This is a genomic window from Sulfuriferula thiophila (assembly GCF_003864975.1).
Taxonomy (GTDB): Bacteria; Pseudomonadota; Gammaproteobacteria; order Burkholderiales; family Sulfuriferulaceae; genus Sulfuriferula; species Sulfuriferula thiophila.
The window spans coordinates 56,767-114,437 of record NZ_BHGL01000003.1 but is presented as its reverse complement, the minus strand read 5'-3'; the positions used below and the strand labels follow the sequence as shown (position 1 = coordinate 114,437).

Annotated in this window: 53 protein-coding genes, 1 tRNA gene and 1 riboswitch (2 of these 55 only partly in view); of the genes, 29 read left to right on the top strand and 25 right to left on the bottom strand. The window is 52.2% G+C overall.

Features of this window, described 5'->3' with window-relative positions; translation table 11 throughout:
• Positions 1-186, top strand: the end of a protein-coding gene (locus EJE49_RS01655; RefSeq protein WP_189941600.1) for an ABC transporter substrate-binding protein. Its footprint begins 942 nt before the window's first position; only the last 186 of its 1,128 coding nucleotides appear in the window; the start codon falls outside the window, past its left edge; it ends in the stop codon at positions 184-186.
• Between the two features lie 9 nt (positions 187-195).
• On the opposite strand, the gene EJE49_RS01650 is transcribed toward EJE49_RS01655, so the two are convergent.
• Genes EJE49_RS01650 through EJE49_RS01635 form a run of 4 tightly spaced genes read right to left on the bottom strand, consistent with a single transcriptional unit; the run spans position 196 to position 2,468 of the window.
• Positions 196-993 carry a sulfite exporter TauE/SafE family protein gene (locus EJE49_RS01650; protein WP_124948663.1) on the bottom strand — a complete coding sequence of 266 codons (798 nt, stop codon included), beginning with the start codon at positions 991-993 and terminating at the stop codon, positions 196-198.
• Entirely contained in the window at positions 990-1,319 is a 330-nt protein-coding gene (locus EJE49_RS01645) for a hypothetical protein (RefSeq protein ID WP_124948662.1), read from the bottom strand. The genes EJE49_RS01650 and EJE49_RS01645 overlap by 4 nt, the downstream gene beginning before the upstream one ends.
• A 16-nt stretch (positions 1,320-1,335) precedes the next feature.
• The gene (locus EJE49_RS01640) at positions 1,336-2,016 is read right to left on the bottom strand and encodes a glutathione S-transferase family protein (RefSeq protein ID WP_124948661.1); all 681 of its coding nucleotides are present in this window, start codon (positions 2,014-2,016) and stop codon (positions 1,336-1,338) included.
• Complete coding sequence (locus EJE49_RS01635; RefSeq protein WP_124948660.1) at positions 2,013-2,468, bottom strand: EVE domain-containing protein; 456 nt, start codon at positions 2,466-2,468, stop codon at positions 2,013-2,015. The genes EJE49_RS01640 and EJE49_RS01635 overlap by 4 nt, the downstream gene beginning before the upstream one ends.
• Positions 2,469-2,517: 49 nt before the next feature.
• Between EJE49_RS01635 and EJE49_RS01630 the strand changes: the two genes are divergently transcribed.
• The gene (locus EJE49_RS01630; RefSeq protein ID WP_223246691.1) at positions 2,518-2,820 is read left to right on the top strand and encodes a hypothetical protein; all 303 of its coding nucleotides are present in this window, start codon (positions 2,518-2,520) and stop codon (positions 2,818-2,820) included.
• Positions 2,821-2,829: 9 nt separating this feature from the next.
• Positions 2,830-3,309: a WbuC family cupin fold metalloprotein gene (locus EJE49_RS01625; RefSeq protein WP_124948659.1), complete on the top strand. Its 480-nt coding sequence runs from the start codon at positions 2,830-2,832 to the stop codon at positions 3,307-3,309.
• Between the two features lie 70 nt (positions 3,310-3,379).
• Here the strand turns inward: EJE49_RS01625 and EJE49_RS01620 are convergent, their stop codons facing one another.
• The 4 genes from EJE49_RS01620 to EJE49_RS01605 form a co-directional block, all read right to left on the bottom strand.
• Positions 3,380-4,552, bottom strand: a complete 1,173-nt coding sequence (locus tag EJE49_RS01620; protein WP_223246690.1) for a DesA family fatty acid desaturase — start codon at positions 4,550-4,552, stop codon at positions 3,380-3,382.
• 109 nt (positions 4,553-4,661) lie between these two features.
• Positions 4,662-5,945: a mechanosensitive ion channel family protein gene (locus tag EJE49_RS01615; protein ID WP_124948658.1), complete on the bottom strand. Its 1,284-nt coding sequence runs from the start codon at positions 5,943-5,945 to the stop codon at positions 4,662-4,664.
• Positions 5,942-6,493, bottom strand: coding sequence for a phospholipase D family nuclease (locus EJE49_RS01610; RefSeq protein WP_124948657.1), 552 nt, complete (start codon positions 6,491-6,493; stop codon positions 5,942-5,944). Before EJE49_RS01610 ends, EJE49_RS01615 begins: the two co-directional genes overlap by 4 nt.
• Positions 6,483-7,823, bottom strand: a complete 1,341-nt coding sequence (locus EJE49_RS01605; RefSeq protein ID WP_124948656.1) for an RsmB/NOP family class I SAM-dependent RNA methyltransferase — start codon at positions 7,821-7,823, stop codon at positions 6,483-6,485. The genes EJE49_RS01610 and EJE49_RS01605 overlap by 11 nt, the downstream gene beginning before the upstream one ends.
• 166 nt (positions 7,824-7,989) lie before the next feature.
• Here EJE49_RS01605 and EJE49_RS01600 point away from each other — a divergent pair, with 166 nt between their 5' ends.
• From EJE49_RS01600 to EJE49_RS01590, 3 genes are all read left to right on the top strand, one after another.
• Positions 7,990-9,774 carry a SulP family inorganic anion transporter gene (locus EJE49_RS01600; RefSeq protein ID WP_124948655.1) on the top strand — a complete coding sequence of 595 codons (1,785 nt, stop codon included), beginning with the start codon at positions 7,990-7,992 and terminating at the stop codon, positions 9,772-9,774.
• Positions 9,771-10,331 (top strand): LbetaH domain-containing protein, encoded by a 561-nt coding sequence (locus EJE49_RS01595; protein ID WP_124948654.1) that lies wholly within the window; start codon positions 9,771-9,773, stop codon positions 10,329-10,331. The genes EJE49_RS01600 and EJE49_RS01595 overlap by 4 nt, the downstream gene beginning before the upstream one ends.
• A 110-nt stretch (positions 10,332-10,441) precedes the next feature.
• Complete coding sequence (locus EJE49_RS01590) at positions 10,442-12,070, top strand: SulP family inorganic anion transporter (protein ID WP_124948653.1); 1,629 nt, start codon at positions 10,442-10,444, stop codon at positions 12,068-12,070.
• Between the two features lie 19 nt (positions 12,071-12,089).
• Here EJE49_RS01590 and EJE49_RS01585 read toward each other — a convergent pair whose 3' ends face one another.
• The 5 genes from EJE49_RS01585 to EJE49_RS01565 form a co-directional block, all read right to left on the bottom strand.
• Positions 12,090-13,280, bottom strand: a complete 1,191-nt coding sequence (locus EJE49_RS01585) for an SLC13 family permease (RefSeq protein ID WP_124948652.1) — start codon at positions 13,278-13,280, stop codon at positions 12,090-12,092.
• Positions 13,281-13,991: a tRNA (guanosine(46)-N7)-methyltransferase TrmB gene (gene trmB, locus EJE49_RS01580; RefSeq protein WP_124948651.1), complete on the bottom strand. Its 711-nt coding sequence runs from the start codon at positions 13,989-13,991 to the stop codon at positions 13,281-13,283.
• Complete coding sequence (locus tag EJE49_RS01575) at positions 13,991-14,773, bottom strand: thiazole synthase (protein ID WP_124948650.1); 783 nt, start codon at positions 14,771-14,773, stop codon at positions 13,991-13,993. The genes trmB and EJE49_RS01575 overlap by 1 nt, the downstream gene beginning before the upstream one ends.
• 30 nt (positions 14,774-14,803) lie before the next feature.
• Positions 14,804-15,007: a sulfur carrier protein ThiS gene (gene thiS, locus EJE49_RS01570; protein ID WP_124948649.1), complete on the bottom strand. Its 204-nt coding sequence runs from the start codon at positions 15,005-15,007 to the stop codon at positions 14,804-14,806.
• 102 nt (positions 15,008-15,109) lie between these two features.
• Positions 15,110-17,809 (bottom strand): calcium-translocating P-type ATPase, PMCA-type, encoded by a 2,700-nt coding sequence (locus EJE49_RS01565; protein WP_223246689.1) that lies wholly within the window; start codon positions 17,807-17,809, stop codon positions 15,110-15,112.
• Between the two features lie 220 nt (positions 17,810-18,029).
• On the opposite strand from EJE49_RS01565, the gene EJE49_RS01560 reads away from it, so the two are divergent.
• The 3 genes from EJE49_RS01560 (at position 18,030) to EJE49_RS01550 (ending at position 23,468) form a co-directional block, all read left to right on the top strand.
• Positions 18,030-20,696 carry a CHASE domain-containing protein gene (locus EJE49_RS01560; protein WP_124948648.1) on the top strand — a complete coding sequence of 889 codons (2,667 nt, stop codon included), beginning with the start codon at positions 18,030-18,032 and terminating at the stop codon, positions 20,694-20,696.
• A gap of 133 nt (positions 20,697-20,829) precedes the next feature.
• A tRNA-Gly gene (locus EJE49_RS01555) sits at positions 20,830-20,903 on the top strand.
• Positions 20,904-20,986: 83 nt separating this feature from the next.
• Positions 20,987-21,071, top strand: a riboswitch (cyclic di-GMP riboswitch).
• An 81-nt stretch (positions 21,072-21,152) separates the two neighbouring features.
• Positions 21,153-23,468 carry a DUF1631 domain-containing protein gene (locus EJE49_RS01550; protein WP_124948647.1) on the top strand — a complete coding sequence of 772 codons (2,316 nt, stop codon included), beginning with the start codon at positions 21,153-21,155 and terminating at the stop codon, positions 23,466-23,468.
• Between the two features lie 14 nt (positions 23,469-23,482).
• Here the strand turns inward: EJE49_RS01550 and EJE49_RS01545 are convergent, their stop codons facing one another.
• The 8 genes from EJE49_RS01545 to EJE49_RS01510 all read right to left on the bottom strand — a co-directional run bounded on the left by EJE49_RS01545 (position 23,483) and on the right by EJE49_RS01510 (position 33,587).
• Complete coding sequence (locus tag EJE49_RS01545) at positions 23,483-25,153, bottom strand: cyclic-di-GMP receptor FimW-related protein (RefSeq protein WP_124948646.1); 1,671 nt, start codon at positions 25,151-25,153, stop codon at positions 23,483-23,485.
• A 71-nt stretch (positions 25,154-25,224) separates the two neighbouring features.
• Positions 25,225-27,834, bottom strand: coding sequence for an alanine--tRNA ligase (alaS, locus tag EJE49_RS01540; protein ID WP_124948645.1), 2,610 nt, complete (start codon positions 27,832-27,834; stop codon positions 25,225-25,227).
• Positions 27,835-27,953: 119 nt separating this feature from the next.
• Complete coding sequence (gene soxB / locus EJE49_RS01535; RefSeq protein WP_223246688.1) at positions 27,954-29,669, bottom strand: thiosulfohydrolase SoxB; 1,716 nt, start codon at positions 29,667-29,669, stop codon at positions 27,954-27,956.
• A gap of 172 nt (positions 29,670-29,841) precedes the next feature.
• Entirely contained in the window at positions 29,842-30,672 is an 831-nt protein-coding gene (soxA, locus tag EJE49_RS01530) for a sulfur oxidation c-type cytochrome SoxA (RefSeq protein WP_124948644.1), read from the bottom strand.
• A 68-nt stretch (positions 30,673-30,740) separates the two neighbouring features.
• Positions 30,741-31,055, bottom strand: coding sequence for a thiosulfate oxidation carrier complex protein SoxZ (gene soxZ, locus EJE49_RS01525; RefSeq protein WP_124948643.1), 315 nt, complete (start codon positions 31,053-31,055; stop codon positions 30,741-30,743).
• Positions 31,056-31,107: 52 nt separating this feature from the next.
• On the bottom strand, positions 31,108-31,569 hold the full coding sequence (soxY, locus tag EJE49_RS01520; protein ID WP_124948642.1) for a thiosulfate oxidation carrier protein SoxY: 462 nt from the start codon (positions 31,567-31,569) through the stop codon (positions 31,108-31,110).
• A gap of 30 nt (positions 31,570-31,599) precedes the next feature.
• The gene (soxX, locus tag EJE49_RS01515) at positions 31,600-31,968 is read right to left on the bottom strand and encodes a sulfur oxidation c-type cytochrome SoxX (protein WP_124948641.1); all 369 of its coding nucleotides are present in this window, start codon (positions 31,966-31,968) and stop codon (positions 31,600-31,602) included.
• 191 nt (positions 31,969-32,159) lie between these two features.
• Positions 32,160-33,587: a M48 family metalloprotease gene (locus EJE49_RS01510; protein WP_124948640.1), complete on the bottom strand. Its 1,428-nt coding sequence runs from the start codon at positions 33,585-33,587 to the stop codon at positions 32,160-32,162.
• Positions 33,588-33,628: 41 nt separating this feature from the next.
• On the opposite strand from EJE49_RS01510, the gene moaC reads away from it, so the two are divergent.
• The 15 genes from moaC (at position 33,629) to EJE49_RS01435 (ending at position 48,903) form a co-directional block, all read left to right on the top strand.
• Positions 33,629-34,105, top strand: a complete 477-nt coding sequence (gene moaC, locus EJE49_RS01505) for a cyclic pyranopterin monophosphate synthase MoaC (protein ID WP_124948639.1) — start codon at positions 33,629-33,631, stop codon at positions 34,103-34,105.
• A 109-nt stretch (positions 34,106-34,214) separates the two neighbouring features.
• Positions 34,215-34,511 carry a hypothetical protein gene (locus EJE49_RS01500; protein ID WP_124948638.1) on the top strand — a complete coding sequence of 99 codons (297 nt, stop codon included), beginning with the start codon at positions 34,215-34,217 and terminating at the stop codon, positions 34,509-34,511.
• Positions 34,512-34,537: 26 nt separating this feature from the next.
• Positions 34,538-35,098, top strand: a complete 561-nt coding sequence (locus EJE49_RS01495; protein ID WP_124948637.1) for a glycine zipper 2TM domain-containing protein — start codon at positions 34,538-34,540, stop codon at positions 35,096-35,098.
• A gap of 161 nt (positions 35,099-35,259) precedes the next feature.
• A complete protein-coding gene (locus EJE49_RS01490) occupies positions 35,260-35,514 on the top strand; it encodes a hypothetical protein (protein ID WP_124948636.1) in 255 nt (84 codons plus the stop codon).
• Between the two features lie 138 nt (positions 35,515-35,652).
• Entirely contained in the window at positions 35,653-38,373 is a 2,721-nt protein-coding gene (locus EJE49_RS01485) for a nitrate reductase (protein ID WP_124948635.1), read from the top strand.
• Entirely contained in the window at positions 38,370-39,353 is a 984-nt protein-coding gene (ybiB, locus tag EJE49_RS01480; RefSeq protein WP_124948634.1) for a DNA-binding protein YbiB, read from the top strand. Before EJE49_RS01485 ends, ybiB begins: the two co-directional genes overlap by 4 nt.
• 12 nt (positions 39,354-39,365) lie before the next feature.
• A complete protein-coding gene (gene cobA / locus EJE49_RS01475) occupies positions 39,366-40,118 on the top strand; it encodes a uroporphyrinogen-III C-methyltransferase (protein ID WP_124948633.1) in 753 nt (250 codons plus the stop codon).
• Positions 40,119-40,232: 114 nt separating this feature from the next.
• Complete coding sequence (nirB, locus tag EJE49_RS01470; RefSeq protein ID WP_124948632.1) at positions 40,233-42,662, top strand: nitrite reductase large subunit NirB; 2,430 nt, start codon at positions 40,233-40,235, stop codon at positions 42,660-42,662.
• Between the two features lie 10 nt (positions 42,663-42,672).
• Positions 42,673-43,491 (top strand): type IV pili methyl-accepting chemotaxis transducer N-terminal domain-containing protein, encoded by an 819-nt coding sequence (locus tag EJE49_RS01465; protein WP_124948631.1) that lies wholly within the window; start codon positions 42,673-42,675, stop codon positions 43,489-43,491.
• A gap of 24 nt (positions 43,492-43,515) precedes the next feature.
• Positions 43,516-43,845 (top strand): nitrite reductase small subunit NirD, encoded by a 330-nt coding sequence (gene nirD, locus EJE49_RS01460; protein ID WP_124948630.1) that lies wholly within the window; start codon positions 43,516-43,518, stop codon positions 43,843-43,845.
• A gap of 9 nt (positions 43,846-43,854) precedes the next feature.
• Positions 43,855-44,805, top strand: coding sequence for a PDC sensor domain-containing protein (locus EJE49_RS01455; protein WP_124948629.1), 951 nt, complete (start codon positions 43,855-43,857; stop codon positions 44,803-44,805).
• On the top strand, positions 44,802-45,179 hold the full coding sequence (locus EJE49_RS01450; RefSeq protein WP_124948628.1) for a sirohydrochlorin chelatase: 378 nt from the start codon (positions 44,802-44,804) through the stop codon (positions 45,177-45,179). Before EJE49_RS01455 ends, EJE49_RS01450 begins: the two co-directional genes overlap by 4 nt.
• Positions 45,180-45,343: 164 nt before the next feature.
• Entirely contained in the window at positions 45,344-46,555 is a 1,212-nt protein-coding gene (locus EJE49_RS01445) for a nitrate/nitrite transporter (RefSeq protein WP_124948627.1), read from the top strand.
• An 18-nt stretch (positions 46,556-46,573) separates the two neighbouring features.
• Complete coding sequence (locus EJE49_RS01440; RefSeq protein ID WP_124948626.1) at positions 46,574-48,262, top strand: bifunctional protein-serine/threonine kinase/phosphatase; 1,689 nt, start codon at positions 46,574-46,576, stop codon at positions 48,260-48,262.
• A gap of 65 nt (positions 48,263-48,327) precedes the next feature.
• Positions 48,328-48,903, top strand: coding sequence for an ANTAR domain-containing response regulator (locus EJE49_RS01435; RefSeq protein ID WP_124948625.1), 576 nt, complete (start codon positions 48,328-48,330; stop codon positions 48,901-48,903).
• Positions 48,904-48,928: 25 nt separating this feature from the next.
• On the opposite strand, the gene EJE49_RS01430 is transcribed toward EJE49_RS01435, so the two are convergent.
• Both EJE49_RS01430 and EJE49_RS01425 read right to left on the bottom strand, forming a co-directional pair.
• Positions 48,929-49,360, bottom strand: a complete 432-nt coding sequence (locus EJE49_RS01430) for a PACE efflux transporter (protein ID WP_189941597.1) — start codon at positions 49,358-49,360, stop codon at positions 48,929-48,931.
• Between the two features lie 438 nt (positions 49,361-49,798).
• Positions 49,799-50,254: a putative periplasmic lipoprotein gene (locus EJE49_RS01425; protein WP_124948623.1), complete on the bottom strand. Its 456-nt coding sequence runs from the start codon at positions 50,252-50,254 to the stop codon at positions 49,799-49,801.
• 263 nt (positions 50,255-50,517) lie between these two features.
• Here EJE49_RS01425 and EJE49_RS01420 point away from each other — a divergent pair, with 263 nt between their 5' ends.
• The 4 genes from EJE49_RS01420 (at position 50,518) to EJE49_RS01405 (ending at position 56,316) form a co-directional block, all read left to right on the top strand.
• A complete protein-coding gene (locus EJE49_RS01420) occupies positions 50,518-52,818 on the top strand; it encodes a diguanylate cyclase (RefSeq protein ID WP_124948622.1) in 2,301 nt (766 codons plus the stop codon).
• A gap of 254 nt (positions 52,819-53,072) precedes the next feature.
• On the top strand, positions 53,073-54,365 hold the full coding sequence (locus EJE49_RS01415; RefSeq protein ID WP_124948621.1) for a CmpA/NrtA family ABC transporter substrate-binding protein: 1,293 nt from the start codon (positions 53,073-53,075) through the stop codon (positions 54,363-54,365).
• A 162-nt stretch (positions 54,366-54,527) separates the two neighbouring features.
• A complete protein-coding gene (gene ntrB, locus EJE49_RS01410; protein ID WP_223246702.1) occupies positions 54,528-55,325 on the top strand; it encodes a nitrate ABC transporter permease in 798 nt (265 codons plus the stop codon).
• A 199-nt stretch (positions 55,326-55,524) separates the two neighbouring features.
• The gene (locus EJE49_RS01405; RefSeq protein ID WP_124948619.1) at positions 55,525-56,316 is read left to right on the top strand and encodes an ABC transporter ATP-binding protein; all 792 of its coding nucleotides are present in this window, start codon (positions 55,525-55,527) and stop codon (positions 56,314-56,316) included.
• Here the strand turns inward: EJE49_RS01405 and EJE49_RS01400 are convergent, their stop codons facing one another.
• Together EJE49_RS01400 and EJE49_RS01395 are read right to left on the bottom strand one after the other, a co-directional pair.
• Entirely contained in the window at positions 56,317-56,655 is a 339-nt protein-coding gene (locus EJE49_RS01400; RefSeq protein WP_223246687.1) for a hypothetical protein, read from the bottom strand. It lies immediately after the preceding gene.
• Positions 56,656-56,713: 58 nt separating this feature from the next.
• On the bottom strand, positions 56,714-57,043 hold the full coding sequence (locus EJE49_RS01395) for a hypothetical protein (protein ID WP_124948617.1): 330 nt from the start codon (positions 57,041-57,043) through the stop codon (positions 56,714-56,716).
• Between the two features lie 207 nt (positions 57,044-57,250).
• On the opposite strand from EJE49_RS01395, the gene dbpA reads away from it, so the two are divergent.
• Positions 57,251-57,671: the beginning of an ATP-dependent RNA helicase DbpA gene (gene dbpA / locus EJE49_RS01390; RefSeq protein ID WP_124948616.1), read on the top strand. The gene runs 968 nt beyond the window's last position; 421 of the gene's 1,389 nt are visible here — the first part of the coding sequence; its start codon is at positions 57,251-57,253; the stop codon falls past the right edge of the window.

Here is a 57,671-nt window from a genome sequence, read left to right as displayed (position 1 = left end):
CTGGCCGCCAAGCTGCTGGTGAAAACGCTGGAGCGGGGCGATGCGCCGAAACAGATTAACCAGTCTCTTAGCAATTTACGTAATTTTGATATGGGCGGTTTTTACCTGAATTCGGGCGCTAATCACCGGGTTTCCAATTATGTGGATATCACGGCGATTAGTACCCGCGGGGGCTTGTTGCATTAAAGCCGTAAGTTAAATTAAGGCGATGCCCATTTTGATGCCGAGCGCATACAGCAGGATGGAAAATATGCGTTTGAGTATGGCAACCGGCAAACGGTGTGCCATGCGTGCGCCTAAGGGGGCTGTCAGAATGCTGGTGCTGGCAACGGCGGCGAGTGCGGGCAGGTAGACATACCCCGCGCTGTACGCCGGCAGTGTTGTTACGTTCCAGCCTGAGGCGATATAGCCTAGCGTTCCCGCCATGGCAATAGGTAAGCCGATGGCGGCCGAGGTGGCAATGGCCTGATGTAATTTGCTGTTGCACCATAGCATGAATGGCACAGAGAGCGTTCCCCCGCCGATACCTACCCAGCTCGATACTACGCCGATAATGCTGCCTGCCAGCGTTAATCCGGTGCTGCCCGGCAATTCGCGGTGCGGCGCAGGTTTAAAGTTGAGCAGCATTTGCGTTGCCGCATAAAATAGAAAGGCAACGAAAAAATAGTGCAGGAACTGACCGGGTAGCCGGTCTGCCAGCCATGCACCGAGTAGCGTCCCGCCGATTATGCCCGGTGTAATCCGGCGCACCATGACCCAGTTGACTGCGCCATGGGCATGATGTGCGCGCATGCTGGAGATCGCGGTGAAGCTGATCACGGCAAGCGAGGTCGCCAGTGCCAGCAGCATGGTATGTGCCGGATCAAAGCCCTGCAAGGCGAACAGCCACACCAGTATCGGTACCAGCACCAGGCCGCCCCCTACGCCGAGCAATCCCGCGACAAAGCCTGAGGCCAGTCCCAGTGCAAGGTAGTAAGGCAGATAGGTAATCATTCCTTTAAGCGCATAGCCTCATCGTTAAAAGCGCCGTCGATTTTATGGACGATGTCTTCTACCAGGCGAAAACCTTCCACCGGCGCATCATCTTTCATGTAAGTCAATCGTATCGGCCCCAGGGTCTTAATCGCCTGGGCCCGTTCAAGCGCCGCGTCAGGACTGGTGATGCCGCTGTTTTTGTACATTTGCGCAATGATATTGCCGACGATAGGGTTTTTATGGGTGCCGTCGATGGCCTTGGCCAGGGTGGTGTTGATGTCACCGTCCATGAGGTCATATTTGCAATTGGCGCCGACATAGCTGAGTAATTCGATAAATGTCATGTGGATTCCTTAAGGATTAATGTTGGGTGATGAGACCCGCACGCAAACTGGCGTTGCAGGCTGATTCGACACGCTGGATGTAGTACATCAAGTCGAGGGGCATGGTTACGCCATCCAGTAATTGTAACGGAAATAGATCGCAGGCGATGACGATATCGCAGGCGCTGAGTGTGTTATTCAGGTAAAAACGCTGCTTGGCGAGATGCTGCCCGAGCTGGCTCAGATGTGCTTGCGCCGCGAGCTGCAAAAACCCATCGTACCGGTCATTGGAAAGCGCTTCTACGCTCATGCCATAGCGATGCAATACAGCAGCCTTGTATGCGGCCATGTCGTGTTCGTTGCCGCCAATATCGCTGAATGCAGGTAATACTGGCGCATACAAACGGTCGCGCAGATGCAGAACGCTGTCATGCCATGCCAGCAAGGCTTGCCATGCAGCATCATCGACCAGACCATTGAATAGCGGAGGGCCACCTAGCCAGTCGTCCAGGTTGCGCAGGATCGCCATGGCATCAGTGTGAATGGGCTGGCCGGGGATGTGCAGTGCCACATCGGCACGCGCGACGCCGAGTTCAAACCAGATGTCATCGTCGTTTTGAGCCAGCGCGATGCTGTCAAAGGCGATGGCTTTATAGCTCAGCGCGAGCCGGATCTGTTGCGCAGCCATGGACGACCAGCGGTGATAGAGTTTGATCATAATTTGCTGATGATAAACTCATATTCACGCGGATCGACAGGGGTAATCGACAGGCGATTGCCGCGCTGCAGTATGCGCATCTGTTCCAGTTCTGGATATTCGCGTATTTCCTTGAGTGGCATTAACCGGGTTTTTTTGACCAACTGCACATCGACGTTAAGCCAGCGCGGTGTTTCGCGGGTGGCTTTGGGGTCGAAATATTTGTTGCTCGTATCAAACTGGGTTTCATCCGGATAGGCCAGCCGGCTGACCCGCGCCAGCCCGGCGATACCCGGCTCGGCACAGCTGGAGTGATAAAACAGCACCGCATCGCCGACCTGCATCTGATCGCGCATGAAATTGCGTGCCTGGTAATTGCGTATGCCGTACCAGGCGACTGTTTTATCCGGGAAACCAGCCAGGTCGTCTATGCTCACATCGGAAGGTTCGGATTTCATTAACCAATATCGCATGGCATTCTCGTCGTATAATAAGATTCTGCTTATTTTACTGGAAAACATTATGTCTGCGCTCGAACAAAAACTGGTTACATGGTTTCAGCATCCTGCTGTTCAGGCACATAATTGGGATGTGGGTCTGTTTTGGGAGGCGATCGATCACCGTCATCCGTTTGGCCGCCTCAAAATTGAGCCGCGCGAACTGGAAGTGCTGTTTGCCACATTGGTGGAAGAACCTTCTGAATGTATCGCCGAACTCAACGCTGAATCACAGGCACGTGGCGATTACATGTTACGCGGCGATTTTCTGGCAGCGAATGCGAGTCGCCATGAGTTGCCGTTATTGACACGAGTTTACGTTAGTTAGGAGCAGGATTTGAAGCAACTGGATTTGGCTATGCTCGATACGTTGAGCGCACAGGCAAAAGCATCACCACGGTTACGGGCGAATGCGAATTTACATGACGAGTTGAGCGACCCTATTCAGCGCCTCGCTATTGCGATGGAGCCGGATACCGTTATTCGTCCGCATCGGCACGCGCATACCTGGGAATTGCTGACCGCATTGCGTGGTCGTTTTATTGTGCTGTTATTCAATGATGATGGCGTAGTGACCGAACGTGTGGTGCTGGGCGAAGGCTGTGCCGTGCAGGAAACTCCTGTAGGCGGTTGGCATGGTGTGCTGTCTCTGGATACGGGGGGCGTGATTTTTGAAGTGAAGCGCGGCCCTTATACGCCGATTAACAGTGCGGATTTTGCGCCCGGTTATGAGCTTGATGATGCGCAGCAAGGTGCTGAGCTGAATCGCTGGTACGCACAGGCACAAGTTGGTGACAGGTTGTGGAGTCAAGTCTGACTGGCTGAAAGTTCTTATCCAATAAAAAACCCGCCTCACAGCGGGTTTTTTATTGGCTTGCTTTTACTGCTTAGGCATAGCAACGCAACTTGCGTGAAAATGCCTGCAGCGATTCAATACCGCTCGACTCAGCGCGTTGGCACCAGTCCTGCAGCTGCTTCAGCAGTTGTTCCTTGGAGGCGTTGGAGCGTGCCCACAAAGCTGATAAATCCTGACGCATGGTGTAGATGGTATTGAGCTCATGGCTTTGCTTGAGCACTTCTGCCAGTCTTAATTTGTCATCATCCGCAAGATCAGCAGCATCCAGATGCAGCCAGTGTTTAAGTTTCTTGATCATGCCGTGGTCCTGCTGCAGCTTGCTCATTTCAGCGCTGCAAGTGGCTTTGACGGTGCGGGCATAGCGTGTCAATACATCATAACGATGGGTAATGACAGCCTGCAGCAGATCCTGATCGCACACTTGTTTAGCTGCGTTGAATCGAGCAGTCGGTGCTATTTTCTTGACTTTGGCTAGGCCGACGATTTCCATAGTGCGGATATACAGCCAGCCAATGTCAAACTCATACCATTTGTTGGAGAGCTTGGCTGAGCTACCGTAAGCATGGTGGTTATTGTGCAGCTCTTCGCCACCGATCAGGATGCCCCAAGGCACGATGTTGGTGCTGGCATCTTCACAGGTGAAGTTGCGGTAGCCCCAGTAGTGACCGATACCGTTGATGATGCCGGCGGCAGTGACTGGAATCCATGCCATTTGTACTGCCCAGATGGTCAGACCGATAGGGCCGAACAAGGCCAGATTGATGGCCATCATCAGGTAAATACCTTTGCCGCTGTGCTTGCTGTAGATATTGCGTTCTACCCAGTCTTCCGGTGTGCCAGAACCATACTTTTCCATGGTTTCAGGAACTTTACAGGCAGCGCGATACAGTTCTGCGCCTTCAAAAAACACTTTTTTGATGCCCAGAACTTGCGGGCTATGCGGGTCTTCCGGGGTTTCACATTTGGCGTGGTGCTTGCGATGTATCGCTGCCCATTGTTTGGTAACCATACCGGTGGTCATCCATAGCCAGAAACGGAAAATATGGCTAGGGATAGCGTGAAGCTCCAGTGCGCGGTGCGCCTGATGGCGGTGCAGATAAATGGTGACGCCTGCAATCGTTAAATGGGTAAATGCCAGTGCGACTAAGACATAGCCATACCAAGGCAGATGACCAACCAAACCGTTCGCGAGTAATTCCATCATAGTGTTTTTTACCTTTAAGCAATGCGCCGCTAAAGTGCGGGGCTATTTAGGATAATCTTATCCTGTTTGTTTACTATAGTCTGACAATATACCAGAAGTCAAGATATTGTCATAATTTGCTTGTATTTTCCAGAATGTGTATATCGCGGCGCGGATAAGGAATTTCAATAGCGTTGGCTTTGAAAGCCTTCCAGATGCTGAGATACAGGTCGGAACGCAAGTTGGCCTGCCCTTCTTCCGGGTCATCTATCCACACGATCAATTCCAGATTGATGCCGCTGTCGGCAAAAGCGGTAAGCAGCACACGAGGCATGGTGTTCTCGGTTTTCAGTACGCGTTCATGATTGAGGGCTGTCGAGGTCATGAGGCTGAATGTCAGTTCCAGATCGCTGGTGTAGCTGACCTGGATGGGCAAGCTTAATCTCACATCGCGTTTGGTGAAGGAGTGGTTGACGACGGTGGAGGTCATCATGGTCTCGTTAGGGATGATGATTTCAGTGCCGTCCTGAGCGCGCAGCAAGGTGTAACGGGTGTTGAGTTGGCTGACTTCGCCATAGCGGTTGTCTACCGTGACCATGTCTCCGGGCCGTATGGAGCGATCCAGCAAGATGATAAAGCCGGAGACGTAGTTGCTGGCGATTTTTTGCAGTCCCAGTCCCAGTCCTATGCCTAATGCTCCGCCGAACACTGATAATACCGTTACGTCTATGCCCACTGCGGGCAGCGCGATCAGTACACCGATGATCAGCAATAACGTACGGATGGCTTTAATCAGGGCCAGGCGCAAGCTTGGATCCAGGCTGGTCACGCGCATCAGGCGTGCTTCTATAAATTGCGCCAGCCAGAGTGCAACGACGACGGCGATAACTATGACGGTTGAAGCTTCAAGTAGCAGCAGTAGCGAAAAATGATGTTTGCCTGATTCAAAAGATATGGCGTCAAGTGCATATTTAATACGGGGTAGCAGCCCGGTTACATGCAGGGCGAAGCCTAACCAGATGGTCCACGCAATATAACGTTCCCAGACTTTGAGGGCTACGTTGTTATTAAAGGCGTAGCGCAGCATGTACACCAGCATGCGAACCAGAACCAGTGCACCCAATAAGGGGACGGCAATGTTAAGCAGGTGGGCCTCATGCCACTGTTCTAATATGCTGCGACCGATGATGATCAGGATTAGTCCGATTAGTGGCAGTCCCAGACGTTTGAGTGCAGCCTGGCCTATGCGCCAATTGGCATTTTCATGGGTGAGATAGGGGGAGAGCAGGCGCATCAGGCCCCAGCTAATCAAACCGCAGGCGATCAATAAGCCGGTTTGCCAGAGAAGTTCGGTCTGGTGCGATTCATTGAGTAAATGCCCGATGAGGTTTTCAAAAGCGACAGGTTGGCTCATGGTAATAGTGGTAGCGAATGTTCACGATGTCGTTGCCAGTTATTGCGGTAGGCGTCGGCAATGCCCGGATTGTCGTGCAAAACCAGCAAATTTTCAGCATTGGTAAATTGAGCAGCATGGGTGAAATTATAGCTGCCGGTAATGACGACTGGGTGATTATCGGCGTCGATAATCATGACCTTGTTATGCGCGCTGAGGTGTTCGCTGTCCATCAGTACCGGAATTCCGGCGGCGGCAAGCTGGCGGATCAGGCTGGTAGGGATGCGTTCGCTCTGTTGTGAGTCGGCAATCACCAGAACTTCGATGCCGCGCTGATGAGCCCGGATTAACGCATCGGCGATACCGATATGGGTGAAACTGTAGGCTTGCACCAGAATTTGTTTGCGCGCATGCCTGATCGCTTGCATGATCAGTCCGGCCGCATCATCTCCCGGCGTGAAGGCTACCTGTATGCTACCCACGGCAGTCTGTGGAGCGGTTGCCGGTTGCAGCGCGGTGGCCTGGCACGACCACAGCACGTTAATTAAAAATAATAATTTATACAGCATCCGTTGTCAGCGCCTCGGAGTCTTCCGGAGTCACAATAACTGCTTTTTTGACTTTAATTTTTTCGCTAGCAGGTGCCGCATCAGCTTCCATAACGGCGGCAAAAAATCCATCCGTAGCATGATCTGCCGGGTTAAGGCGCAGATATTCACCGGTATCCACATTGATTTGCTGGTTCTTTAGTACCTCAGCAGCATTTTTAAGCTGGAAGCGCGGGTTGGCAGCAAGGAACGCGGTAACGATATCTTCGTTCTCTTCCGGCAACAGGCTGCAAGTAGCATAAACCAGACGTCCACCCGGCTTCACTAATTTGGATGATGCGGCCAGTATGCTGGCCTGTTTGACAGTCAGTTCGGCGACACTTTCCGGATTTTGGCGTAATTTCAGATCCGGATTGCGACGTAAGGTGCCAAGTCCGCTACAGGGAGCATCGACCAGCACGCGATCAATTTTACCGGCGAGGCGTTTGATGCGGCTGTCATGCTCGCTGGTAATGAGCTGCGGGGTGATGTTGGACAGGCCCGAGCGCTTCAGGCGCGGCTTGAGCTTGGTAAGGCGCTTTTCGGAAACGTCAAACGCATACAGGCGGCCGGTCGAGTTCATTAAGGCGCCTAGCAATAGTGTTTTACCACCCGCGCCGGCACAGAAATCCACTACCATTTCGCCACGTTTTGGTGCGACCAGATAACCCAGTAACTGACTGCCTTCATCCTGTACTTCAAATTCACCGGCCAGGAATGGCTTGTATTTGCTGAGCGCAGGCTTGTCGGCCAGGCGTATGCCGACGGGTGAGTAAGGTGTGGCGGTTGCGGTCATGCCTGCGGCGTTGAGTGTGGCTAGTAACTCGTCGCGTTTAGCGAGTATGGTATTGGTGCGTAAATCCAGTGGTGCGGAGCGGCGTAAAGCGGCAGCCAGACGGGTCGCCTCGGCTTCGCCGTATGTTGCCAGCAGGCGGTCGGCCAGCCAGTCCGGCACATCCCACTGTACTGCCAGCGGTTGAGCGCTCAGATCGAAAGCTTTAATGGCAGGCACCTGGTCCATCTCCGGGCCACGCAGGTACGGTTCAAGCTGGCGCATATTCATGCCCTGAATACGTACTAACCAGGCAATGGCCAGCAGTCGCGGCGTGGGTTTGCCGCAAGCGGTGTCCAGCGAGCGCAAGTTGCGTAATACGCCGAATACCAGTTCGGCGATAAAGGCGCGATCCTTGGCGCCCAATGTGGGATTCTCGCGGAAAAAACGGCTGAGTAAAACATCGGCAGGTGCTTCCAGTGGCAGCACGGTGCGCAGGGCGCTGATAGCGGTTTCTAATGGTAGTGGAGTGTTGGCCATGATTATGCGGATAATGTGAAATATAGTGTTAAGTTTAGTCGATGCAGCAAGCTAAACCAAATCGACGTAAGTGTCGTGTAAGTTTCGGATTGCTGTCACGTGCCAAATAAGCGATAATTGGCGGTATTTGCTGCATGAATTTTTTGCTTATTAATCTGAGGTTGCCTTGAAAAATACTCTCGCTTGTCCTCTCTGGCTGTATAAAGTTTTCCCGTTTCTGCGCTGGTGGCCGATGGTTGATAAAACCAGCACCAAAGCAGATCTGATCGCGGGACTGACCGGGGCAATGATAGTATTGCCGCAAGGTGTTGCGTTTGCCACCATCGCCGGCTTGCCGCCTGAGTATGGTTTGTATGCAGCCATGGTACCAGCAATTATGGGCGCCATGTTCGGTTCGTCCTGGCATCTGGTGTCAGGCCCGACTACTGCGATTTCTATCGCTGTATTTGCCTCGGTCAGCCCTTTTGCCGAACCCGGTTCCGCTCACTATATCAGCCTGGTATTAACGCTGACTTTCCTCGCGGGTCTGTTCCAGCTAATTATGGGTCTGGCACGCATGGGAGCGCTGGTTAATTTCATTTCGCATACCGTGGTGATCGGCTTTACAGCAGGTGCGGCGGTGTTGATTGCAGGTAGCCAGATCAAGCATTTCCTGGGTCTACAGATGCAACGCGGCTTGCCGTTCCATGAAATTCTTGAGCAGGTATATCTGCAGTTCGACAAGATTAATCCTTATGTGGCTGCAGTCGGAGCAATAACGCTCGTGTCGGGTATCGTGCTGAAAAAACTGATGCCCAAGATGTATATGATCCTGGCCATGGTGATTGGTAGCGTGGCCGCCGTCATCATTAATAAAATGGCAGGCGGGCCGGATGTTACCCAGATTAAGACGGTGGGTGCGCTGGCAGCACATTTGCCACCGCTGACCTATCCGGATCTGTCGCTGGCAGCGATCAAGCAGGTGTTATTCCCTGCATTGATTGTGACCATGCTGGCATTGACGGAAGCGGTCTCTATTTCACGTGCGATTGCAGTGAAATCGGAACAGCGTATTGACGGTAACCAGGAATTTATCGGCCAGGGTTTATCCAATCTGTTTGGTAGCTTCTTCTCCAGCTATCCGTCCAGCGGTTCGTTTAATCGTAGCGGCGTGAATTATGCGGCTGGTGCAAAAACGCCTTTGGCAGCGGTGTATTCTTCCGTGTTCCTGGTCATTATTCTGATGATGGTTGCATCGCTGGCAGCATACTTGCCAACCGCTGCGATGGCGGGGATATTGTTTCTGGTAGCGTACGCCTTGATTGATTTCCATCATATCCACTCTATTCTGCACACCAGCAGACAGGAAACGGCTGTTTTGGCGGTCACATTGATTGGTACGCTGGTGGATCTGGAAAAGGGTATTTTCTTCGGTATCATGCTGTCGCTGATGCTGTATCTATATCGTACTTCACGCCCTTCCGTGGTGGCAGTGGTGCCGGATGCCGAGCCTGACAGTTATCACTATGTGCCGGTAGATACCAAGCCGGAATGTCCACAGATGAAAATTTTGCGCATGCAGGGTTCTGTTTTCTTTGGCGCGGTGAATCATGTGCAGCAGGTGCTGCAGGATGTGGATGAGGTTAACCCTGCTCAGAAACATGTGTTGCTGGCATCGAGCGGAATGAACTTTATTGATATTGCCGGTGCCGAAATGCTGGTACAGGAAGCCCGTCGTCGTAAGAAAATCGGTGGCGGTCTGTATTTTTATCGTATGCAGCCAGGCGTGCAGGATCTGCTGGTCAAGGGTAATTACTTGCGCGATATCGGTGAGGAAAATCTGTTTCCTGCCAAGACGCGGCCGATAGATACGATTTACTCCAAACTGGACAGTGAAATTTGTCGTACCTGCCAGGCGCGCATTTTTGCACCATGCAATGTTAAGTTACCCAATGGAGAGCCTCGTCAATGATACGTAAAAACCCGAGTGGTGATTTACCCGTAATTCATGAATCAGCGTTTGTTGATCCCACCGCGATTATTTGCGGCAAGGTGTTTATTGGCGAGAATGTGTTCATTGGCCCTTATGCGGTGATCCGCGCCGATGAGGTGGATGCTAATGGCGAGATGGAGCCGATCGAGATCGGTGCCAATTCCAATATTCAGGATGGGGTGGTTATCCATTCCAAATCCGGCGCGCGTGTGCAGATTGGTCAACATACTTCAATTGCACACCGATCTATTGTGCATGGCCCCTGCGTAGTGGGTGATCATGTGTTTATCGGTTTTAATTCGGTGCTGTTTAACTGCGTGGTCGGCAAGCGCTGTGTGGTGCGGCATAACTCGGTGGTTGAAGGCTGCGAACTGCCGGACGGTTTCCATATTCCGTCTACCACCAATATCCACGCTGATTCGGATCTGACCCTGGTTAAACAAGTGGGTTTCAGCGAAAAGGATTTTTCCGAAGATGTGGCACAGACCAATGTAAACTTGGTCAAGGGTTACAAAAAATTGCAGAATGAGTTTTAATTTGTTACGCTGATTCGAGTTTCTTAATTTAGGATAGAAACATCGAATTCACATAAAAGCCGCCTTATCCATGATTGGAAAAGGCGGCTTTTTGTTTTCCGGGGATGCAAATGATTGTTTTACTGGAAGCGCAACGGGCTGGTTTATTTAATCGGCGTGATTTAGTTAAAAACCTGATGGCGGGTGTCATCGTTGGTATTGTCGCCTTGCCGCTGGCAATGGCCTTTGCGATTGCTAGCGGTGCCAAGCCGGAGCAGGGTATCTATACAGCGATCATTGCCGGATTTTTTGCGGCGGTGCTGGGTGGCAGCCGTGTGCAAATCTCCGGCCCTACCGGCGCATTTATCGTGATACTGGCGGCAATTACCGCCAAACACGGTTTTGACGGCCTACAGATTGCGACATTGATGGCCGGAATTATGCTGATGGTCATGGGCTTCAGTAAACTCGGCACGATTATTCGTTTTATCCCGATGCCGGTGATTACCGGATTTACCGCAGGCATTGCTGTGCTGATCTGGGTTGGGGAGTGGAAAGATTTTTTCGGTTTGCAGCCGGTTATCACAGGTGCGCATTTTCACGAAAAATTAATGCATCTGATCGCAGCGTTACCGGGCATGCATCTGGCAACGACCTTGCTGGCAACGCTAGGGCTGGTTATTTGCATCGTCGCACCACGCTTTATTAAGCGGATTCCTGCGCCGCTCATTGCGATGGTGGTAGTCACCTTAATCCAGTATTACGCCCAGTTCGATGGCGTCGCTACACTCGGCTCGGCCTTCGGCGGAATTCCCGACAGCTTGCCGTCGTTCCACGTACCAGAGGTTACTTTCTCGCGTATCGTCGAGTTGATAGGTCCGGCATTTACCATTGCGCTGTTAGGCGCAATTGAGTCACTGCTGTCAGCCGTGGTGGCAGACGGCATGACGGGGACGCGCCATGACTCCAATCAGGAACTGATCGGGCAGGGGGCTGCCAATATCCTGTCGCCATTATTCGGCGGCTTTGCTGCAACCGGCGCGATTGCGCGGACGGCAACCAATATCCGTAATGGCGCTAACAGTCCGCTGGCAGGTGTCGTGCATGCACTGACGCTGGTGCTGATTGTGCTGGTGTTCGCGCCTTGGGCCGCTTATATACCGCTGGCGGTGCTGGCAGCGATATTGTTCGTGGTGGCGTGGAACATGAGCGAGATGCATCACTTCTGGGACATTCTCACCCATGCACCGAAAAATGACCGGGTGCTGTTGCTTATTACTTTTGTCCTCACTGTATTTACTGACCTGGTTATTGCCGTGAATGTCGGGGTGCTGCTGGCAGCTTTACTGTTTATGAAGCAAATGACTGATTCAGTAAAAGTCACAGGCGACAGCGAAGTTGATCTGGCTGAGTTTTGTCCGGTGGGGGTGCCTAAAGGTGTGCAAATCTATTCCATAGATGGACCGTTTTTTTTCGGTGCTGCGGAAACCTTTGAACGTACGCTGGCGAGCCTGAATGCAGATGTAACAGTGCTGATCATCCGTTTAGGGCATGTGCCATTTATTGATGCGACGGGGATACATTCGCTGAAGGCAACTATCAAGCTGTTTCAGAAACGTGGTGCGCGCGTGATTGTGTGTGAAGCTAACGAGCGCGTACAGAAAAAGCTGCATCTTGCCGGAGTGGACGCGATGTTGGGGCAAGTAAACTGGCAAGCGGACCTGGGCAGTGCCTTGCAGACCGTAGGAAGGGTTGAGTGAGCGGGGATAAATCGCGGCGCTATTTGGCCTGCAAAATATCGGGATGCCAGCCTAACAGCAGCAACAGGGTGAAGTAGCCCAGCACATATCCAACCGGTACATACCACCCTTGTTTCAGCCACAAGCCGGTATTTTTGGCTTCTGGGAAGCTGCTGGCAATGGCAACACCGGCAGATGAACCAAACCAGATCATAGAACCGCCATAGCCGACCGCGAACGCGAGCAGACCCCAGTCATAGCCGCCCTGGGTCAACGCCAGCGCGGTGAGCGGGATGTTATCGAATACTGCGCTGACAAAGCCCAGCCCCAGTGTCGTGTGCCAGCTGGCGGCAGGTAATGCCGCTACCGGCATGAGCGATGCGGAGAGTACCAGCGCAATCAGGAAAATAGCCCCGCCAAAGGCATTGCGTGCTTCACGCCAGGGGATGGGGTGGAACCAGGCACCTATCAGGATGGCCAGCCATGCGCCCGCTGCCGGGAAATCCAGCAGGATATTGCTGGTTGCTGCGCCGGCTATGATCAGGGCGACGGTGATCAGACGTGTCGCGATGACGCTGCTGACAACGCTCAGTTCGATACCGTCTACCATGCTGCTGGCAGGTGGGTCTTTGCGGATGGGTTGGTAACGCTGCTGGGCGCGGCTGGCAAAGATGCCGACCACGGTCATGGCCACGGCTGAAGCAATGAATGCTTTAGTAACATGGAGTGCAGGTACGCCGGCGATCCACATCATGGTCGTGGTGGTGTCGCCGACAACCGAGCCAGCGCCACCGGCATTGCTGGCTGCGACGATGGCAGCCAGATAACCGACGCTGACACGTCCGGCAAATACACGGCGGGCAACCACGCCGCCGAGGATGGCGGCGGCAATATTGTCGAGGAAGCTGGAAATGACCGCGATCATGATCAGTAATAGCCAGCCGCCTTTCCAGTCATCCGGTAAATAACGGGGCATTAAATCAGGCAGTCCGGATTCTTCAAAATGCTTGGCGAGGATGGCAAAACCGAGCAGCAGGCCCAGCAGATTCAGTATCAGCGGTGCCTCATGGGTGAAGTGCGGGAGCAGGGCGAAATGTTGCGCCCACAGTTTGTAACCGACGATACTGAACAGCCCCCCTACGGCGATCTGCAGATTGCGTTCATGCCAGACGGCCACGCCCAGCAAGGTGCCGGCAAACAGCAGGAATTCGATCGGGATATTAAACAGCATTTATTCGGATTTTTTGAAGACGATATCCCATACGCCGTGCCCGAGGCGGATGCCGCGCTGTTCGAATTTGGTTAAGGGCCGGTACTCCGGACGCGGTGCATAATCCGTTGCCGTATTGGCGAGCGCCGGTTGGGTGGATAACACCTGCAGGATCTGCGTGGCGTAATCTTCCCAGTCAGTGGCACAGTGCAGATACCCACCTGCTGCAAGTTTGCGGGTGATCAGTGCGACAAATTCAGGTTTGATCAGGCGCCGTTTATGGTGGCGTGTTTTATGCCAGGGATCCGGGAAGAAAATATGTACACCTGCCAGGCTGTTATCCGCAATCATGTGGTTGAGCACCTCTACTGCATCATGTTGCACGATGCGCAGATTACTGAGGCCGCGTTGCTCAATCTGGTTGAGCAGGCTGCCGACGCCGGGGCCATGTACTTCGATACCCAGATAATCATTCTCGGGATGCGCTGCAGCGATGGCGGCAGTTGCATCACCCATGCCGAAACCGATTTCCAGTATCTTCGGCGCGCTGCGGCCAAAGGTTGCGGTTAAATCCAGTGGCTGCGCAGCGTAAGGAATACCGTACACCGCTTGTAACTGATCGTGGGCACGTTGCTGCGCGATTGACATGCGCCCCTGACGCAATACAAAGCTACGTATGGGGCGACCGACCGGGCTTGGTTTCTCAGAGCTTGGTTTTTCAGAATCGGACATCAGGAACCAATCACGCCGCTGGTAGGGGAAGACGGGCTGGCAGTGTAGATTTTCTTCGGCATGCGCCCGGCCAGATAAGCTTCGCGACCGGCCTGTACGGCTTTTTTCATCGCGCTGGCCATCAGCACCGGATGCTGCGCACCGGCGATAGCGGTATTCATCAACACACCGGCACAACCCAGTTCCATCGCAATCGCCGCATCGCTGGCGGTACCGACACCGGCATCGACTATCACTGGTACCTGCAGTTCGTTGATGATGATCTGCAAATTCCACGGGTTCAGGATGCCCATGCCCGAGCCGATCAGCGAGGCCAGTGGCATCACTGCCACACAGCCCATGGCTTCGAACTGTTTGGCGATAATGGGGTCGTCCGAGGTGTAGACCATGACCTTGAAGCCTTCCTTGATCAGGATTTCGGCGGCCTTGATGGTTTCCACCACGTTGGGGTACAGGCTTTTCGGGTCGCCCAGCACTTCCAGTTTCACTAGGTCGTGTCCATCCAGCAGTTCGCGCGCCAGACGCAAGGTGCGTACTGCATCTTCAGCGCTATAGCAGCCTGCGGTATTGGGCAGGTAGGTGTAACGGCTGGGGGGCAGGGCGTCGAGCAGGCTCGGCTGGTTCGCATCCTGGCCGATATTGGTGCGACGTATCGCCACGGTGACGATCTCTGCGCCGCTGGCTTCTACCGCGAGTCGGGTTTCGTCAAAATCCTTGTATTTTCCGGTGCCTACCAGTAACCGTGAGTCGTAGCTTTTGCCAGCAATAATTAGCTTGTCCATAAATGCCTTAATTGTTCCTTATTGAGCGAATTAACCACCACCTACGGCGACTACAATTTCCAGTTGGTCGCCGTTATGGAGTGGAGTGGTTGCAAATAAACTGCGCGGCACGATTTCGCCATTGCATTCGATGGCAATGCGTTTGCCAGTCAGCTCCAGCTCGGTGATGAGCTCCGCGACAGTGTGGGCTGCTTGCAGTTGTTTGCTTGTGCCATTGATAGAGAGTTCAATCAACTTAAGATTCCTCGCTTATACGTCGACAATATCCTGAATATTTTAACACAGCACGCGCGCTACTTTGATCGAAAGCAACTTATCGGAAACTTGATCAAGCTGTTATCCGGCTTGATTGTTCTGATAGAGCAGACCTTTGCGTATTAATAATTTTTCCATTTCGACAGCAAAAAACACAACGGATGACAGCGCCAGACACACAGCCAGTTCGCTGAAGCTGAGTGCTTGCGTTTTGAAAACAGGCTGCAGCACTGGCACATAAATTGTTGCCATCTGCAGTGCAAAAGTGAGAACTACCGCCCCTGCCAGCATGGGATTGGAGAATATTCCCTGCTTGAATAACGACAGGGTGTCCGAACGGATCGCCAGCACATGCGCCATCTGCGACAGACACAGCACGGTGAATACCATGGTCTGCCAGTGTGCTGAGCCAGTATGGAATGCCCATGCCTGGGTGATGAGCGACACCGCGCCAATCAGCAGTCCCACCCACAACATATGCTGCCACATGCCATGGGAGAAAATGCTTTCCTGAGGTGGACGAGGCGGGCGGCACATGAGGCCTTTTTCAGCAGGTTCTGCAGTCAGTGCCAGACCGGGCAAGCCATCGGTGACCAGGTTGATCCACAGGATATGGATGGGTAGCAACGGGATAGGCAGGCCAAGAAATGGGGCCAGAAAAATGGTCCAGACTTCTCCCGCATTACCGGTCATTACGTATTTGATGAACTTGCGGATATTGTCAAAGATGCGCCGTCCTTCACGCACGGCATGCACGATGGTGGCGAAATTGTCATCCAGCAGCACCAGAGCCGATGCTTCACGCGCCACGTCGGTGCCGCCCTTGCCCATGGCGATGCCGATATCAGCACGTTTGAGCGCGGGCGCATCATTGACGCCGTCGCCGGTCATGGCAACAAACTCGCCTTTATCCTGCAAGGCACTCACAATCCTGATTTTTTGTTGTGGGTCAACACGGGCATACACGCGAATTTCGCTGACCAGCTTCTCGAACTCTGCCTGCGCGAGTATCGCCAGTTCTGCGCCAGTCATAACTTTACCGCCATCGGCAATAATGCCCAGGCGCATGGCAATGGCGCGTGCGGTAGCCGGATGGTCGCCGGTAATCATGACCGGAACTATTCCGGCAGATTTGCACATGGCAACAGCTTCCTTGGCCTCATGTCGCGGGGGATCCATCAGGCCGATTAAACCAAGACATACCAGATTGCTTTCTATCGATTCTGTCTCGTCAGCGTTGGGTAGTTCCGGCCAGGTGCGATAGGCGACTGCCAGTACGCGTAAGCCATCTGCTGCCATGCGTTCGGCCTGCTGCAATAAATCATCAACGGTAAAAGCCACCTCCCCGGCGGCAGTGAGCATGGCTATGCAGCGCGGTAGCAGGCTTTCCGGCGCGCCTTTGGTATAGGCAATGCTGCCTTGCTGATGGCGATGAAACGTGGTCATGCGCTTACGCTCGGAATCGAACGGCAGTTCCATCAGGCGTGGTGCGCCGATTTGCAGTACAGCCTTGTCAAATCCCGCAGCCAACGCAGCTTGATATAGGGCAATTTCGGTCGGATCGCCGGTTGGTTTGTTTTTTTGCCCATGGCTGGCATCATTGCTGAGCGCCAGTGCGGTAAACAGTAATTTATGGGTATCGCCGAGCATCATGTTGTGCCAGTCCCGCAATAACTGGCCATCGACGAAAATTTCTTCTACCTGCATTTTGTTCTGGGTGAGCGTGCCGGTTTTGTCAGAACAAATATAGGTGACCGAACCCAGGGTCTCAACTGCCGGCAAACGGCGAATCAGCGCATGTTGTTTCACCATCTTGTGCGCACCCAGTGCCAGCGCAATCGTGACCACAGCGGGCAATGCTTCCGGAATTGCCGCCACAGCCAGGCTCATGGCAGTGAGGAACATCAGCACGACGGGTTCACCACGCATTACCCCCACTACGAATACAATGGCGCAGATCGCCAGTACAATTAATGCCAAGCGTTTGCTGAATCTGGCCAGGCGCTGCTGTAGTGGGGTTTTGAGGTCACCAATTTCCTGTAGCGATGTGGCAATTCTGCCCAGCTCCGTATGCATACCCGTTGCGACAGCGACTCCGCGTGCCCGGCCATAAGTGACTACCGTGCCTTTATAGGCGATATTTTTCCGGTCGCCCAGTGCTGACGATGCACCAGACAAAGCCTGGATATTTTTTTCAGCCGCCAGTGATTCACCGGTTAAGGCCGCTTCATCAATTTTCAGTTGGGCCACTTCCAGCAGGCGCAGATTGGCAGGCACAACATTGCCTGCTTCCAGTATGACGATATCGCCAGGCACAATCTCGCTCGCGGGTAATGTCATGGCTTCCCCGTTGCGCATCACGCTGGCATTCGCTGCAGCCATGGCGTGTAAGGCGGCCATAGCGCGTTCTGCGCGAAATTCCTGAACGAAACCGATGATTGCATTTGTCAGCACGATGATGACAATGACGATACTGTCCTGCACATCGCCGACCATGCCAGAAATAATGGCCGCTCCGATGAGTACCAGAATCATGAAGTCCGAAAACTGCTCAAGCAGCAGACGCTGCAGGCTGCGTTTCGGTTTTTCTGCCAGCAGATTGGGGCCATGCTGTATCAGGCGTGCGGAGGCTTCGTCAGAGGCTAGTCCTGATTGAGCATCAGCCTTGAGGGCATGCATGGTTTCTGCTCCCGATATCTCATGCCAGTGCAGGTGTAGATTGGGTTGTTCAGTCTGCGGCGTTTTTTCCATAATGGGCGAATGGCCAGAAGTGTCCAACATTTTGATGATACTGCAATACATTGCCATAACCATAATGAAATCAGAGCCAAACGTTGCGCGTACTGCACACGGAATCAAGAACCTGTCTGAAGGTTGACGGGTAAATCGGCTCCACATAGAATGAACTTGCAGTAAGCGAGTAGACCATACTGGGTATCTGCCACATGACTGATGCCGTGATAACGCATACATTGCTGGTGATAAAACAGTGGACTCAATAATGACACCAGAAAACGGTCACTTAGACTCATTCGCCCCACTGGCTCGGCGGCTAGCTGCGATAGCCTTGCTGGCGTTCCTGTATTTTGCAGCGGGTCGCTTAGGTTTGTTGCTGGCTATTCCCCCCGGATACGCGACTGCGATCTTTCCTCCTGCAGGTTTCGCACTGGCAGCTTTGCTGCTCTATGGTAATCGCGTCTGGTTGGGGGTGTTGCTCGGCTCCTTTGCGCTTAATCTCTCTATGGCCCCCCAGTTTGATAGTGTATTCAGCACGACCGGATTGGTGGCACTGTGTATTGGCATCGGTGCGACTTTGCAAGGTCTGCTTGGCGCTGCGCTGATACGCCGCTTCGTGGGCTTTCCATGTGATCTTGCCAACGAGCGCGACATTTTCAGATTGTTTATGCTGGGCGGGCCTGTCAGTTGTCTGCTGAATTCGGTGGTTGGCACGACCACCCTGTTTGTCGCCGGGGCGATAACCGCAGATGCTTTTCTGTTTAACTGGTGGACATGGTGGGTTGGTGACGTGATAGGCGTATTCATCGCGACGCCGCTGGCGTTTATTGCGCTGGCACGCCCCAGATTGCTGTGGCAACAGCGCGTGGCTTCGGTGGCGTTACCGCTGTTGCTGACACTGACGGTAGTGATTATTCTGTTTGTGCATGCCAGTAAATGGGAAACGCAACAGCAGCATGCCGATTTCAGTAATTACACACGTAAGGCAGTTGATACCTTGCAAGCTGATTTACGGGTTTATTCAGCAATTACGGAATCCATAGAACATTATTTCGTTGCCTCTGGTGATGTCAGTCGCGCCCAATTCAAAACATTTGTCTCCGAGGTGATAAACGAAGATTCTGGCATTAAGGCTCTGGAGTGGTTGCCGGTCATCAAGGCGACGGACCGTGTTCGTTACGAGCAAGGCGTGCGCGCTGAAGGTTATGCGGATTTTCGGATTACCGAACGTAATCCGGGTGGGATGTTGATTGCCGCTCAACCAGCCGATGAATACATTCCAGTAGGTTTTGTCGAGCCTTACAACGGTAATGAAAATGCACTAGGCTTTAACCTGGCTTCCAGTCCTGCCATACTTAAAGCTTTGCTCGAGGCTCGGGATGCCGGACAAGCTGTTGCTACTGGACGCGTTAAACTGGTGCAGGAGACTGGCGACCGATTTGGTTTCCTGCTGCTTATACCTGTGTATGATCGTATCGATGAATTGGGCAGTGCAGAACAACGCAACCACCGTATTCGAGGTTATGTCGCCGCGGTGTTGCGCGTAGGAGATATTCTGGGTGCTGTTGCCCGGGATCTGCACAGTCAGGATATCGCGTTGCGGGTGATAGATGAAGCTGCGCCTGTTACCGAGCAGGTGCTGTACCAGTCAAACAGCTGGAGCAGTGGCTTGGCTGGCAGTGATCTGGCGGAAAAGAGAATAATCACGATCGGTGGGCGCAATTGGCGTATTGAATTCCTGCCTTTGCCGCACTACTTAGTTACACATCGCGCATGGCAGGCGTGGGCAACACTGGCGGGTGGCCTGTTGTTCACGGGTATGCTGGGGGCTTTATTGCTGCTGATTACCGGCCATACCAGTAAAGCCAGGCAAGTGGTCGATGAGCGTACCAATGATTTACGCATCATTCTCGATAACGTTGTGGACGGTATTTTTACCATAGATGCCTACGGCATAGTGCAATCTTTCAATCGCGCTGCTGAGACGATCTTCGGCTATCAGGCCAGTGAAGTTATCGGCCAGAATGTCGTGATGCTGATGCCGGAACCTTATCACAACGAGCATGATGCCTATCTGCAAAACTCCGGTAAGAGCGGCATCGCCGGTATCATCGGTATAGGTCGCGAAGTTGTCGGCCGCCGCAAGGATGGCAGCACCTTCCCTATGGATCTGGCTGTCTCCAGCAGCATTCATAATTCCCAACCCCTCTTCATCGGTCTGGTGCGCGACATCACTGAGCGCAAACGTGTTGAGCAGATGAAAAGAGAATTTGTCTCCACGGTCAGTCATGAACTGCGTACGCCGCTCACCTCCATTAATGGCGCACTCGGTCTACTTGCCGGCGGTGCATTGGGCGAAATGCCAGACCAGGCCAAACAGATGATTGCAATGGCCCACAAAAACAGCCTGCGCCTGTCCTCATTGATCAACGATCTGTTGGACATGGATAAACTGGTAGCTGGAAAAATGACACTGGATCTACAGGATCAGCCATTAATGCCCCTGCTGGAGCAAGCCCTGGAATCAATACGTGCCTATGGCGAACAATATAATGTCGAATTTCAGCTCATTGTCCGAGAAGATGTAACTGTACGAGTCGATAGTGGCCGGATAATCCAGGTGTTGAATAATTTCCTGTCCAATGCAGCCAAATTCTCTCCGCAAGGAGGTCGAGTGGAAATCGCGGTACGTCGTATCGATAACATCGTGCGGGTAGAAGTCATTGATCATGGTGCTGGCGTTCCGGCTGAATTCAGAGAGCGTGTTTTCCAGAAATTTTCGCAGGCAGATTCATCCGATACCCGGCAAAAAGGTGGTACTGGGCTTGGGTTGGCGATCAGCAAAGAATTGATCGAGCGCATGGGCGGTGTGATCGGCTTCGAATCTGTAGCGGGACAGGGGACATGTTTCTATTTTGAACTGCCGTTGTAACCAGTCCATTTCATGCGGCAGTTATTGATGGCTATTCGTTCAGGTTAGTAAGTAATGTTCACGCATGCATTTGTCTGCTCGGGCTACTTAGCTGTTGAGTAATCGTGTGAACCATCGTAAAATTGACCATCCTGCGGGTGTAGTTCAATGGTAGAACGAAAGCTTCCCAAGCTCTAGACGTGGGTTCGATCCCCATCACCCGCTCCAGATGAAAAAAAACATACAAAATCAGTATTTTGGACTAGAATAAAATTTCGCGTTGACTGTTCCTCTGTGGAATGGATCTATGCATTTGAAAAAGGCAAACCCATCGAAAGGTGGCGACGCAAAATTTCCGGTCTAAAGTGGTGACACAATGATAGCGGGATTGCCAAATGGGGCCCATTCCCATGTTAATAATGCCGAATAAGTAACTCGGCAAATGTCGCCTGTATGTAAATAGGTGAGGAGATCAACATGATAGAAAATAGCCAACGTAATGTTGTCAGCCTATCGCAGTTTGATAAAACCCGGAATATCTTGAGCCCCGCGGAAGTTCTCATTTTGCTCAATGAGTGTCGCGACCGCATGATCAATGAAATTGATCGTGTCTGGAACGATAAGCGTGACCAGATTGAAGATGATTTATTGAATCTCGCCGATCGTTCTCCCATACTGGAAAACAGAAACCTCTATTATCTTGCACAAGGCTTGTTACGTAACCGTAATGAGTCACTGACTGCCGCGTTGCGTAAACAGTTTGTTAGCAGTTTTGATGCGCTGGTGCGTGGCGGTGTTGCTGCGGAGCCCAGCGGGCTAAGTAGCGCATTCGATATGAGCTTGTCGCTGGTCGACGAGCAGGCATTTGAAGAAACGCTGGTGGTCAGTAAATCTGCTGCGCGCATGCAGGTTAATTCCGTAGAGGAGCTGGCGGCACTTGAGCAGCGTGTTGCCGCATTGTTGCATCAGTCTCAAGTCAGAACTGACATCAATCCATTTGCACCTAAAATTCTGTGCGAGTCATTTTTAGCAGCATGTAGCGCCTTGGAAGTCGAGCCCAAAGTGCGGCTGATATTGCTGCAGCATTTTGATGCGCATATTGCCCCGGTATTGCCGGGGATCTATCAGGGTATAAATCAATATCTGGTAGAGAAGGGGGTTTTGCCTTCAATCAAAGTCGGCATGACCGGGACGCGTGAACGCCAGCGCAGCACAACTAAAATCAACTCTGCATCGGTTGCGCCCCAGGCTAATACCGGTGCGGCAGATGCGCTATCTGCTGAATCAGCGGATATGGACGTGTTCGCCTTGCTGCAACAGTTATTAAGTCGGCAAATGCCGCAATCTGGGGCTGGGTCTGGGTATTGGGCGCCGATACCGGTGTCAGGCCAGGGCGCTGTGCAGTCCGGCACATTACAGGCAGGTCAGCAGTCGATCAGTGCTGCGCAGATAGCTGCGCTTACCCTGTTACAACGCGGGCAGTTCGCTGCTAATGTGGCGACAACTTCGTTTGATCCTGCATTAATTCAGGCCGGTACCACGAATGTGTTGCGTGATATTCGTGATGCAGGTCTGGTGCAAGTCGATAATCACGTGGATAGCTTTACCATCGACATAGTCGCTATGCTGTTTGATTATGTATTGGACGATGAAAACATCCCGGCTGCGTTGAAAGCGCTTATCGGCCGCTTGCAAATTCCAGTATTAAAAGTGGCTATGCTCGATCGGCAATTCTTTTCCAAGAAGTCGCATCCCGCTCGCCGTTTACTGGATGAGATTGCCAGTGTGTCGGTGGGATGGACGGATGTCGGTGCATACAATACAGCGTTGTATGCCAAGATCGATGAAATCGTACAGTCAGTGCTGAATGATTATGCTGATGATGCTGAGATTTTTGAAACACTATTAAATAATTTGCAGTTTTTTATCGACAGCCACGAAGGCGATGTGCAAACGGCAGTGGATGAATCTGCACAGATAATCGAGACATCTGAGCGCGCACAGGTCGCTCAAGTTGTCGTGCAGGATGAAGTAAATCGTGCAGTTGATGCGCAGGTGGTGCCCGATTCGATTGCCGAGTTTGTGCGCACGATATGGCAGCAAGTGCTGCAGCATGTCTATACTCACGAAGGTGGGCAAAGTCCGGCTTGGCAAGCCAGTCTGAAAACCATGCAGGATTTATTGTGGAGCGTGACACCCAAGCTTAATACTGAGGACAGGCTGGCTTTGGTCGCCATGCTGCCGGAATTGTTGAAGCAGTTGCGCGATGGTATGAACCTGATACAGGTAGAGTCTTCACGGCATGATGCGATATTTGCCGGATTGGTTGCTTGCCATGCTGTCGCGGTTAAGGCCGGGCTGCAGGCCAGGAATATCGCACCGGAAGCAGATGAGGGCATGCGTGTTGCGATGGCGGAGCAGTCTAACGTGGAAATGCCTCCGCTGCCTGTGATTGAGTCAGTCGATGCGGTTTCCGAGCATTTTGATTTTCCGGCTGATCCGGTCGACGCGGTTGAAGAAGATGAATACACCGAGCAGGCGCGTGACTTGAAGAAAGGCATGTGGCTGGAATTTGTGAACAAGGATGGCAGTAAGCGTACTGCGCGCCTGTCCTGGGTTAGTTCCTTGCGCGGGATATATCTGTTTACAAATAATCAGGGGCTGGATGCGATTACCATCACTTTGCCAAGACTGGCTGCGCGTCTGCGTGACGGTGAGGCGCGCATGATAAAAACCAGTTCGCTAACTGAGCGTGCTGTTGAACGTTTGATTGGTAAATTACAAGGACGTTAGCAATCAGTGCTTGCTTAGCGCGTTTCGTGTGTGATGGCAGCTTGCACGTGCAGCCATGCATCTCCTTTTTCCAGCACGCGGCCTAGTTTTACGATGCTGTGCTGCTGTCCTATCGTGACTTTGAACAGCTTGTTCCCTGCGTAGGCTGCACTGTCAATTACCAGGGTGCAGCGCCCATTTTCGATAGCGCTGGTTATCAGTACCGCAATAGGTAATTCGGCGTTAATAGTATGTTCGGTTTCAGCCAGGGTGACATTAGGGTGGAGTTCATGGAGCATGAGCAGCATAGGATGCTTGCCCAGGATTTCCATGCCGACATGGGTGCCTGTGCTGGGAGCTCGAAACAGGCGCCGGACTGCGGCTACTTGCCAATGCTTATCAGTTTCGGATCTTACGCCTACTAATCGGCTAAGACGTAACCAGTCATTATTGTCTGAGGGCGGGTGTGCGTAATATCCTTCAGCGCTTTCATCGTCCATGCCCCAGCTTTCATAGGTGATTTCAGTATGGCTGGGTTTCGCCGTGGACTGATGCTGCCGTGTGCGCGTCGCCTCGGTAACAAAGCCATAAAGCTGGATATCAACCATTTCAGCGTATTTGATATCGGCATCATATTCTATGATTTGTTCGCTGTCTTTTTCACAATTTTTGACAGCGCTGCATATCGCGTTAAAGCCGTGCACAACCAAAAGTATCTTTTTGCTGGCGATGCGCGGACTCTTGCGCAATTTGCCAAGATTGGCCGGATCCCACTGCCGTTCAACATAATCGAGCATCTTCAGGTACTCGGGCAAGCGTATATCGGGGCCGAGTGGAGATGGGGTGCGGTTGGCAAGCAACTCTTCGCGTGTCCGGTTTAATTGGCCCAATAAGGTTGATGCATCCCAGCATAAATACGTGTCTGAATAATTCTGTTCAGTTACGGCGGTTGCGCCGCTTGGTTTTGTCAGGTCAACGCAAAAATGGTGCTGGCCTACTTTAGGCGATTTTTCGAGCTGGATGAGACGAGCCCATTTGAGCAGCCAGCTATCTGCCATTTCAATCTGTTTTGCGGGTAATGCGCTGGGGTGCAGTTGCGTCAGCAGCAGAGCGCGCACATACAGATCGGTGCAGCGTGATTCTGTGTCGCCATAGATCGGCATGACGCGATTTGCAAATCCCTGAGTTTCAGCTATTTGATAGAGTTTGTGCAACATGCGCCAGAGTTTTTCATCGGTCTGGTCGTAATGAAAAAAGCGCCATTTGAATATATTCCCCAGATCATATAAAGCACGCAAAGTAATTTGCGGCAGTAAGGCTGCTAATTGACCTTGAGTGTGCTCGGCGATATTGACAGTGATAAAACTGTAGTAAGCCAGGCTGATTTCGTTATAGAACGAAGAAATGGCTTGCCATAGCTTGGTTTCCATCGTTGTGGACATGCGGGTATTGCGCAAATATTGATCACGCAGAATCGCAAGCAATGGACGTGCATGCTCGTCCAGAGTCATGATGACTTCCAGTCTGGTGGTGTCGTACTGGGGGTTTTTGCTACGTAAGCGCATTAGCGCGCTCAGGATTTGTTCATGTGCTGCAAACGTGTCGCTGCGGGGCAGTTCATCCAGCCAGTGCATCACGGATTTGCGATTGGCGAGCGGGTCGGATGGTGCTTTATCTTTGTCCAGAAAAGACAATATATTTAACATGATGCACGTTTGCTCCTTAATGAACGCGCGTGGAAAGTGTGATTAACCTCAACGCGCGTTTTATCTTGTTGTTATTTCATGTGTTGTTGTACCCATTGTGCCACAGAAGTGAGTGCGGATGGTAGTTGTGTAGGACTAACTCCGCCTGCCTGTGCCATGTCGGCACGCCCGCCACCTTTGCCCCCTACTTGCAGGGCGACAAAGTTAACTAATTCGCCGGCTTTGATACGTTGGGTTTGATCTGCCGACACACCTGCGATCAGGCTGACCTTTTCACCTTGTATGCTGGCCAGTACGATGGCGCATGGGGCTAATTTATCTTTAAGTCGATCCAGCGTCTCGCGCAATATCTTGCTGTCAGCACCTTCGAGTTGTGCTGCCAAAACATTCAGGCCATTGATTTGTATGACTTGATTAATCAGATCGTCACCCTGGGAACTGGCGAGCCTGGATTTAAGGCGATCCAGCTCCTTTTCCAGGGTTTTGACGTTATCCATGATTTGCGTAATTTTCTGCTGCAATTCATGCGTCGGCGTTTTCAATAATGATGCTGCATCGACTATCTGGCGCTGTTGTGCTTGAATGTAGGCGAGTGCGGCTGCACCGGTTACGGCTTCAATGCGGCGTACACCTGCAGCTACGCCAGATTCGGCTACGATTTTAAACAAGCCGATATCACCGGTGCGACTGACGTGAGTGCCGCCACATAGTTCAGTGGAAAATTCCCCCATGCCGATAACGCGCACTTCATCACCATATTTTTCGCCAAACAGCGCCATGGCACCGTGCTTGATCGCGTCGTCATAGTGCATGAGTTGCGTGTCAACACTGACGTTACGTCTGATTTCCTGATTGACCAGGTTTTCGATCTGCTGCAATTGCTCAGGGGTCACAGCTTCGCCGTGGGCAAAGTCGAAGCGGGTCTTGTTGGCGTCAACCAGCGAGCCCTTCTGGGATACATGATTACCCAGTACCTGGCGCAATGCGGCATGCAGCAGATGGGTGGCAGAGTGGTTGTAAGCTGCACGGGTACGGTTATCTGCATCCACAGTGGCGCATACCTGATCACCAACGCTCAATTTTCCATTTTGCAGTATTCCGCTATGACCAAAGACATCGGCCTGGATTTTCTGGGTGTCTTCTGTTTTAAAACAGGCCGTGCTGGTAGTCAGCTCGCCACAGTCGCCGGCCTGACCGCCCGATTCTGCATAGAAAGGTGTCTGGTCGAGCACAATGACTGCAGTATCGCCTGCATTGATGCTAGTGACCGGGCTGCCATTCTGGTAAATAGCCAGGATGCGTGCGTCGCTGGTCAAATGCTCATAGCCTTCGAAGCGTGTGGTTTGTCCTTCATAAGACAGCCCGCTGTGCATGGTGAACTTACTGGCTGCGCGGGCGCGAGTTCGCTGCGCTTCCATTGCCGTTTCAAATCCCGCCATATCCACGCTAAAGCCACGCTCGCGACCAACGTCAGCAGTCAGGTCCAGCGGGAAGCCATAAGTGTCATAGAGTTTGAATGCGGTATCACCGTCCAGCACGGTGCTGCCGGCGGGTGCGGCTTGTTCAAGCACGGCCATGCCGTGCTCCAGCGTTTCGGCAAAGCGCTCTTCTTCCTGCTTGAGTACCTGGGCAACACGTTCTTGTGCAGCCACCAGTTCCGGGTAGGCGGCACCCATGACCAGTGCGAGATCGGTAACGATCTGGTAGAAGAAAGCCTGCTTCTGACCCAGCTTGTAACCGTGACGAATGGCGCGGCGGATAACCCGGCGCAATACGTAGCCGCGGCCTTCATTGCTAGGGATTACGCCATCGGTAATCAGGAATGCACAGGCGCGAATGTGGTCGGCAATCACCTTGAGCGAGTTGTTGCTCAGGTCGCTGGTATTGGTTACGCGTGCTGCAGCGTTGATCAGGGCCTGGAATAAATCAATCTCATAGTTGCTGTGCACATGCTGCATCACTGCAGAAATTCGCTCCAGCCCCATGCCGGTGTCGACAGAAGGTTTGGGTAGCGGATTTAAAGTGCCGGTTTCGTCGCGGTTGAACTGCATGAATACCAGATTCCAGATCTCGATATAGCGATCGCCATCTTCATCAGGTGAGCCCGGCGGGCCACCGGCAACATCGGGGCCGTGATCATAGAATATCTCGGTACAAGGACCGCAAGGACCGGTATCGCCCATTTGCCAGAAGTTGTCCGAACCGCCGCTGGCCTTATCGCCAATGCGAATCACGCGTTCGTCCGGGACGCCCATTTCGGTAGTCCATATAGTGTGGGCTTCATCGTCAGTATGGTAAACAGTCACCCATAATTTCTCTTGCGGGATGGCCAGTTCAACGGTGAGAAATTCCCACGCGAATTGAATGGCGTTACGTTTGAAATAATCGCCAAAACTGAAGTTGCCGAGCATTTCGAAAAAGGTGTGATGACGAGCGGTATAGCCGACGTTTTCCAGATCATTATGCTTACCACCGGCACGTACACAGCGCTGTGAGCTGGCTGCGCGCACGTAAGGGCGCGATTCGCGGCCCAGGAATACATCCTTGAATTGCACCATCCCGGCATTGGTGAATAACAGGGTAGGGTCGTTACCGGGTACCAGCGGGCTGGAAGCTACTGTAGTGTGACCGTGGCGGCCGAAAAAATCGAGGAAACGTTGACGAATTTCGCTACTTTTCATGATGGGAGGCTATATAAACGGAATAAGTCACATTTTAGCTCGTATACATAATAAATTCACCTGATAAACAAAAAGGCCACTTGTGGTGACCTTTTTGCTTATCAGGTTTGCTGCAATGTTTAAATTACATAACCAGGATTTTTACCGATGCCGACGACTTTTGGCATGTTCAGTTGACGCGGTTTGACCACTTTGATATCGCGCAGATACGTGGCGACAACATCCCAGATCGGGGTGCCGGTTACGCCTTCACCGACCGGAGCCCAGCCAGCTACTTTATATTTGCGACTGGCATCGACCGGTTTGCCTTTGAGGGTCATGTTGCTAATGCGGTTACCGATTTTGTTATTCGGATTCACGGTGTACTGGATACCACCGACGCGCACCATGTCACCACCTTGCTGGTAATATGGATCGCTGTTGAACAGGTTGTCGCATACGTCTTCCATGATGGTTTTGATGGTTGCCCCGGTCATTTCACTCAGTGTGGTCGATGGGTAGGTAATCGCTGTCTGATCCATGAGTTTGTCCATGGTGATGACATCGCCAGGCAGCAGTGTAGTACCCCAGCGGAAGCCAGGCGAGAATGCTGCATCAGCACCTTTGACAGCCATCAGTGCATCCAGGATGAGCTGGTCGAAAGTGCCGTTGAAGTTGCCGCGACGATACAGCAGGTCTTCGGTGACTGCGAGTTTTTCATTCAGTTTGGCAGCGAACGGAGCGCGTACGTTGTTGATAAACGCTTCCATTTTCGCGTCCGGTGCGATCAGGTTGGAGAAGATCGGCAGTAAGCGGTATTTCCATCCGACCACTTTTTTACCTTGCACGTCGAAATCCATTACGCCGAGGAATTTGCCGTTAGAGCCGGCATTGGTGACCAGTGTCGTGCCTTTTGCATTCTTGACTTGGTAAGGCTGTGGTACGCCGTCGTGGGTGTGGCCGCCAAAGATAGCATCAATGCCGGTGACGCGGGAAGCCATCTTGATGTCAACGTCCATACCGTTGTGGGAAAGAACTACGACAACTTGTGCGCCTTTGGCACGCGCTTCATCGACGACTTTCTGCATGTTTTCATCTTGAATACCGAACGTCCAGTCAGGCACCATGTAACGCGGGTTGGCAATCGGGGTGTATGGGAATGACTGGCCGATAATGGCAACATGCACACCATTGATCACTTTCATCGTGTACGGTTTGAATACCTGATCGCCGAAGTCGTTGGTAGTAACGTTTTGGGCGACGAAATCGATGCTGTTCTTGAAATCGTGATCAACAATATGTTTGACGCGCTCAGCGCCATAGGTGAATTCCCAGTGCCCGGTCATGACGTTGACGCCCAATAATTTACAGGCGTCGACCATGTCCTGGGCGTTAGTCCATAGCGCAGTTGCCGAGCCCTGCCAGGTATCGCCGCCATCCAGCAGCAAGGAACCAGGGCGCGAGGCACGCACTTTATCAACCAGGGTCTTGAGGTGGGCGAAACCGCCGACCTTGCCGTAGGTGCGGGCAGCCGCCTGGAAATCCAGATACGTGAAAGCATGCGCTTCGCGGGTGCCTGGACGAATGCCGTAATATTTTAACAAGTACTCGCCCACCAAATGCGGAGGCTGTCCGAGCGCGCTACCGATGCCGATATTTACATTAGGCTCGCGGAAATAAATAGGCAATAACTGTGCATGGCAGTCGGTCATGTGCATGAGCGAGACGTTGCCAAATTGTGGCAAGTCGTAGAAGTCGGCAGGTGCATTACCGGCAAGCGCTTGCTTGCTGTCGATTGCCATGCCGGAAGCGGCGGCAACGGCAAGCATTTGTAAAAATTCGCGGCGGTTCATCATGCTGTGAAACTCCTTAATTCTGAATGGATGAATGTGCTGTTAGTATTGTTTTGATTCTAGCGTTTAATGCATTCAAGTAAATGGTATTAAACACCCAAATCAGGCAGGTACATATATAAAAAAACGGCGAGAGTAATTTCCTCGCCGTTTTTTTATATATAACTTACTGCGCTTACTTGCGGAATACAGACGCTTTCATCGGCAAGCCGTTGCTGATGTAAGAATGGAAATATTCCAGATCGTTGTATTCTTCGCTACCGACAGCAAATGGCACCGCGCGTACCTGTTTATTACAACCTACATAACGATTCTGAAGGGTAACCAGCGTTTCAGCTCCGCGGAATACTGGCCAGTGCGTGGCTTGGCCGATTGCAGGTGACAGTACTTCCGAGCGCAAACGGTTGCCCGCATTTTCAACGTGGCAGCTGGCACAGGAAAAGCCTAACTGACCGCGCCGTGAATAAAAATGTTTTTTGCCTGTGTCGTACGCAGCTTGTGCTGCGGCTCCGTTGACTTTGACATTCATCAGCATGCCATCGGACAGGGTGCGTGCATAGGAGGTTAACGTGCCCATGGTTGCAGCATCGGCCAATTTGTATGCTTCTTCACCATTCGCAGTACGGCAATCATTAATCGCCATTTCAAACGTAACTACCTTGCCGGCTTTGTCGTCAAAGTAAGGATAGTTACCCGCAACGTTCTTACCGCCATTAGCAAAACAGCTGGAATAGGTTTTACCATTCTTGAATGGGGTGTTCCACATCTTCTGGCCTTGGTCTACTGCGGTGCCGAAAGGTGGAAAGTCCATGATGCTTTCATATTGCGCCATTGCGTCGGCATCAAAAGCAAGCGCACCATAAACATATTGATCCAGTTTGATGTCTGGATATTTATTGGTGTAATACTTTACCAGGCTCTGGCGATCTTGTTCAGGGGTGGCATTGGCTGTGACTGTCCCGAATAATAGACCGGCACTAACCAGCGCTAGCAGCGATTTCTTCATGCTGTCCTCCGTAAATTATATGGAATTTACACCGGGAAGATAATCTTCCCGGTGTTTTTCTCTCACAATCAGCCGACAGTAGCGTCAGCGGTATTGGTTTCGCCCTTGTTATCTTTCCAGGTTACAGTGACTTTATCGCCTGCTTTAGCACCCTTAACTTTAAAACCCAGGTATGGGTTCTTGGAAATCGCGCCACTCCACTCAGCTTCCAGTACAGTTTTGCCGTTTAGTGTAGCCGTTACTTCGGTGATGTGGTGAGCTGGAATTAACTGACCCGTTTTAGCGTCTTTGCGCTGACCGGTTTCCATAGGGTGATTCATCAGTACTTTAATATCAGCGGTATCACCGGCCATTGTGGCGCGGATTTTCATTGGTTCTGCCATGGTTATTCCTTTATCAATGTATGAGTTGAGTAATTATCTAGGTTTGACAGTATTAACCGCCGCAGCCGCCGATAGTTACTTTTACTTCTTTAGCGGCGGTATAAGTCTTGCCGCCGGCTGTAACAATTGCGCGAACCATAGCTGTTTGACCCATTTTGATACGGGTAGATACAAAAGGCTCAGCACCGTTGCTGATTTTGAAGTTGGCAACCAGTGGGTTAGCGTTTTTCTCAGCCATGATAGCGATAGCAGTAGTACCGGCAATTTTGCTGGTAATTTCAACAGGAACAACAGCACCGTTTTCAGCGATGTCTGGAGCCTTGATGCTGATATCTTTGCTCTCGGTAGGAGCGCTTGCGCCCATGCCTTTAAGTGCGTCAGCAACTGATTTTGCGCTGAAAGCAGCGGTGTTGTAGGCAGCAAATGCGTTGCCTGTGCCAAATAAGCCAGCGGCCATCGCCAGGGTGCCAGCTGCGGTAGCGCCCTTAAGAATATTACGACGTAAAACGTTCATGCAGTTCTCCTTGTGGATAGTGGTTCGATTTTATAAGCCATAGACAAAGTCAGTCACTTTGTCGATTTCTTGTTCGGTTAATACTTTATTTTTGCCAAATGGAATCATAACGGTGTTGGGGTTGGCATCCATGGCATTCCAGATTTGGGCACGTAACTTGGCTTTGTCTGGATAGCGTGCCTGCATCGCAATCAGGGGTGGCCCGATTGTGCCTGCGGATTCGGCATCCGGCATGGTCGGCATGGCGTGACAAGCCAGGCAGTTGCCCAAGCCTTTGTCATAGGCTATTTGCTTGCCGGTCATTTCTGGTTTGGCTGCGTCGGCGGCAGCGGCAACGTTTATTACACTAAGTGTGCCAACTAGGCTGGCAGTTAATATCAATGATGCGTTTAACCGCATGTCATCCTCCTGATTTATGGGTTCTGGTGATTCATTACGCAATCTTAAAACTTACGTACCGTCAATCCGAACTCGGATTAGCAAAGCATAGAGCAAAAAAAACTTCTATCCAAGAGGGACGGTGGTTTTTTTTTGGGAAAATAGGCTGGAAAGTATATATGTACCAAGTTTGAATAAGATAAAAGTGTCGATTAAGCAGGTTTTTTATCGGTTTTATTTTGCAATATTAATTGTTTTAATCGTGCTTCTGCAATAGACATCTGATAAAAATCGCCATCATGGGTTTTCAGGGCGATTTGCAATTGTTCAATTGCGGCAGTGAGATTGCCTTGATGTGCATAGGCTTCTGCTTGTGCGTAATGGCGGAGAAAGTCTTTGCCCTGTTGCGCGTAGCTGCGTGATTGCAGTTCATAGAGATGGTAATCATCCGGATAGAGCGCCAACTGTTCAGTAACTAATGCAATGGCTTCGCCAGTGTGTGCCGCAGTAAGCAGGGCTTCGGCATAGCTGTAAATCAGTGGGCGGTAATTCGGGTAGCGGATGCGTGCGTCGTGGTAACGCTGTAGAGCGCCATTCATATCCCCAGAATTTTGTTTGATTTTTGCTCCCAGGCTGTCAATGATCGGGCTTTTTGCCCCAATCTGGACAAGTTTTTGGTAAGCGGCTTCTGCGGCCTTGTATTGTTGGGCCTGCATCAATGCAAGGGTCAGTCCATATTGTACCGAGCCAAGATTGGCATAGCGTTTATCGTGAATGGCATCGGTAAATTCGGTGACTGCTGCTGTCGGTGATTGATTCAGTACGCGTAATTTTACGCGCAATAACTGAAACTCCAGGCTGTCGGTAAGCTGTTTATGCGCCAGGTTGGCTGCCCGATTCTGCATATCGGCGATACGTTCGGTAGTCAGCGGGTGAGTGCGCAAATATGCGGGTGCATTGTTGTCATACAGACGGCTGTATTTTTGCAAACGTTCGAAAAAAGTGGCCATGGCACTCGGGTTGAATCCGGCGGTGCTCATGATTTGCATGCCAATGCGGTCCGCTTCACGTTCATTGTCACGGCTGAAATCAAGTCGTTTCTGAATAGAAATAGCCTGTGCGGCTGCAATTGCTCCGCCAGTGATTTGCGGATTGGAGCGTGATGCTAAAATTGCTATGGCTAATGCGGCCAGTGATGGCAAAATGCCATTGCTCTGGTTTTCGATCATGCGCGCCAGATGATGTTGAGTAACGTGCGCGATTTCATGGCCCAGCACGCCGGCAAGTTCGGATTCGTTTTGCGCGGCCTCGATCAACCCGGTGTGAACCCCGATGTAGCCGCCGGGTAAGGCGAAAGCGTTAAGGGTGTTGTCCTTGAGTACGAAAAACTGGAAGCTGCGTTGGCTTTCCGAGCTGGCAGCTACCAGGCGATATCCCAACTTGTTCAAGTAGTCAGTAAGCTCGGCATCATCGTAATATTGAGGATCAGCGTAGATGTCTCGCATGATTTCACTGCCTACCCGGGCTTCATCGCGTGGTGAAAAGCTGCTTTGCGAAATGTCGCCTAAATCCGGCAGTTCGCTGGCTATGGCAGATTGGCTGGAGAGGCAGAGTATGAGTATGATCGATGTCCATTTCATGGCTCATATGATAACCGTATTTATTTTGGAGTTCCTTAACTATGCATGAATTTACGCATTTTGATCAACAAGGCCATGCGCAAATGGTCGATGTGGCCGACAAAGCAGACACCAGGCGTGTAGCGGTCGCGCGCGGGCGTATTGTCATGCTGCCGGCAACTTTGCAAATGATACAACAAGGCAGCGCCAAAAAAGGCGATGTGTTAGGTGTGGCACGGGTTGCGGCAATTCAGGCGGCCAAACGTACCGCTGACCTTATCCCGTTGTGCCACCCGCTGGCATTGACGCGCGTTAATGTGGCTTTTGAGGTGAATGAGGCATTGTCGGCGATAGACGCAGAAGTCAGGGTCGAGACTGTGGGTAAGACTGGTGTGGAAATGGAAGCGCTGACCGCGCTGAACATCGGCTTGCTGACCATATACGATATGTGTAAAGCGGTGGATCGCGGTATGCAGATGGAAGCCATCCACCTGCATGAAAAGTCCGGCGGCAAGTCCGGGCATTGGCTGGCGCCGTAACATATTGTTACAGTTTTACTGGTTTTGGAAATGGTTTCGTAGCTGTTCTGATTCATGATGCAGATGTGGGTGCAAAAATGATGTGCTCACCAAGGTAGAAAGGTAAATCATGACTTATCCCAAAATACTCGCGTTCGTTGTTGTTGCCTTGTGCGCAACATCCGCACAAGCTGAGACGACAATGCAATCGCTGATGCAGTTTGCGGCGAATGGCCATGATCGTTCATCGCGGGCGAATGGTTTTAACCCAAGGCAGAATGAACAAAATGCCGACAGCGGTTATGAACAGCGCCAGCAGCGAGAAGTAGAGCCGTCGCGGCAACGCAACGAGGGGTTTGGTTATGGTTTTGAACGTCGGCAAGAGCGCTCGGGACGTCCGGATTATGGACGGCGTGGACGCGATTAACGAATTGCATGAATCAGGAGAGTCGTATGGATAAGCGTAAATTAAACCTGGCTGTTTTCGCATTGCTGGCGACAGCTAATCTGGCTTGGGCGGATGATGTGGCGAGCTTTACAGACCGTGCGCAGGTGCTTTCGGCCACCCCTGTTTATCAGCAAATTAATGAGCCACGCCGCGAATGCTGGACTGAAACCGTAAACGGTTACAGCAATGGTGGCGGTGAGCATAGTTATGGTGGCGCGATTCTGGGTGGATTGGTCGGTGGTCTGTTGGGGAATACGGTAGGTCAGGGTAATGGCCGAATTGCGGCCGCAGCCGTGGGAGCCGCCACTGGTGCCGTAGTGGGTGATAAAGTCGCCAATAATAATGGTGGCTATAATCAGCCCCGGCAAGTTGAGCATTGCGCCAACCATGACAATTATCGCCAGGTGATTAATGGCTACAATGTCGTCTATCGTTATCAGGGACGCACCATGACGGCGATGCTGCCGCAAGACCCTGGCAAATTCGTCAATGTTAATGTCAATGTTGCACTGGCGGGCTATCAGCGTGATGAGCGTCAGGGTTATGATGATCAGGAAAATAACTGAGTAGTGTGTCAGGTTATCCCGGATAGTATTCGTGAATACTATCCGGGCAGGGCTTTGGCAGGTGCCCTGTCGTGCAGTGCCAGTGGTGATGTGATTACTACTGGAAATTCTTATGTTTTTGTCTAGACTTAATATTGTTCTCATTTAATAGGAGCAATATTATGCTTACGCAATTGTTAACCAGGATGCGGCAGGTGCCTACCCATGACAATCATGATCAGGTAGTGTCATGGCACGTATTCCGGACGCTGAGTGAAGCAGAAGCGTACGCTGAACATGTGGTGTTGAGTGACGGCCAGTATCTGGTGGGTGGTACTGATCACGACACTGTCGGCACGTTATGGTGGGTTGGCGTCGAGGTCGATGACATTGCGAAGTGGGGGAATGGGAGTGCGGTGAATAAGCATGCCGCATAAACAGTCCTGAATGGTGCAAATTAATAGAGTGATGCACCATAATCATGCAAACATGATTTTTTAACGATAGCTTTGTTAGTTATGTATTTGATAATTAACTAATATTTTTTCTGGCATGGGTATTGCTTTGTGTAGTGCATGATGACTACCTCTGATACCCTATTAAAATCATCCGCCTGCGCCTATTGTGGCGTTGGTTGTGGTGTGCTGATTGAGACCGATGGTACCAATATCCTCGGTGTGCGTGGCAACCCTGATCACCCTGCCAATTTTGGCCGGCTTTGCACCAAGGGCGCGACGCTCAATCTGGCTGCGGCACAAATCGATGCTCGAGCGTTGTATCCGGAACTGCGCCTGGAACGCGACGCATTACGCCAGCGTGTGGAATGGAATGGTGCGCTGGATCATGCCGCAGAACGTTTCGCGGCTATCATTCAGGAACACGGTGCTGATGCGGTCGGTTTCTATATTTCCGGTCAACTGCTGACCGAAGATTATTATGTCTTCAACAAGTTGGCGAAGGGTTTGATCGGCACAAATAATGTCGATACCAACTCGCGTCTATGCATGTCCAGCGCGGTGACCGGTTATAAATCCACCCTTGGTGCCGATGCACCGCCCGCCTGTTACGACGATATTGCCACAACGGACTGCCTGTTCATTGCTGGCTCCAATACTGCTTATGCCCACCCTATCCTGTATCGTCGAATAGAGGACGCGCGCAAAGCCAACCCCAATCTCAAAGTAATTGTTGTTGATCCGCGTCGTACCGACACCTCACGTGAAGCGGATTTGCATCTGCCGATTTTGCCTGGAACGGATGTGGCACTATTTAACGCCATGTTATACGTCATGCTCTGGGAAGACATGCTCGATCAGGACTATATCGCCGCTCACACCAATGGCTTTAGCGAGTTGCGCGCCACGGTGCGGGAATATTCCCCGGAAACGGTAGCCGCATTGTGTGGCGTGCCTGCTGCGGATATTGTCACTGCGGCACGCTGGTTCGGGCAATCGCCGGCAACGTTGTCGCTGTATTGCCAGGGGCTCAATCAATCCAGTCATGGCACGGACAAGAATGCAGCGCTGATTAATTTGCATCTGGCCACCGGCCAGATCGGCCGCCCCGGCGCAGGGCCGTTTTCGCTGACCGGACAGCCTAATGCAATGGGCGGGCGTGAGGTTGGCGGTATGGCAAATCTGTTGTCCGCGCATCGCGATCTGGCCAATCCTGTTCACCGGGATGAAGTCGCCCGGTTGTGGGGTGTGGAATCCGTTCCCGCGACGCCGGGTAAGACCGCGCTGGAAATGTTCGAAGCGGTGGCGCGTGGCGAAATAAAAGCCCTGTGGATCGCCTGTACCAACCCTGCGCAGTCCCTGCCTAATCAGGAGCTGGTGCGTGCTGCCCTGCAAAAGGCCGAGTTTGTGGTGGTGCAGGAAGTCAATGCCTATACCGAGACCGCTGAGTATGCCGATTTGTTATTGCCGGCAGCTGCCTGGGGTGAAAAGGAAGGCACCGTTACCAATTCCGAGCGCCGTATTACCCACTTGCAAACCGCAATACCGGCACCTGGTGAATGTCGCCCGGACTGGGAGATTGCGGTCGATTTTGCGCACCGGTTAGGTGCGCGTCTGGGTAAACCTGGTGCAGCATTATTCCCGTACGCAGATGCTGAAGCGGTGTTCAATGAGCACCGTGAAACTACGCGTGGGCGTGACCTGGATATTACCGGCTTGTCTTATGCATTGCTGGATAAGCAAGGCCCGCAACAATGGCCGTACCCTGAGGGTGCGCAGTCCGGGAAAGTGCGTTTATATGCGGATGGCATTTACCCCACGGCTGATGGTCGGGCCAAGTTTGCCAACGCGCGTTATCTGCCCACGGCCGAAGTCATCGACGCGCGCTATCCGCTGCATCTGAATACCGGCCGGCTGCGCGATCAGTGGCATGGCATGAGCCGAACCGGCATGGTCGCGCGTCTGTACAGCCACGTTGAGTCACCCGTGCTGTCCATGCATGCTGATGATATGGCGCGGCGTGGTCTTAAAACGGGTGATCTGGCGCGGGTGAAAAGCCGGCGTGGCGAGTTGCTGGTGCCTGTGGAGGCCAGTGATGACATGCGCACAGGTCAGACCTTCATGCCTATGCATTGGGGTAGCCGTTACATGAGTGGATTGGGTGTGAATGCACTGACCATGGATCAGCGTGACCCCGTCTCCAAACAGCCTGAACTGAAACATGCTGCCATTCAGGTGGAAAAAGCACCGCTGCCATGGCACATGGCGGTCATGCGCCGCGATAACGCAGTGGCACGTATGTTGCGTATACAACCATTGCTGTCCCGCTTCGATTATGCCAGTTGCGGTTTGTATGGCCGGCAAAATCCGGTGCTGGTGCTGCGCATAGCCAACGCGACTCCGTTATCAGCAGCGCTGATGGCCGAGATAGATACCTTGCTCGATATGCAGGATGAAACCTGCATCATGCGTTATGACGACCCGAAACGGGGTATAGCCAAACGTGTGCTGGTGGAAGATGGTCGTGTGACCGGAGTGCGGCTGACCGGTGAAGTTGCCGCGCGCGACTGGCTCAAGGAGATGATGGCCGAAGGCGCCGAGATTGCACCATTACGCAGCTGGGTGCTGGCGCCCTTGTCCACACCACCGAGTGGCAGTAGCAGTCGTGGCCGCATAGTGTGCAACTGTCTGAATGTGTCTGAAACGCAAATTCTGACTGCGGTTGGTCAGGGGGCAGATCTGGCAACATTGCAGGCCACGCTGAAATGTGGCACCGAGTGCGGGTCATGTGTGCCGGAGCTTAAACGTATGATTATGTCGGGGAAACAGGAGGCAGCATGAGCTATTCCGCGATACTGAAAGAAATAGCGCGCGGTGTGCATGGCGCTCGCGATCTGAGCGTAGAAGAAGCCGATCAGCTGTATGGCGCAATGCTGGATGGCGGCGTACCGGAAATGGAACTGGGCGCTATCCTGATTGCCTTGCGCATGAAAGGGGAGTCTGCCGATGAGCTGCTTGGTTTCTATCAGGCGCTCGAATCCCGTCAGTATTCGTTATCAGTGCCGGCAGGCGGAGTACGCCCGGTTGTCATTCCCAGTTATAACGGCGCGCGCCATCAGCCCAATCTGGTGCCTTTGCTGGCGCTGCTGCTGGTCAAGTTCGGCGTGCCGGTGCTGTTGCATGGCACGCTGGAAAGCCAGGGGCGCACTACGACTGCCTATATCTTGCGTGAACTTGGTATCTTGCCGTGTGCCAGTCTTGCTCAGGCCAATACCGCGTTAGCCAATGATGGCATCGCCTTCGTGCCAACTGCGGTGTTGTCACCCGGTCTGGCAAATTTGCTGGCACTGCGTAGCCGTCTGGGCGTACGCAATACTGCACATACGCTGGCAAAAATGATTTCCCCATTCAAGGGTGAAAGTTTGCGTCTGGTGAGCGTATCGCACCCGGAATACCTGGTGAAAATGCGCGAATTCTTTGAAACCACCGGCTTGCGCGCGCTGCTGCTGCGAGGTACCGAGGGCGAAGCGCTGGCTAACCCTAAGCGGCGTCCAGAGCTGCTGTATTGTGATGACGGCAAATCGCAACTGTTGTTTGAAGCCGAACTCGGCCCGCTGAAATCACTGCCGAATTTGCCTGACTCCATCGACGCAGTCACTACCGCACTGTGGATACAGGCTGTCCTTGCCGGGCAGCATCCCATCCCGTTGCCGGTGATTAATCAACTGGCGTGCTGTTTGTATGGTGCGGGCTATACCACGGACATGAATCAGGCCAAAGCGATCGTCGCGATGGAAACCAACAGCTTGGCAATGGTGTAAAAGGAGATGGTGATGAACGGTAAAGTTTATTTGATCGGCGCAGGTCCGGGTGACCCCGAACTCATTACATTGAAGGCCGTACGCATACTGAAAACGGCGGATGTGGTGCTGGTAGATGATCTGGTGAACCCTGCATTGCTGGAACATGCCCGGGCTGACGCACGCATTATCCCGGTGGGCAAACGCGGCGGCTGTCAGTCGACCCCGCAGGCATTTATCCAGCGGCAGATGATACAGGAGGCTCATGCAGGCATGATCGTCGCGCGGCTGAAGGGCGGTGACCCGTTCATGTTCGGCCGGGGCGGTGAAGAAATTGTCGCGTTGCGCGAAGCCGGTATTGCCGTTGAGGTGATTAGCGGCATTACGTCCGGTATTGCAGCACCGGCGACATTGGGTGTGCCAGTCACGCACCGTGACTGGGCGCCGGGGGTGACATTCATCACCGGCCATAGCCGCGCAGGCAACGAGGTGAACTGGGCCGCATTGGCAGCTACGCGCACCACACTGGTTATTTACATGGGGGTCAAGCATCTGCCTGATATCGTCAGCCAGTTAATAGCAGGTGGTCTGGCAGCGGATACTGCTGCACTGGCCGTCCAAAGCGGGACATTGGCGCAGCAGCGTGAAGTCAAGGCAACCCTGGGATCGTTGCATGGCGCTATGCTGGCAGCCGGGCTGGGCAGCCCCGCAATTGTCGTGATTGGTGCAGTTGCCGATCTCGCGCAAATTGTGGCCCACACAGAATCAGTCGCACAAGCGGCATAAATAGTAATTTTGAAGCAGCAAAAAAATTTCATCAGCACAAGCAGGCTGCAACGGCGCGGCTCCATTTGTACGGTGGTTTCAACAATTTAACCGCAAGCATTAGGAGTATACGCAATGGATAAACTGAAATTAGTCATGGTCGGCAACGGGATGGCCGGGGTGCGTACCCTGGAAGAGTTGCTTAAACTCGCGCCCGAGCGTTACGACATTACCGTGTTTGGCGCAGAGCCGCACGCCAACTACAACCGTATTCTGTTATCGCCGGTACTGGCCGGTGAGCAAACCATACAGGACATCATGCTCAACGATGTCGACTGGTATCAGGAAAACGGGATTAAGCTGCATCTCAATAAGAAAGTAACCGGCATCGATCGTAAAAAACGCATCGTTACCGCTGAAGACGGCACCACCGCAGAATACGACAGGCTGATTCTGGCTACCGGTTCCAATCCGTTCATCCTGCCAATACCGGGTAAAGATTTGCCGGGTGTGATCGGGTATCGCGATATTGCGGATACCGATGCCATGATCGAGGCGGCAAAAATATATAAGCACGCAGTGGTGATCGGTGGCGGTTTGCTGGGTCTGGAAGCGGCGAACGGTCTGAAATTGCGTGGCATGGACGTGACGGTTGTGCATAAAAACGAATGGCTGATGGAACGTCAGCTGGATAAGATTTCAGCCAAACTGCTGCAAAAGAGCCTGGAAGACAAAGGCTTGAAATTCCTGCTGGAAAAAGACACAACCGAGCTGGTACAAGGCGAATCGGGGCGAGTGAGTGCGGTCAGGTTTGCCGATGGAGAAATCATTCCGGCTGACCTGGTCGTAATGGCGGTCGGTATTCGTCCGAACTCTGCGCTGGCAGAGCAGATTGGTATTCACTGCAATCGCGGTATCGTGGTGAGTGACACTATGCAGACGTTTGATCCGCGTGTGTATGCCGTTGGCGAATGCGTGAACCATCGCGGAATTGCTTATGGACTGGTTGCGCCGTTGTTCGACATGGCCAAGGTGGCTGCTAACCATCTGGCGGAATTCGGCATCGCACGCTATGTGGGTTCGGTGACGTCGACCAAGCTGAAAGTAACGGGCATCGACTTGTTCTCCGCGGGTAACTTTACCGGGGGTGAAGGTTACGAAGAGATACTTTTGTCTGACCCGGTTGGTGGTGTTTACAAGAAAATCGTGATTCAGGATAACAAGATCGCCGGCGCGGTGATGTATGGCGATACCGTGGACGGCGCCTGGTATTTCCAGATGCTGCGTGAAGAGCGCAATGTGTCGGATATCCGTGATCACCTGATGTTCGGTCAGAGTCATGTTGGTGACCTGGGCCACCAGGGACAGAACCGTGCGTCTGCGATGAGCGATGATATGGAAATCTGCGGCTGTAACGGTGTGTGTAAAGGCACGGTGGTTAAGGCGATCAAGGAGAAAGGGCTGTTTACGCTGGAAGATGTGCGTAAACATACCAAGGCATCCTCATCCTGCGGATCGTGTACCGGTCTGGTTGAGCAAGTGCTGGCCTCGGTACTGGGCGGTGATTACTCGGAAGCGCCGAAAACTAAAGCTATGTGTGGCTGTTCTGATCATACCCATGCCGATGTACGTGCGGCGATCCGTGAAAAGAAGTTATTGAGTATCCCCGATGTCATGTCTGCATTGGAATGGCGTACTCCTAACGGTTGTGCCAGTTGCCGTCCGGCATTGAACTACTACCTGATTTCATCATGGCCAGGCGAGGCGAAGGATGATCCGCAATCGCGTTTTATCAACGAACGTGCCCATGCCAATATTCAGAAAGATGGCACCTATTCGGTGATACCACGTATGTTCGGTGGACAAACCACGCCAGATGAATTGCGTCGGATTGCTGATGTGGCAGACAAATATGCGATACCGACCGTGAAGGTAACGGGTGGGCAGCGTATCGACTTGCTTGGTGTGAAAAAATCCGATTTGCCAGGTGTATGGCAAGACTTGGGCATGCCGTCCGGGCTGGCATACGGCAAAGCGTTGCGTACCGTAAAAACCTGTGTGGGCAGTGAGTGGTGCCGTTTTGGTACGCAGGATTCGACCAAGCTGGGCGTCGATATCGAAAAAGCACTGTGGAAAATGTGGGCGCCGCATAAAGTGAAGTTTGCAGTGTCGGGTTGCCCGCGCAACTGTGCCGAAGCCGCAATCAAGGACGTGGGTATTATCGGCGTAGATTCCGGCTGGGAAATTTATATCGGTGGTAACGGCGGGATTAAAACCGAAGTCGCACACTTTTTCGTTAAACTGAAAACGGATGTGGAGGTGATGGAGTATTCCGCCGCATTCCTGCAGTTGTATCGTGAAGAAGGTTTTTATCTGGAACGCACCGTGCACTATCTGGCGCGGGTCGGCATGGATTACATCAAACAGCGCGTGCTGGAAGATGAAGCCGGGCGCAAAGCACTGTATGACCGCATGATGTTTGCCGTACAGAACGAAAAAGATCCCTGGCTGGAACGTACGCAAGAGGGTGTAGGCAAGCACGAATTTGAAATGTTGTCAGCGTAGGCGGTTCAGCATGAATAAAAATACCGTCCTGGGTCGCAGGCGTATGCTGATGTGCGCGTTGTTCTCCATGCCTTTACTGACAGCGCTGCCGGTGCAGGCAAAATCAGAGCCGCTGAATATTGCGGACGCGATTAATAAAGCCGGGCGTCAACGGATGTTGTCACAACGCATCGCGAAGGCCTACGCGCAGTTAGTGCTGGGTATTTACCCAGAGCGCGCACGAACCATGTTGAATAATTCAGTGGCTTTATTTGAAAGCCAGTTGGCTGAACTGACGGCTTTTTCGCCTACCTCGGAAATTCGTGCGTTATATCGTCAATTGGCCGAAGTGTGGGAGCCGTATCGCAAATCAGCTACAGCAATTGCCAGTATCGCCGGGCTGAAGCAGGTGGCTGCATTAAATGAAGGAGTGCTGCATACGGCTCACGTGGCTACGCTGGCACTGGAGAAACAGTCAGGCTCCGCGGTCGGGCATCTGGTGAATGTGTCCGGGCGCGAACGGATGCTGTCGCAACGCTGTGCAAAATTTTCTTTATTTCGCGCTGCTGGCCTGCGGGATGACGCTGTGGAGAAAGGTCTGGCAGATGCGCGTAAGGAATTCGAATCCGGTCTTGCTGAACTGAAAGCCGCGCCACAGAACACATTGGAAATTAATAACCAGTTGTTATTGGCAAGCAGTCAGTGGGGTTTTTTCGTCAGCGCCATGAATAGTTATGAGTTGGGCGCGCAGAATCAGACCAGTCTGCAGTACATAGCAGCCAGCAGCGACCATGTGCTGGAGGTGATGGATGCTACTACTGCTATGTATCAATCAATTTATCGAGTCTGAAAATTAACGTTAAAGGTATCTATTATGAGTAACTGGACACAGATTTGCAGTCTGAGTGATATTCCCAATCTGGGATCGCGGGTTGTGCAAACCACGCAAGGCGATATTGCCGTATTTCGTACCGATGGCGATGAGGTATTTGCGCTGCATGACAAATGCCCTCATAAGGGCGGGCCGCTGTCGCAGGGCATCGTTGCCGGTAAAACCGTTACCTGTCCGTTGCATGGCTGGAAAATCGGTCTGCAGACGGGCGATGCCGAGGCGCCAGATGAAGGGCATGTAGCCTGTCTGCAAACCAAAATCGACGAGGCCGGTGTGGTGTGGTTGGGCTTGACTGCCAAACCTGCCTGCTAAGGTGAAATCATGAGCAGTATGAGCTACCTGGCCGTGGTAGAGCGCTATCACCAGTACCGGGACGCATTGGGCGAATTGCTGTCATCCATTCTGACCGGCATGGGTGATACCCAGTTGCTTACGGCCGGGAATGCCAGACATAAAGCCATGAATTGTGTGGTGACGCACTATCCGTTCGTTGAACTGCTTTATGTGCTTGATGCTGACGGCAAGCAAATTACGCACAATATTGCAGCGGGTCATGCGGCGCAGAGCAGCGACAGCGGCGAAGGTCGCGATCGCAGCATGCGGCCGTATTATGTGCAGGCTAAAGCACACGGTGGTGTCAGTATTACCGAGCCTTATTTATCCAGTGCCAGCAACATCCTGTGCGTTTCCGCTATTTTGCCATTGACCGATCCGGAGAGCGGCGAACAGCGCTATATCGTGCTGGATATTGATCTCACCGGTGCAATCGAATTCATGATGGGAGATCACGCACGGCGACGCTTCTTGCCGGTATTCAAGCTGATCTACAGCATTATTGTATTGGGCTTGGCAGCGGTAACCGGGGTGTTGCTGTATGCAGCATTCGGGGAGCTGATTGCGTTGCGTGATGTGGGTGACAATACCGCCGAGTTGCATCTGAAACCGTTCGGGGTGATTATCTTTCTCACTCTGGCGCTGGCCATCTTTGACCTGGGTAAGACCATACTGGAAGAAGAGGTGCTGATGCATAAAGATATATTCCGGCATAGTTCTACGCGCCGTACCATCACCCGGTTTATTGCCGCGATTCTGATTGCGGTATCCATCGAGGCATTGTTGCTGATGTTCAAATCGGCATTGGGGGTAACGCACGAAATGGTAGAAGCGGTATGGATGATGTTTGCTGCTGTCGGTTTGCTGGTGGGGCTGGGCTTGTATGTCTACCTCGGTGCGCGTGCTGAAGCCTTGCTGACCGCAGGAGCCAGACGATGAACGGGCTGGTGCTGTTTGCGCATGGCGCACGCGACCCGCGCTGGGCGGAACCGTTTCAGCGCCTGCAGCAGATCGTCAGCATGCAGCACCCGCAGAGCAAAGTGGTGCTGGCGTATCTGGAGCTGATGCTGCCCAGCTTGCCTGATGCAGTTGCAGCACTGGTGGCGCAAGGAGCGAAGACGATCAATATCGTGCCTTTGTTTCTTGGGCCTGGCGCGCATCTGCGTCAGGATTTCCCGGTGTTGCTGGAAGGTTTGCGCACACAGTATCCGCAGCTTGAGTTAACGTCTTTACCGGCGCTGGGCGAGAGTGAGGCGCTGTTGAATGCGATTGCCGAGTGGATCACGCATGCACTACCGCATGCACCAGATTGAAATAGATCGCACCAATTACGGGCGCTGTCTAGCAAACCAGCCCCGTATCTCAGTTTAATTCCATTTAAAAACAATCAACTAAATATGTCGTGCTGAATGGCATGATATTTGCTGTATAGCTTTGCATAAAAATAATTTTTTGTTTACCGTAGGAAGTTGAATTCATGGATAAGTCATTCTGGAAAGCGGGGCACACGCCTACGCTAATTGCTGCATTTTTATATTTTGATCTGTCCTTTATGGTCTGGGTCATGCTTGGGCCACTGGGCGTGCAGATTGCCGGTGATCTGGGGCTGGACGCCGGACAAAAAGGCCTGATGGTCGCTACGCCGGTGCTCGCGGGCGCCTTGTTGCGCATCGTGATGGGCGTGCTGGTTGATCACCTCAAACCTAAAAAAGCGGGCCTGATCGGGCAGGTGATCGTGTTATGCGCGCTGGCCTGGGCCTGGCTGGCAGGTATCCATAGCTTCCAGCAGGTGTTAGTGCTGGGTATGCTGTTAGGGTTTGCGGGTGCGGCATTTGCCGTGGCGCTGCCGCTGGCATCGCGCTGGTATCCGCCGCAACATCAGGGAACGGCGCTGGGCATTGCCGGCGCAGGCAATTCGGGTACGGCGCTGGCAGCATTGTTTGCACCGGGTCTGGCAGTCGCATTCGGCTGGAACAGTGTGTTCGGACTGGCCATGATCCCGCTGGGCATTGCGCTGGCTGTGTACCTGATTTTTGCCAAGGACAGCCCGGAATGCCCGCCGGCTAAATCGTTGACTGAATATATGCATGTACTGAAAGACAAAGATGCCTGGTGGTTCATGTTCTTCTACAGCGTGACATTTGGCGGTTTTGTCGGCATGGCTTCCAGCCTGACTATCTATTTCAATACCCAGTATGGCTTGTCCGCGATTACTGCCGGTTACTTTACCGCGGCCTGTGTTTTTGCCGGGTCATTGGTGCGTCCGTTGGGCGGCATGCTGGCCGACCGTATCGGCGGCATTCGTTCCTTGACTATCATGTATGCACTGGCGGCGCTATTCCTGCTGTTAGTGAGTGTGGGCATGTCTACGCCGATGCTGGCAATGACGGTCATCGTCCCGGCTATGCTGGCTTTGGGTATGGGTAATGGTGCGGTATTCCAGCTAGTGCCGCAGCGCTTCCGTCGTGAAATCGGCGTGATGACCGGTCTGGTGGGAATGGCGGGTGGGGTGGGCGGATTCTATCTGGCTTCCAGCCTGGGCTATTCATATAAAATTACCGGGAGCTACCAGATTGGCTTCGTGATCTTTGCCGGTCTGGCAGTTGTTGCCCTGATCGGGCTGACCAAAGTTAAATCACGCTGGCGTACCACTTGGGGCGCTCCGGGTGTTAGCGGCGCACGGATTTAATTCAGCCTGGTTTTGATAATGTCATTACAGCTTACGGTTGGGCATGTATCGGCCACCGGCCCGCGCGAGCGCAATGAGGATTTTTGTGGTTTCGTGACGCCGGAGCGGGCTCAGCTTGCCGATAAAGGGGCGATGGTTGCTCTGGCAGATGGGGTGTCGGGTGGCGCGGGCGGGCGAGAAGCGGCGGAGTATACGGTACGCGGGCTGCTTGCTGACTATTATGCGACGCCGGATACGTGGGAGGTGCCGTTTGCGCTGGATAAGGTACTGACGGCCATTAATCGCTGGCTGATTTCGCAGGCGACGACCCGGCGCGATCTGGCCGGTATGTCATGTACGCTCTCGGCGCTGGTGTTGCGTGGCTGCCGGTATTATCTGGCGCATGTCGGCGATAGCCGGATCTATCGTTTGCGCGATGGACAGTTCATGCAGTTGACCACCGATCATGTCTGGGATCGTCCCGATATGCGCCATGTATTAAAGCGCGCAGTGGGTCTGGATCAGCATTTGAGTATTGATTTTGGCGAGGGCGATTTACAAACTGGTGATGTTTTTTTGCTGGTGTCAGATGGCGTGTGGGAGCCGGTTGGTGAACTGGGGATGCTGACCACGCTGAATCTGTACAAGAATCCGCAGCTTACCGCCGAGGAATTGGTGCGACAGGCGCACAAACAGGGCGGTCAGGATAATGCCAGCGCCATGGTGGTGCGTATAGATGCAGTCCCCGAGCAAAATTTACGCGACCAGCTCAGCGCCGAGCGTAATTTGCCTATTCCGCCGCGACTGAAAGCCGAGACGCGGCTGGATGGCTTTGAGGTGGTTGCGCTGCTGCATGAATCGCGCATGTCCCTGTTATATCAGGTGCGGCGTCTGGCGGATGGGCGTTTGTGGGTGCTTAAAACCTTGCCGCCGCAAGTTACCGGTGATGTGGCTGCTGCAAATGCACTGATACAGGAAGAGTGGCTGGCCAAAAAAGTCATTGCCCACTACTTCCCGCAGATATTGCCCTTGGCGAGCGAAGAGCGCTCAGCTTTGTACTATGTGATGAGCTGGCATGACGGTGCAACCTTGCAGCAATATCTCGACAGTGGTCGCCATTTTGCGGTGGCGGAAACGGTGCAGATTGGTATCCGTCTGGTCAAAGGGCTGGCGGCATTGCACCGGCTGAATATCCTGCATCGGGATATTAAACCCGGCAATATCCATCTGGGTGCCGATGATAAATTGCGTATCCTGGATTTTGGCGTGGCTGCCAGCGAAGGCTTGCATGATCTTAAAGATGGTGCCGGCACGCCCAGCTTTATGGCACCGGAGTTGATTTCGGGTGAGGCGGCGAGTGTGCAGAGTGAATTATATGCAGCCGGCGTGACCTTGTATTATTTGCTAACGCGCAAATATCCGTATGGTGAGGTTGAGCCGTTTCAGCATCCCAGGTTCGGAGATCCTGTACCGCCCACACGCTATCGCCCGGAGATTCCGCATTGGCTGGAAAATATGCTGCTTAAGGCGGTGGCGCGCGATCCGCGTGCACGATTTGAAACAGCCGAAGAAATGCTGCTGGCGCTGGAGCAAGGTGAACGCAGGCCGCTGGATGCGCCGCGGCGCACACCATTGCTGGAGCGTGATCCGATGCGTTTCTGGCAGATGCTGGCATTGTTTTCGATAGCGTTAAATCTGATGCTGATTTATCTGATGGTGGCGTCTTAGGCCGGTCACATCAGCACATTTTTTGCTTGTATTTAATCAGTTGGATTAAAAAGAGAGTTTATATCATGCTTACTGTGATGATTGTTGATGACGATGCTGTGCGTGCAAAGCAGCTGGAACAGGCTTTTCGCAGCCAGCATTACAAAGTGGCGGAGGTGGTGGAGTCTGCATTCAAACTGCCTGAAGCGATTGCACGCTGCGCGCCAGATGTGATTATTATTGGTGCAGATTCGCCGGATCGCGATACGCTGGAGCATCTGTGTATTGCCACGCGCGATTGTCCGCGCCCGGTAGTCATGTTTACCGATGATAAAAACAGCGAATCCATCCGTGCGGCTTTAAAAGCGGGGGTGTCTGCCTATATCGTGGATGGACTGGATGCTGAACGTATTCAGCCTATCCTGGAAGTGGCGCGGATACGTTTTGAAGAGCATCAGGTGCTGGTTGATGCGGCCAACAAGGCCAATCGGACTCGGGAAGAACGCGAAATCATCGCTGAGGCCAAGCAGCGCCTGATGGCAGATCAATCGTTGAGCGAGGATGCGGCTTATCACGCCATGCGCCGCACTGCGATGGCCGATAATCGGCGCCTGATAGAAATTGCTGAAGCGATTTTGAAGGCATTGCCGCCCGTAAGCTAACGCGTGTATCTGAGTTTTGCTGCAGTCAGCGGACTGACTGCAGTGGATAAAAGTGATCATATACCCGGTTAAACACTACGGTGTAGAGCAGATAAAATACAATAAACCCGGCATCCAGTAACACTGCGTCAAGCCATCCCATCTTTAGCCACCATGCAATCAGTGGCACCGTCGCCATTACCAGACCTAATTCAAACAACGCAGCATGCAGGAAACGCATTGGCCAGCCGCGTGTCGACAGGTGGCCGCCGTAAGCTAGCTCAATGCGGTCGAAGCCATGATTGAACAGGCCATTCCAGACCATGGCAATGATTGAAATCACTACGACCAGTAATCCTGTTTCCCCCATGCTATGACCAGTGATCCAGCTTGCCAGAGGCGACACCAGAATCAGACCGATGGTTTCAAATAACAGGATGCTGCGTAAGCGGTCACGGAATGTGCGTAGCGTTTTCATGGTAGTGATCATTGTATAGGCGCCAAAATATAATCATAAATTGGAGTTTTGTAAAATTTAAGTTTCTATATTAAAAAATCAAAAGCTTAGTAGGGCTATTTTGATTTAATGAGTTGCCGTTATGAGGGACTGAATTACAAAAATGGGTAGGGTACTTGCGGTTAATTATATTTAAGGATAAACTTATCTTTAAATAGTTTTAGCGTTGCAATTATTGGCTAAGTACTGTTAATGCGATTGATTAATTGTGATTAAACCCAAGGAGAAAAAAATGAACTATTTCTTTTCTAAAGAAGCTTTGCCTTTAACCCTCGTTGTATCGTTGATTGTTTTTTCCTATCTGAGCTTTTTCAGCGTTATCCTGTTCGGATAAAGTTGTTGTAATACATGCTGCTTGCGGCAAAAGCGGGTGCACTATGCACCCGCGTGCTTGTTAAGTCATTGCGGGCGCATCTCTTTTAACAAATCCACTGCATCGCCTTCGGTGATAAGTTTTATCGTCATAGGATCCCCCGCAAAGGGAAATGCCCACGAGCGACTGGGGCTGTATCCTGCCGCCAGGTAATAGGTATTACCCCTCACTGCTTCCAGCTTCGCCACCCGGTTTCCGTCTGGAAATGCGGCGAAACGAAATTCATGCTTGCCCTCAGTAATATTCAGGCGTTTGTACATGCCGCGCGGCAGGCTGGCAATGATTTCTCCGTTATCTGTAATGTTCTGATTGCTCTCGAATAAGGTTGGCCCACTTACGTTAATGATATAAAGCTGGGCTAATTCATGTGCGGATACTGAAGGTGCAGCATGTGTGACCGCAGTGGTGGAAGACGGTGTGGCGCAACCAGCCAGCAATAGCACAACACAAAACGCAATGACTCTATTCAATTCAATTTTCATTCTGCGGTCTCCTGCATAGGTTGTTAAACATCTGAGCAGAGTTCATACACCGCTTCAGCACTCCGCTATGGCCAGCGACTGAGCAAGCGTGGCCTTCCTTTTGTACTGGTACGAATAGATCAGTAACAGCGACAGTTGTTCTATAGTGAAAAAAAACGAATTCTGATAAATTTCATTCTAGTGCAGTATTGCTTATGCATTGCTTTAGTTTCAAGATTAATAATAGCAAGAATAATTTATGAAATTCTGAGTTAAAGCCAAACATGACACCCAAGCATACAGAACGCGCACTACAGGTACTGCGAGCAACCAACAGGGCTCTGGAAAAGAGCACTGAGGAACAGGAGTTGCTGAATGAAATTTGCCAGATAATTACGGACGTCGGTGGATATCGTTTTACCTGGGTTGGCTATGCGCGGGATGATGCAGACAAGTCCGTCGAGTTTGTCGCTAGCGCCGGCTATCACCAGGACTACCTGAAGGAGATCCGTATCGGATGGGGCGATACCCCCATTGGTCAAGGGCCGGCCGGCATTGCGATCAAGACGTCAACTGCTTACGTTGTGCGGAATGTGCACAACAATCCGGATTTCAAGGTATGGCGTGATACAGCGATAAAATATGGCTATGAATCGGCCATAGCGTTGCCGCTAAGCTGGCGTGAGCAGACATTCGGTTGTCTGGTGATTCTGAGTGAAGAAGCGGATGCCTTTGATACCGGAGAGGCCGGCCTGCTCGGGGAGTTGGCGGCTGCACTGTCTTATGGGATTAATGCATTGCGCGCCAACCTGCAACGCGACCTTTCTGAAGCTGAACTGCGTACCGAGCGTGATACACAGGGCGTATTGCGCAAGATATTAAGTCTGTCGCTGGAACAAATTCCGCTGGAAGCGAAGCTCGATCGCGTGCTGGAATTATTATTCAGCATCCCCTGGCTCGCGCTGGAGCAAAAAGGTTCCGTATTTCTCGCGGATGAAAATTCAGACAAATTGTTGCTGGTTTCCAAAAAATACCTTTCCCCGGATTTAGCGCAGAAGTGTGCAACAGTAGACTTTGGCAAGTGCCTTTGCGGGAAGGCAGCTTCGACCCGCGAATTGGTGTTTCATAGCCACGTCACTCATGACCAGGAAGTTCGGGTGCATGGCATGCAGGATCATGGCCATTATTGTCAGCCTATTTTATCTTCACGGGGATTATTAGGTGTACTCAATCTGTATGTTGCAGCCGGACATGTACCAAAAGCGATAGAACGTCCTTTTTTAAACGCGGTTGCAGATACCTTGGCAGGCATAATCGAACTGGAACAAACGAGAATGGCGCAACAGCGTCTGATTGCGATACTTGATGCGACGCCTGATCTGGTTACTATTACCGATAGCGAGGGTAAGTTCATCTATTGTAATAATGGTGCCAGAAATATGTTTGGCAGCGCAGATAATCCTGATCCGCCAAACAAGTCGGTCAGCAGTCATTACCCGCATGCGATAGCCAGATTGTTTATGGAAGAGGCTTATCCCTACGCCAGAAAAACCGGGGCGTGGGAAGGCGAACTCCTGCTTGACCGGGCTGATGGCGGCAAGCTTCCGGTTTCGCAGCTCGTCATTGCGCATCGTGACGCAACGGGAGGAGAGATAACTTACTACTCGACTATTGCCCGCGATATTCGTGATCGAAAGCGCGCTGAACTGGCAGCGCAAGCTGCAGCCCTGAGTGAAAAAAACTTTGCCAATATTCTGATCAATAGCCTGCCAGGTATTTTCTTTCTGATTAACGAGAGCGGATACCTGAGACGCTGGAACAGCAATTTTGAACAGGCGCTGGGGTACTCTGCTGGTCAGTTGCAAAACATGGCATTGTCACAACTGGTTGTGACCGAAGATCAGTTGAAACTCGACAAATTCTGTAATGACGCGCGTACCCAGGGCACTGCGTCAGTTGAAATTGAACTGCAGAAAATGGCCGGGGGAGGCATACCGTTTTTTATTAATGGCGCGATAATCGAGGTGTCGGACAGAGGTGCTTCGATTGTTGCTACGGGTATCGACATCAGTTATCGCCTGCAGCTGGAACAGGAATTGCGCGCTCGTGCGGTGATAGACACCATGACCGGCGCGTTCAACCGTTTCAAAATGGAAGATGCAATCAATTACGAAATACAGAAATATGGTCGCCACCCAATGCCGTTGTCCATTGCCATGTTTGATATCGACCACTTTAAAGGTGTTAATGATACTTACGGGCATGGCGTGGGTGATGTGGTGATAAAACGTGTGGTTGAGCTGGCCCGGCAACAGTTACGGGATAGTGATTTGCTGGCGCGTTGGGGTGGGGAAGAATTCATGGTTCTGGCCGGGTCAACTGATCTGGATGCGATGTATAACGTGGCCGAGCGGGTGAGGCTGGCTATTGCTGAACAGGATATCGACCCGGTCGGCAACGTGACGGTCAGTCTGGGTGTAGGTCAGTACCGTGCCGGTGAAAGTCAAAAGAGCCTGCTCAAGCGTGTTGACGATGCCCTTTATATGGCCAAAAAAGCAGGCCGCAATCAGACACAGATTGCGTAATAGTTAAATAATTGCCATCTGATATGAGCAATACTGGTGCACGATTTCAAATAGTCTGCACCAAGCAAGCATCCTCATGCTTATGTAGCGATCCCGTTGTGCTGTAGCGTTCGCTATTTTTTATTTTTACAATCAATGCCTTAAACTATATTCTGCATCTTGGCACAGCTCTTGCTATCTACTTAAGCAAGAGCCTTGTCCAATGGTGGGCGACCTCTGATCAAACCCTTTGTTTAATAAATGGAGTGACTCAGATGAGCGACCACAATAATGACATCCAGCCGGATGTTACAGAAACCGTTACCCCCGCAAATACCCGCCGTGATTTTCTGAAAAAATCCACCGGCATACTTGGAGCTGCTGCCTTGATGAATCTTGTTGCCCCTGGTGTGCGTAGTGCCGCCTGGGCGGGTGGTTCTGATGCACCCGAAATAACCGAAGTAAAAGTGGGTTTTATCCCGTTGACCGACTGCGCCTCAGTTGTTATCGCCAGTGTGATGGGTTTCGATAAGAAATACGGTATCAAGATAACGCCAAGCAAGGAAGCATCCTGGGCTGCCGTGCGCGACAAGCTGGTGAATGGCGAACTGGATGCAGCACACGTGCTCTATGGCCTGATCTATGGCGTACAAATGGGAATCGGCGGGCCGAAAAAAGACATGGCCAACCTGATGACCCTGAACAACAATGGACAAGCCATTACCTTATCGAATGTACTCAAGGGGAAAGGTGCGATTGATGGCCCTAGCCTGGCAAAGCTGATTAAAGCCGAACCCCGTGAATACACCTTTGCGCAAACCTTCCCGACCGGTACCCACGCCATGTGGCTGTATTACTGGTTGGCGTCATACGGTGTCAACCCGTTCACTGAAGCCAAAGTTATCACTGTGCCACCACCGCAAATGATTGCCAATATGCGTGTGGATAACATGGATGGCTATTGCGTCGGTGAGCCATGGAATGCACGAGCGATTCGCGACAAGGTTGGCTTTACTGCAGTTACTTCACAGGAAATCTGGCAGGATCATCCGGAAAAAATTCTGGGCACTACCGCTGAGTGGGTGGCTAAACATCCAAATACTGCGCGCGCCTTGATCATGGCCGTGCTGGATGCCTCACGCTATATCGATAACATGGCAAATCGTTCGCAAGTTGCCAAGATTATTTCGGACAAATCCTACGTCAACACTGACTTTGATTCCATCGAGGATCGCATGCTGGGTCAGTATGATAATGGTAATGGCAAGAAATGGCAGGATGCCAATTACATGAAGTTCTTTAACGACGGCAAGGTCAATTTCCCGTACCTGTCTGACGGCATGTGGTTCCTGACCCAGCATAAACGCTGGGGCTTGCTCAAGGAAGATCCGGATTATCTGGCTGAAGCCAAAAAAGTCAACCAGATCAAGCTGTATACCGAAGCGGCGACCCAGCTCAAGATCGCCGTACCGAAGAGCCCGTTGCGGACTTCCAAGCTGATCGACGGCACAGTATGGGACGGTAAAGATCCGAAGAAATACGCAGCATCGTTCAAAATTCACGCTTAAACCCGGCAGTCAGTTGCGCGTGCAGATTGCGCGCAACTGACCATGCGCTAGCACTACCCTAGGAGAATCATTATGAGTGCTGTTTATGAAACACTCCAACCCGGCTCGACCGTAGAGACACCAGAGGCAGCAGTGACTCAACCTGAACCAGCGAAAATTATCATGGCCAAACCTAAATTGGATATAAAAGAAAAACTCGGCGATTTTGCGCGCTGGGTGATCCCGCCTGTGTTGGGAATTATTGCCTTTATCGGACTGTGGGCATTCATTGCACAAGAGACTACCAATTTGCCAGGCCCGGCCAAGACCTGGGAATCAGCCAAACTGTTGTTCGCCGATCCGTTCTATAACAAAGGCCCGAATGATCAGGGTATCGGCTGGAATATACTGTATTCGTTATACCGCGTCGGTATCGGTTTCGGCCTGGCCGCGTTGATCGGCATACCGCTTGGTTTCATGATCGGTCGTTTCAAATTTCTGGCAGCAATGACCGCGCCTATCATCAGCCTGTTACGTCCGGTGTCGCCGCTGGCCTGGCTGCCTATCGGCCTGCTGGTGCTGCATAAAGCCGAGCCCGCTTCCATCTGGGTGATCTATATCTCCAGTATCTGGCCGATGATACTGAACACTGCGGTCGGCGTACGTCAGGTGCCACAGGATTACCTCAACGTCGCCCGCGTACTGAATTTGTCGGAATGGAAAGTGTTCACCCGTATCCTGTTCCCGGCTGTGTTGCCGCATGTATTGACCGGCGTGCGCCTCGCCATCGGCGTGGCCTGGCTGGTGATCGTGGCGGCGGAAATGCTGACCGGCGGTGTCGGTATCGGTTTCTGGGTGTGGGATGAGTGGAATAACCTCAACGTCGAACACATCATTATCGCGATTTTTGTGGTGGGTATTATCGGGCTGCTGCTAGAGCAAATGTTGGTGTGGGTTGCCAAACGCTTCAGCTACGAATAACTTTAAGAGCGACCCATGTCCACGAAAGGCACGAAAAACGCGAACAGATCCGGAATGTCAGAGTATCGATAACTCGCTGAAAAAATGAATGGCTTAATCAGTTTAGTATATTGATTTATTTCGTGATTTTCGTGTATTTTGTGGACAAATTGTTTTTCCGCGATAACCGAACATCAAACAATTGGCAGGAGCAATTCAAATGGAAAAGTTTGTACAGTTAGATAATGTGGATGTGAAATTCACCACTAAAAAAGGCGTATATCATGCACTGCGCGATATCAACCTGAGCATAGATCAGGGCCAGTTTTTTACCCTGATCGGGCACTCCGGTTGTGGTAAATCCACGCTGCTTAATATTATTGCCGGTTTGCAGGATGCTACCGAAGGCGCGGCGTTGTGTGCCGGCCGTGAGATCAAAGGGCCGGGGCCGGAGCGCGCGGTGGTGTTTCAAAACCACAGCCTGTTACCGTGGCTGACCTGCTACGAGAATATCTATCTGGGCGTAGAGCGAGTATTCGGTGCCAGGGAAGGCAAGGCCAAGCTCAAGCAGCGTACGCTGGAAGCGCTGAATCTGGTCGGCCTGAGTCATGCCGAGCATAAGCGCCCGAATGAAATCTCCGGTGGTATGAAGCAGCGTGTCGGTATTGCCCGTGCTTTAGCCATGGAGCCGAAAGTGTTGCTGATGGACGAGCCATTCGGTGCGCTGGATGCACTGACGCGCGCCCATCTGCAGGATGAGCTGATGAAGATTGTTGCGGCCACCCAGAGTACCGTGGTGATGGTGACCCACGATGTGGACGAAGCGGTATTGTTGTCGGATCGTATCGTCATGCTCACTAATGGCCCGGCTGCGACCATCGGTGAAATCCTGACGGTGGATCTGCCCAAACCGCGTGACCGCCTGGCGCTGGCTAATGATCCGCATTACCATCACCTGCGTTCACGCGTATTGGAGTTCTTGTATCAGCGCCAAATGCGTCCGGCGGCCTGATCAGAACATTTGCAGTAACCGTACTTCAATACCGCTGCGGTACGGTACGCTAGGGTAATAAACTACGGGTGGTGGTGCATAAATCACCCGTGGTGGCTGATAGTACGGTGTAACATAATAGGCATCGCGATCACGGCCATGATGGCGGTATCCATGCTCTCTACCCCAATCGCCACGCCCGCCACGATCATAACTCTGGTAACGGGGAGCATCGTGGCCTCGACCACGGTAGCCATCATCATCTCTATCAGCCAGTGCTGGCGTAGCAATGCTGGCTAACAGTACGAGTACAGCGAAAGCGCTTTTACGTTGTGTTGGTTTATGTAGTGTGTTCATCATCCGTTCCTCTCATCATGCTATCCGGCGGTAATTATTCACCGCCGGTGAAACTGGTCGATCAACGCGGTATGCGTTGGCGGTCATGCTTTTCCTGATAAATATTCTTGCTGGCTTGCTGCAGATCCTGATGCACATCCTGACGTTCAGCTGGGCTGTAACGGCCATCGGATTTATAGGCACGTTCTTCGGTGCGAATCTGCTTCTGTTCCTGAACCATGCCTTTAGCTTCTTCGCGGGTCAGGCTGCCTGATTGCACACCTTGCTTGATACGTTGCTGTTCCTGGTGTTGCATCTGGTTATTAGTTTGACGGTGATAGTTGTCAGCTAATGCAGCATTGGTACCGATGAAGCCGATTACCAGTAAACCAGTTGTGATTGCTTTGCTCATATTCATGCTCCTGTATGTAATGTTGTTCGGGTAACTTCTGCAGCATTTGCTGGAAGTGAGTTCATCATAAAGTGCAGATGTAATTGATCTGTTGCTGAATATGAGTCGAGTTGTAACAGAACGTTACAATGGGGTGTGCAGCCGGCTCGCTGGTCGCCGCGTAGCGCGCCTGTTAGACTGCGCTCTTTTAGTCGGCGGGTAATCATCGTGAACACAACTTCTTTTTCCAGTTTGCCTCTGTCGCCGGCGTTTTTGAGCAATGTGGAGGCGTTGGGTTATCAGCAAATGACACCGATCCAGGCGCAAAGCCTGCCGCAGATACTGGCCGGGCGCGATTTGATCGCACAGGCCAAAACCGGTAGCGGCAAAACGGCTGCGTTTGGTATCGGTATTCTGCACAAACTGAATCCGAGCTACTTTGCGATTCAGGCACTGGTGCTGTGCCCGACCCGTGAGCTGGCTGATCAGGTAGCCGCTTCGTTGCGCCAGCTGGCGCGCTTTGCCAGCAATATCAAAGTACTGACTTTATGTGGCGGCTCGCCGATGGCGCCCCAGGTAGCATCGCTGGAGCATGGTGCGCATATCGTGGTCGGTACACCAGGGCGCATGCTCGACCATATCGGTCGCG

What these genes read in the sequence shown, in the direction of transcription:
- EJE49_RS01420 (WP_124948622.1), top strand. Translation starts at nt 50,518, where the DNA reads ATGACACCCAAGCATACAGAACGCGCACTACAGGTACTGCGAGCAACC.
- EJE49_RS01645 (WP_124948662.1), bottom strand. Translation starts at nt 1,319, where the DNA reads ATGACATTTATCGAATTACTCAGCTATGTCGGCGCCAATTGCAAATAT.
- nirB (WP_124948632.1), top strand. Translation starts at nt 40,233, where the DNA reads ATGGATAAACTGAAATTAGTCATGGTCGGCAACGGGATGGCCGGGGTG.
- EJE49_RS01575 (WP_124948650.1), bottom strand. Translation starts at nt 14,773, where the DNA reads ATGGACAAGCTAATTATTGCTGGCAAAAGCTACGACTCACGGTTACTG.
- EJE49_RS01635 (WP_124948660.1), bottom strand. Translation starts at nt 2,468, where the DNA reads ATGCGATATTGGTTAATGAAATCCGAACCTTCCGATGTGAGCATAGAC.
- EJE49_RS01455 (WP_124948629.1), top strand. Translation starts at nt 43,855, where the DNA reads ATGAGCAGTATGAGCTACCTGGCCGTGGTAGAGCGCTATCACCAGTAC.
- soxY (WP_124948642.1), bottom strand. Translation starts at nt 31,569, where the DNA reads ATGAACGTTTTACGTCGTAATATTCTTAAGGGCGCTACCGCAGCTGGC.
- ntrB (WP_223246702.1), top strand. Translation starts at nt 54,528, where the DNA reads ATGGCCAAACCTAAATTGGATATAAAAGAAAAACTCGGCGATTTTGCG.
- EJE49_RS01615 (WP_124948658.1), bottom strand. Translation starts at nt 5,945, where the DNA reads ATGAGCCAACCTGTCGCTTTTGAAAACCTCATCGGGCATTTACTCAAT.
- EJE49_RS01585 (WP_124948652.1), bottom strand. Translation starts at nt 13,280, where the DNA reads ATGCTGTTTAATATCCCGATCGAATTCCTGCTGTTTGCCGGCACCTTG.
- EJE49_RS01405 (WP_124948619.1), top strand. Translation starts at nt 55,525, where the DNA reads ATGGAAAAGTTTGTACAGTTAGATAATGTGGATGTGAAATTCACCACT.
- nirD (WP_124948630.1), top strand. Translation starts at nt 43,516, where the DNA reads ATGAGTAACTGGACACAGATTTGCAGTCTGAGTGATATTCCCAATCTG.
- EJE49_RS01445 (WP_124948627.1), top strand. Translation starts at nt 45,344, where the DNA reads ATGGATAAGTCATTCTGGAAAGCGGGGCACACGCCTACGCTAATTGCT.
- moaC (WP_124948639.1), top strand. Translation starts at nt 33,629, where the DNA reads ATGCATGAATTTACGCATTTTGATCAACAAGGCCATGCGCAAATGGTC.
- EJE49_RS01415 (WP_124948621.1), top strand. Translation starts at nt 53,073, where the DNA reads ATGAGCGACCACAATAATGACATCCAGCCGGATGTTACAGAAACCGTT.
- EJE49_RS01430 (WP_189941597.1), bottom strand. Translation starts at nt 49,360, where the DNA reads ATGAAAACGCTACGCACATTCCGTGACCGCTTACGCAGCATCCTGTTA.
- EJE49_RS01465 (WP_124948631.1), top strand. Translation starts at nt 42,673, where the DNA reads ATGAATAAAAATACCGTCCTGGGTCGCAGGCGTATGCTGATGTGCGCG.
- EJE49_RS01495 (WP_124948637.1), top strand. Translation starts at nt 34,538, where the DNA reads ATGGATAAGCGTAAATTAAACCTGGCTGTTTTCGCATTGCTGGCGACA.
- trmB (WP_124948651.1), bottom strand. Translation starts at nt 13,991, where the DNA reads ATGTCCGATTCTGAAAAACCAAGCTCTGAGAAACCAAGCCCGGTCGGT.
- EJE49_RS01510 (WP_124948640.1), bottom strand. Translation starts at nt 33,587, where the DNA reads ATGAAATGGACATCGATCATACTCATACTCTGCCTCTCCAGCCAATCT.
- EJE49_RS01440 (WP_124948626.1), top strand. Translation starts at nt 46,574, where the DNA reads ATGTCATTACAGCTTACGGTTGGGCATGTATCGGCCACCGGCCCGCGC.
- EJE49_RS01400 (WP_223246687.1), bottom strand. Translation starts at nt 56,655, where the DNA reads ATGATGAACACACTACATAAACCAACACAACGTAAAAGCGCTTTCGCT.
- cobA (WP_124948633.1), top strand. Translation starts at nt 39,366, where the DNA reads ATGAACGGTAAAGTTTATTTGATCGGCGCAGGTCCGGGTGACCCCGAA.
- EJE49_RS01590 (WP_124948653.1), top strand. Translation starts at nt 10,442, where the DNA reads ATGATTGTTTTACTGGAAGCGCAACGGGCTGGTTTATTTAATCGGCGT.
- soxX (WP_124948641.1), bottom strand. Translation starts at nt 31,968, where the DNA reads ATGCGGTTAAACGCATCATTGATATTAACTGCCAGCCTAGTTGGCACA.
- EJE49_RS01620 (WP_223246690.1), bottom strand. Translation starts at nt 4,552, where the DNA reads ATGATGGAATTACTCGCGAACGGTTTGGTTGGTCATCTGCCTTGGTAT.
- ybiB (WP_124948634.1), top strand. Translation starts at nt 38,370, where the DNA reads ATGAGCTATTCCGCGATACTGAAAGAAATAGCGCGCGGTGTGCATGGC.
- EJE49_RS01545 (WP_124948646.1), bottom strand. Translation starts at nt 25,153, where the DNA reads ATGTTAAATATATTGTCTTTTCTGGACAAAGATAAAGCACCATCCGAC.
- EJE49_RS01550 (WP_124948647.1), top strand. Translation starts at nt 21,153, where the DNA reads ATGATAGAAAATAGCCAACGTAATGTTGTCAGCCTATCGCAGTTTGAT.
- EJE49_RS01630 (WP_223246691.1), top strand. Translation starts at nt 2,518, where the DNA reads ATGTCTGCGCTCGAACAAAAACTGGTTACATGGTTTCAGCATCCTGCT.
- EJE49_RS01605 (WP_124948656.1), bottom strand. Translation starts at nt 7,823, where the DNA reads ATGGCCAACACTCCACTACCATTAGAAACCGCTATCAGCGCCCTGCGC.
- EJE49_RS01610 (WP_124948657.1), bottom strand. Translation starts at nt 6,493, where the DNA reads ATGCTGTATAAATTATTATTTTTAATTAACGTGCTGTGGTCGTGCCAG.
- EJE49_RS01425 (WP_124948623.1), bottom strand. Translation starts at nt 50,254, where the DNA reads ATGAAAATTGAATTGAATAGAGTCATTGCGTTTTGTGTTGTGCTATTG.
- EJE49_RS01640 (WP_124948661.1), bottom strand. Translation starts at nt 2,016, where the DNA reads ATGATCAAACTCTATCACCGCTGGTCGTCCATGGCTGCGCAACAGATC.
- EJE49_RS01500 (WP_124948638.1), top strand. Translation starts at nt 34,215, where the DNA reads ATGACTTATCCCAAAATACTCGCGTTCGTTGTTGTTGCCTTGTGCGCA.
- EJE49_RS01560 (WP_124948648.1), top strand. Translation starts at nt 18,030, where the DNA reads ATGACACCAGAAAACGGTCACTTAGACTCATTCGCCCCACTGGCTCGG.
- EJE49_RS01435 (WP_124948625.1), top strand. Translation starts at nt 48,328, where the DNA reads ATGCTTACTGTGATGATTGTTGATGACGATGCTGTGCGTGCAAAGCAG.
- alaS (WP_124948645.1), bottom strand. Translation starts at nt 27,834, where the DNA reads ATGAAAAGTAGCGAAATTCGTCAACGTTTCCTCGATTTTTTCGGCCGC.
- EJE49_RS01490 (WP_124948636.1), top strand. Translation starts at nt 35,260, where the DNA reads ATGCTTACGCAATTGTTAACCAGGATGCGGCAGGTGCCTACCCATGAC.
- EJE49_RS01450 (WP_124948628.1), top strand. Translation starts at nt 44,802, where the DNA reads ATGAACGGGCTGGTGCTGTTTGCGCATGGCGCACGCGACCCGCGCTGG.
- soxB (WP_223246688.1), bottom strand. Translation starts at nt 29,669, where the DNA reads ATGATGAACCGCCGCGAATTTTTACAAATGCTTGCCGTTGCCGCCGCT.
- EJE49_RS01650 (WP_124948663.1), bottom strand. Translation starts at nt 993, where the DNA reads ATGATTACCTATCTGCCTTACTACCTTGCACTGGGACTGGCCTCAGGC.
- EJE49_RS01565 (WP_223246689.1), bottom strand. Translation starts at nt 17,809, where the DNA reads ATGTTGGACACTTCTGGCCATTCGCCCATTATGGAAAAAACGCCGCAG.
- EJE49_RS01395 (WP_124948617.1), bottom strand. Translation starts at nt 57,043, where the DNA reads ATGAGCAAAGCAATCACAACTGGTTTACTGGTAATCGGCTTCATCGGT.
- soxZ (WP_124948643.1), bottom strand. Translation starts at nt 31,055, where the DNA reads ATGGCAGAACCAATGAAAATCCGCGCCACAATGGCCGGTGATACCGCT.
- EJE49_RS01485 (WP_124948635.1), top strand. Translation starts at nt 35,653, where the DNA reads ATGATGACTACCTCTGATACCCTATTAAAATCATCCGCCTGCGCCTAT.
- soxA (WP_124948644.1), bottom strand. Translation starts at nt 30,672, where the DNA reads ATGAAGAAATCGCTGCTAGCGCTGGTTAGTGCCGGTCTATTATTCGGG.
- EJE49_RS01595 (WP_124948654.1), top strand. Translation starts at nt 9,771, where the DNA reads ATGATACGTAAAAACCCGAGTGGTGATTTACCCGTAATTCATGAATCA.